The following is a 44,501-nucleotide window of genomic DNA, read 5'->3' on the forward strand; positions in this document are numbered from 1 at the left end:
AAAACCTGCACGTCCCAGACGCAAAAGCCCCGACCAAAAGGCCGGGGCTTTTCAAAAGTTTAATTTAGTTAAAAACTAAAATTAAGCTTTCTTAGGACGAACCAGAACGTCTACCAAAGTCCAAGATTTTTTCTTAGAGATCGGCGCACATTCACGGATAGTCACAGTATCACCTGCTTGCGCAGTGTTGCTTTCATCATGTGCGTGCAACTTAGTTGTACGCTTGATGAATTTACCGTAGATCGGGTGCTTAACCTGACGCTCGATAGCAACAACGATTGACTTGTCCATTTTGTCGCTAACTACACGACCTTGAAGAGTACGGATCTTATCGCTCATTATGCACCTGCCTTCTGGTTGATAACCGTTTTAACACGCGCAATATTGCGACGTACTTTTTTCAGCTCGTGAGTCTGAGCCAGCTGACCAGTGCTCGCTTGCATGCGCAGGTTGAACTGCTCACGCAGAAGCTCTAGAAGTTCAGCATTTAGCTCTTCTACGCTTTTGTCTTTAAGTTCGCTAGCTTTCATTTACATTACCGTCCGAGTTACAAAAGTGGTTTTGAAAGGTAATTTACGAGCAGCTAGGTTGAATGCTTCGCGAGCAAGCTCTTCTGAAACACCTTCCATCTCGTAAAGTACTTTACCAGGCTGAATTTCAGCAACCCAGTATTCAACAGAACCTTTACCTTTACCCATACGAACTTCAAGCGGCTTTTCTGTAATTGGCTTGTCTGGGAATACACGGATCCAGATTTTACCCTGACGCTTGACGTGACGTGTCATAGCTCGACGAGCTGCTTCGATTTGACGAGCAGTCATACGGCCACGGCCAGTCGCTTTCAAGCCGAAAGAACCGAAGCTAACTTTATTACCGCTATTTGCAAGACCACGGTTGCGGCCTTTGTGCACTTTACGGAATTTTGTACGTTTTGGCTGTAACATTAGTCGCTACCTCTTACTTAGCACTTTTTTTAGCTTTCTTCGGAGCGCGCTTGGCTGGCTTCTCAGCTTCTTGTTTCAGTGGAAGACCACCGATAACTTCACCTTTGAAGATCCAAACTTTAACACCGATGATACCGTAAGTGGTCAAAGCTTCAGAAGTTGCGTAGTCGATGTCAGCACGTAGAGTGTGTAGAGGTACACGACCTTCACGGTACCACTCAGAACGTGCGATTTCAGCACCGCCTAGACGGCCGCTAACTTCAACTTTGATACCCTTTGCACCCAGACGCATTGCGTTCTGTACCGCGCGCTTCATAGCACGACGGAACATTACACGACGCTCTAGCTGTGAAGAGATACCGTCAGCAACTAGTTGTGCATCAAGCTCTGGCTTACGTACTTCTGCGATGTTGATTTGTGCAGGTACACCAGCAAGCTTAGTTACAGCGTGGCGAAGCTTTTCAACATCTTCACCTTTTTTACCGATAACAACACCAGGACGAGCTGTGTGAATTGTTACACGGATAGATTTAGCTGGACGCTCAATAACGATTTTAGACACAGAAGCGTTTTTCAATTCCTTAGTAAGGTATTGACGCACTTTGTGATCACCAAAAAGCTGTTCAGAGAAATCTTTTGTATTCGCGTACCAAGTAGATACCCAAGGCTTTGAGATACCTAGGCGAATACCAGTAGGATGAACTTTTTGTCCCATTACTTATATCTCCTAGCTATCTGAAACCACAACAGTGATGTGGCTTGAACGCTTAAGGATGCGGTCTGCGCGTCCTTTAGCACGTGGCATAATACGCTTCATTGTAGGACCTTCGTCTACAAATACTTTAGCCACTTTAAGCTCATCAATGTCAGCACCTTCGTTGTGCTCCGCGTTAGCGATAGCAGACTCAAGTACTTTCTTAACTAATACAGCCGCTTTCTTTGGGCTGTACGCTAGGATTTCTAGCGCGCGATCAACCGGAAGTCCGCGGATCTGATCTGCAACTAGACGTGCTTTTTGCGCCGAACCAGAGGCGAATTTGTGTTTAGCTAATGCTTCCATCATACCCTCCGATTAACGCTTTTTAGCTTTCTTATCCGCAGCGTGACCGCGGTAAGTACGTGTAGGTGCAAATTCACCTAGTTTGTGACCGATCATTTCGTCTGTAACGAATACAGGTACGTGCTGACGACCATTATGGACAGCGATGGTCAATCCGATCATGTTAGGGATGATCATTGAACGACGGCTCCAAGTCTTGATAGGCTTCTTGTCACCGCTTTCCAACGCCTTCTCTACCTTCTTCAGCAAGTGTAGGTCAATGAATGGACCCTTCTTGAGAGAACGTGGCATGGCAATTCCTCAACTATTACTTAGTACGACGACGTACGATAAATTTATCAGTACGCTTGTTCTTACGTGTCTTAGCACCTTTGGTAGGCTTACCCCATGGAGACACAGGGTGACGACCACCAGATGTACGACCTTCACCACCACCGTGTGGGTGGTCTACCGGGTTCATGGCAACACCACGAACTGTAGGACGAACACCACGCCAGCGAGTTGCACCAGCTTTACCTAGTGAACGTAGCATGTGTTCAGCGTTACCTACTTCACCGATAGTTGCGCGACAATCCGCTTCAACTTTACGCATTTCGCCTGAACGTAGACGTAGAGTCACGTACTGGCCTTCACGCGCTAGGATCTGTACATAAGCACCAGCAGAACGTGCAATCTGAGCGCCTTTACCAGGCTTAAGCTCAACATTGTGTACTGTAGTACCTACTGGGATGTTACGCATAGGCAGTGCATTACCAGCTTTGATTGGTGCATCAACACCAGACTGGATTGCATCACCTGCCTGAACACCTTTAGGTGCGATGATGTAACGACGCTCACCGTCTGCATATAATACAAGAGCGATGTTTGCGCTACGGTTAGGATCGTACTCTAGACGCTCAACTTTAGCTGGAATGCCATCTTTGGTGCGTTTAAAGTCGATTACACGGTAGTGTTGCTTGTGACCACCACCGATGTGACGAACCGTGATACGACCGTTGTTGTTACGACCACCTGATTTAGAGTTTTTCTCTAATAGCGGAGCGTAAGGCTTACCCTTGTGCAGATCAGGGTTAACCACTTTAACGACGTGACGACGACCCGCAGAAGTTGGTTTACACTTTTGAAGTGCCATAATTCTAACTCCCCTTATTACTCGGCGCCGCCGACAAAGTCTAGCTCACTGCCTTCTTTAAGAGTAACGTAGGCTTTCTTCCAGTCTGAACGACGGCCGAAACGCATGCCTGTACGCTTAGTTTTACCCTTAACATTTAGCGTGCGAACACCAGTTACTTCTACTTCGAAAAGCTTCTCAACAGCAGCTTTGATTTCTGCTTTGTTTGCATCTTTTACTACTTTGAAAACAATCGTGTTGTTCTCTTCAGCAGAGATGGTGCTTTTCTCAGAGATGTGTGGAGCAAGGATTACTTTTAAAAGACGTTCTTCACGGATCATGCTAGCGCCTCCTCAAGTTGCTTAACAGCAGCAGCAGTAATCAGTACCTTATCGAAAGCGATTAGGCTTACTGGGTCGATGCCAGCTACATCACGCGTGTCAACCTTGTACAGGTTACGTGCAGAAAGGAATAGATTCTCATCTACTTCTTCAGTCACGATTAATACGTCTTTAAGCTCAAGCTCTTTCAGCTTAGCTACTAGTTCTTTAGTCTTTGGTGCTTCTAAACCAAATTCTTCAACAACTACTAGACGATCTTGACGAACAAGCTCAGAAAGAATGCTCTTGATCGCACCGCGATACATCTTACGGTTAACTTTTTGGCTGTGATCTTGCGGCTTAGCTGCAAAGCTCACACCACCGCTGCGCCAGATTGGGCTGCGGATTGTACCAGCACGTGCACGGCCAGTACCTTTTTGGCGGAATGGTTTTTTACCACCACCAGCAACTTCAGAACGTGTCTTCTGAGCTTTAGTACCCTGACGAGCACCTGCTGCGAAAGCAACAACTACTTGGTGTACTAATGCTTCGTTAAACTCACGTCCAAAAGTAGCTTCGGAAACTTCAAGCGCACCAGCGCCTTTAATTGCTAATTCCATCACTAAATCTCCAGGACTTAAGCTTTAACAGCTGGTTTAACGATAACGTCGCCGCCGATAGCGCCAGGTACTGCACCTTTAACTAAAAGCAGATTACGCTCAGCGTCAACACGTACTAGCTCTAGGTTCTGAGTAGTTGTTTGCACATTACCCATTTGACCAGCCATTTTCTTACCTTTAAACACCTTACCAGGTGATTGGTTTTGACCGATTGAACCAGGAGCACGGTGAGATAGAGAGTTACCGTGAGTAGCGTCTTGCGTAGCGAAATTCCAGCGCTTAACACCACCTTGGAAACCTTTACCTTTTGAAGTACCAGTAACGTCTACTTTGTTTACTTCGTTGAATAGCTCAACAGTAAGCTCAGCACCTACTTCAAACTCACCTTCACCGCCGTTAAGACGGAATTCCCACAGGCCGCGACCCGCTTCAACACCAGCTTTAGCGAAGTGACCCGCTTCTGGTTTGTTTACGCGGCTTGCTTTTTTCTCGCCTGCAGTAACTTGAAGCGCGTTGTAACCGTCTGTTGCGTCAGATTTGATCTGAGTAACACGGTTAGGCGTCGCTTCGATAACTGTCACAGGGATAGATACACCATCTTCAGTGAAGATGCGTGTCATACCCACTTTACGACCGACTAGACCTAATGCCATTTTCCTAAAACCTCTCTAATCTTTCGATTAACCCAGGCTGATTTGAACATCAACACCAGCAGCAAGGTCTAGGCGCATTAGAGCGTCTACAGTCTTGTCAGTTGGTTCTACGATGTCGATCAGACGTTTGTGGGTGCGGATTTCATACTGATCACGCGCGTCTTTGTTTACGTGCGGAGAGATCAATACAGTGAAACGTTCGAAGCGAGTAGGAAGTGGGATTGGACCACGTACCTGAGCGCCAGTGCGTTTCGCAGTTTCCACGATTTCCGCCGTTGATTGGTCAATCAAACGGTGGTCAAAAGCTTTTAGGCGAATACGAATGCGTTGATTTGACATTCTTAAACCTCAATTAAAAGAGCATTTAAAAAGAGCATAAAAAAACCACCGAGGCCATCTCAATTTCTAAGAGGTCGGTTGTTCTTCTATTTCTACCATTGAACTCCAAATCGGAGTTCCTGTTTACGTGCCTGAAATCCAGGCCTATGTATGACTTTCGTGTGACGAATCACAGAAAGTTCGAGCATTATAATGAGACTGGTGATAAATGCAACAATTATTGCAAAATTATTTGTCCTGTGGCTCCCCTGCATTGTGAGTCACTCCGGGCGTCTATACTTTGCGCTGGGTTTGCACACTCCGGGCTTATCATTGTACTGACACAAATGGTCAGTCCAGTTAAAGCCTGATATTCTATACAGCACTAATACGAATCTGGTACCGCTATGCGCATACTTTCTCAGGGGCTTAACCGAGTGGCCCAATGGACCAACTGCTTACTGGTCAGGAGCAAACTGTTGCCGGCTGATCCCGTGACACAGTTTGACCTGGACCCAAGCTTACCCACCTTTTATGTTGCCCGACTCAATTCACGGGCCGATCTGGCTGCGCTGAATGCCATGTGTAAGAAGCTGGGACTACCCAGCCCGATGCAGGATCAGCTGCTGGGTAGTAAAGCATTACCGCGTTTTATCGGCATTAAAAACCCAACGCCCCTGCTGAGCAAGACACCAGGCCCCAGCACGGCGATAGATCAGGGTAAAGCCATTTTCTCTGCCCTGCGCGCGCACCCGGACATCAAAGCACAGGTGATCCCGGTGACTGTCCTGTGGGGCCGTAATCCTGGTAAAGAGAAGCCAGGCTTAGGCACCCTGTTCAGTCATTCACTGACCCCCAGCTGGTTGCGCAAGGCCATGGTGGTGCTGTTTTCTGGTCGCGACAACCTGGTACGCTTTTCCGCGCCTATCGCACTCGATCAGCTGATGACGGACAAAGCAGATGTCGACGAGCTGCCCCATAAGTTGCTGCGCGTAGCTCGGGTACACTTTCATCGCCAGAAACTGGCCGCGACGGGCCCCAAACTGCCTTCCCGCGAAGCCTTATTTAACTCCCTGCTGGCCGCCCCCACTGTGAAACGGGCCATCGCCGATGAAGCCAAGTCCAAGGGGCTGAGCCATGACGAGTCACGCTTAAAGGCGCTGGAGTTACTCGAAGAGGTCGCTGCCAACTATTCCGAAGCCATGGTCCGTGTGAGCGATCGCGTACTAACCTGGCTGTGGAACAAACTCTACAACGGTATCGAAGTCAAAAATGCCGAACGCGTGCATGAATTGGCCGACAAAGGCCACGAGATCATTTATGTGCCCTGCCACCGCAGCCACATGGATTACCTGTTGCTGACCTATGTGATTTACCATCAGGGTCTGGTGCCGCCACACATAGCCGCCGGGGTCAATCTCAACTTTTTCCCGGCCGGCGGGATTTTCCGCCGCTGTGGCGCGTTTTTTATTCGCCGTTCTTTCGCCGGAAATAAGCTCTACTCAGCCATCTTCAAAGAGTATCTGGCCCAGCTGTTTATCAAGGGCTATTCCGTCAAGTTCTACACCGAAGGGGGCCGCAGCCGCACCGGTCGCTTGTTGCCGCCCAAAACCGGCATGCTGGCGATGACCATGCAGTCGATGCTGCGCGGCATCGACAGACCTATCTCCATCGTCCCGGTTTACATCGGTTATGAGCATGTGATGGAGATCAATACCTATCTGAAAGAGTTGGCGGGCAGCAGTAAAAAGAATGAATCCGTCGCAGGGGTGTTTAAAGCCATAAAGAACCTCAAAAACTATGGCCGTGGCTATCTGAACTTTGGTGAGCCCATCCACCTTAATCAGTACCTGAATGAACATCAGTCCGACTGGCGCGACGCCATTGGCCAGGATGAAGGGGCTAAACCACAATGGCTGAATGGTCAGGTGGCACAGGTCGCTGATCAGATCATGACGAACATTAACGCCAGCGCGGCGCTGAATTCCATTAACCTGCTGGCCATGGTGCTGTTGTGTAATGAGCAGTTTGCGCTGAGCAAACAGAAGCTGCTCACCCAGCTGCGCTTCTATCTCACTTTGCAAAACCAGGCGCCCTATGACATCAATGTCACGGCACCGGATGAAGATGCCGAAGCTCTGCTAAAGCATGCGCTGAAACTGGATAAATTCGACGTACTGGAAGACGAGCTGGGTGAGATCATCACCATCAGGGAAAAAGAGCGCACTCTGTTTAACTATTACCGCAACAATATACTGCACCTGTTTGCCGTGCCCAGTGTGATTGCGCAAATGCTGTTTAACCGTTACAGCGTGACCGTGACTGAGTGTCGGGAACGCCTCAGCAGCCTTTACCCGCTTTTTGCCAAAGAGTGGTTTATGCACGACCTGCGCGATGGCTATATTGAAGCGGTGCTGAACAGTTTTGCCCAGGAAGGCCTGATTGACTTTGATGGCCACCTTGCCACGGTCGTCAAAGACAACAAGGCTCTGGCACAGCTTGAAATGCTGGGTAAAGTGATCCACCTGACGCTGGAGCGCTACGCCATCACCGTCAGCCTGCTGTTGCGCGAACAGGGAATTGCACGTGCCACACTGGAAAGCGAAAGTGAAGTGCTGGCAAAACGACTGGGCACCTTACACGGCATTAAGAGCCCAGAGTTTTTTGATAAGAAAGTGCAAAGCAACCTGATCAGTGTGTTGCAGGAGCAAGGGTTTATCTGTATTTCCGATAAGCAAAGCATTAACGCCACACCGACTCTGGCGACGCTGTCTGATCACCTCAATGATCTGCTGCCAGCACGGATCTGGCAGTCTATCCGAGATACTTTATAAAGGGGCAGCCTTTAACCTCATGCATCAGCGCGCTTCGCGCTGGCGCATGACTCCTTCCTGAATGGTCGACGCCACCAGTTCACCCTGGCGGTTAAAGAACTGTCCTCTAACCAGGCCTCGACCATTGCTGGCACTGGGGCTGTCTACACTATAGAGCAGCCATTCATCCATACGGAATGGCCGGTGGAACCACATCGCATGATCTATCGTCGCCACCTGCATATTTCGCTGCATAAAGGACACCCCATGAGGTTGTAACGCGGTCGGCAAAAATTCAAAATCCGATGCGTATGCCAGCAGGTAGTTATGAATACGGCGATCGTCGGGCATGGCACCATTGGCCTTAAACCAGACATGTCGGGTCGATTCCATCACCTCAGGCTGAAACGGATTGTGAAACTCCACCGGACGCATCTCAATCGGCATAGGCTGAGTAAACTTAGCGCGCAGTGGCTCGGGGATTAAATCCGCTTTGTCCTGATAAAACTCCAGCGATGAACGCAACGCTTCTGGACCGGGCACGTCGGGCATCTCAGACTGATGTGACAAGCCAGGCTCATCGCCCTGGAAAGAAGCAGTCATATAGAAAATGGGTTTGCCGTACTGAATGGCGCTGACCCTGCGGGTGCTGAAACTGCGTCCGTCGCGGATATTTTCAACATCGTACACAATCGGCTTGCTGGCATCACCCGGACGCAAAAAATACGAGTGCAACGAGTGCACGTAGCGCCCTGCCGGTAATGTGTATTTTGCAGCCGACAAGGCCTGCCCCATCACCTGGCCACCAAACACCTGCGGAAAGCCCAGATCCTGGCTCTGGCCCCGGTAAATCCCTTGTTCGATTTCTTCGAGCTGAAGTAGATCCAGCAACCCCTGTAATGCCTGACTCATTGCACACCTCTTTCACTGCTTAGCTGATCCCATCATTATACACTATTATGCAAGTAACAAGAGGCATCGCATGGTAAATCAGGTGGTTAAGCCAAGTGACGGACCAACACATAGCCCACATGGCAAGAGTACGATACACTGCTTACCGGCTTTCCAGACAAGGTAATAGACATGGCATACTGGTTATTTAAAACCGAACCCGACGCATTTTCGATAGACGATCTGCATCAGGCACCGGAGCAAAGCACATTCTGGGAGGGGATCCGCAATTATCAGGCACGCAACTTTCTGCGCGACGGTGTACAGGTAGGCGATCAGGTTTTTATTTATCACTCAAGCTGTAAAGTCCCGGCTGTTGTGGGTATCGCCACAGTCACTAAGGGCGCCGAGGTCGATCCCCATCAGTTTGACCTCAGCAGTGATTATTATGATGCCAAGTCCAGCCGGGACAACCCGCGCTGGGTCGGGGTAACAGTGCACTATCAGCAACATCTGGCACGCCCGGTGACACTTAAAGCAATCAAAGCGGATGCTGCCATCACCGAGCTGGCGCTGAAAAAAGCCGGCAGGCTTTCCGTCATGCCTGTCACCGAGGCGGAGTGGGCACACATTTGTCAGCTTGGCGGCACTGAGTAACAGCGCCGAACCATCTGTCAGCGATGCTTTTTCTGCTTGCCCCCCTTCGGGATCATAGAAAAGTACAAAATCAATGCCAGCCAGGAAAACAGCAAGGTGCCAATCAGCCAGCCGTTTTTCTCATGGCCGCGGGTACGCTTGCTGCCTGCGACTAACCCTATCGGCAATAAATACAGGCATAACGCTCCCATCAATAGCAGCAGTTCATCTGTCATACTCGCTCCCAGTTTACCTCAGTATGAAGCACCCGCTGCGGCGCAATGTAATGCAGTACATCACCCCCTTGCAGTGCGTAATCCAGCGGTGGGTTTAAATCCATATCTCGACCGCTAAGGTCATGCGCCACCCCCAGCAAAGTCGCATTATGATGCTCTTTAAAATATAAAAATAGCTGACCGAATGTCAGATTGCCCAGCGACAATGGCAACAGCAAGCTAAACTGGGTATCGCCATGCAGAGTCGATAACAGCTCTTCCTGGATACGACTTGAACCGGGGTCTTGCATCGAGCGCACCAGGATCTCGGCAGACATAGCCGTCGAGCACTCCACATTACGACAATGCTGACGCAACAACTGCGCTTTAGTTTCATCGTTAAAATGGGCACTGATGTGCGCTGCGTCTTTCACCATGGGGCTGAGCTTTAACGCCGTAGTAAAGGTTTGATCATCATCCTGACCATCAACAATGATTTTATCCGCATGGGCCAGTCCGGTGCGCGCCAGCTGCTGATCATCGGTAAAACTCACCAGGCGGACAAAATCTACCTCTGTAAAACGCAGCAGCGGATGCTCCATTTCATCACACACCGCCAGCACGATGCGCCTTGCGATACGCTTGTTGTCAGCCAGAATATATTCGATCATGCGCTCTGTACGCGTTGAATGCCAGCCGAAGATAATGATGTGATCGCTCAGATGTGAATAGTCTTTATCGCCCTTCATTGCTCTTTTAACCCAAATTGTAATTAGTTGTCCCACTTTACCCAGCAAAATACCAAACAGTGCCAGCCCCAGGGGGATTTGAAATACAGCCACCACCCAACGCCCCAGCTCCGTCGTGGCACTAAAATCACCATATCCCACGGTTGATGTGGTCACCACGTAATAATAGATATAGGTACTGACAGGCAGTAAGGCATGCTCCTGTGCCAGCCACAGCAGCGCCCAGGTCGCGCCCATATGCAGCAGTGTCGCCAGTCCAATCAAGGGCCAGCTGGCCTGATCAATGTGCGTTTGCAATACCAGCAGCAAACGCTTAAATAACAAAGGCATCGTCCTTCCTTTAATGCAAGTCTCTGATTTACCATACTGAATAATCAGGATTATGCAACTGAGATACCCCGCTGCACAACACTAACTTGTCAGCTTCATCCTGTTGTATCTGGTCGGGGGCAATTTGTATGCACAGAGAGTGTTAATTTATTATCTAATAAGTATATACTGAGAGAAGGTACGTATCTTAGGGTAGCTTTATGGCTGGAGTATTAGCATCCGTTGATCAACGCACACAATTGGTGGGTGAAAACCGCCTTGAGCTATTGCTGTTCCATCTGCACAGCCGACACCTGTTCGCGCTCAACGTGTTTAAAGTTAAAGAAGTCGTTAAGCTGCCTCACCTGAATAAGATGCCCAATGCCCATCCTAAGATAGCCGGTGTTACCACCATTCGGGGTGAATCCATTCCGGTGATCGATTTACGTCAGGCCATTTGCATGCCGCATTGTGAATACGACAGCGACAGCAATCTGGTGATCACCGAATACAACCGCACCATTCAGGCTTTTCTGGTCGGCAAGGTCGACCAAATCGTCAACACCACCTGGTCTGATATTATGCCGCCGCCGCGCTCTGTCGGTCGCAATCACTATTTAACCGCACTGACTAAGCTGAAACGAGGCGATCAGGAGCTGCTGGTTGAAATCATTGACGTCGAAAAAGTGCTGGCCGAGATCATCGAGTACAATGTGGTGATCCCTGAAAATATCCTGGATAAAAACATCATCAATGAGTTTCAGGGCCGCAAAATTTTGCATGTTGATGACTCTCCTACAGCCCGTCGTCAGGTGTCGGATACTTTGGCACAGCTGGGCATTGAAGTACTGCCCGCCACCGATGGCCATGAGGCCTTAAAGCTGTTGCAACACTGGGCCGACGAAGGCATCAATGTTGAGCAGGAGCTGATGGCGGTGATCACCGATGCGGAGATGCCGGTCATGGATGGGTATCGCTTAACCTATGAGATCCGCAATGACAGTCGCCTGAAAAACCTTTATATTGTGCTCAACACCTCGCTCAGTGGCAGCTTCAACAAAGCCATGGTCGAGAAAGTCGGCTGTGATGTATTTTTGTCAAAGTTCCAGCCAGATCGCCTGGTTGAAGAAATGCAGCGCCGGCTGAAAGACGTACTCAACCGGTAACTGTATATAAAAACAGGTAAGTAATAATTTAAACTTTATATTTTTCATGTGGTTAATTTTAACTACGTGCAAAATACCCGCACCAAACTGGGCTTTGTGCCCTGCCCTAGGTATACTTTGCGCTGAATAAAGACGACGGGCGCAAAGATGGACGTATCAGAATTACTTGATGGCTTAAACGACAAACAACGTGAAGCGGTGGCTGCACCGCTGCAAAACATGCTGGTATTGGCGGGTGCAGGCTCGGGCAAAACCCGGGTGCTGGTGCACCGCATTGCCTGGCTGATGCAGGTTGAGCATGCCTCGGCGTACAGTATTTTTGCCGTGACCTTTACCAACAAAGCCGCCAAAGAGATGCGTACCCGGGTCGAAGAAACCTTACAAAATCCGGTCGGTGGCATGTGGATAGGCACCTTCCATGGACTGGCCCATCGTATTTTACGCGCCCATCATCGCGAGGCCAATCTGCCAGAGTCGTTTCAGATTTTGGATTCCGACGATCAGCTTAGAATGATCAAACGTCTGCTGAAATCGATGAACATCGATGATAAAAAGTGGCCACCCAAGCAGCTCAGCTGGTATATCAGTGCACGCAAAGACGAAGGTCAGCGCCCCAAAGACATCACCGCCTATGACGTTAACGAACAGCTGATGTTACAGGTGTATACCGCCTATCAGGACGCCTGTGATCGCGCCGGACTGGTCGACTTTGCCGAAATTTTGCTACGCTGCTACGAAGTACTGCAACAAAACCCCACACTACTGCGTCATTACCAGCAGCGCTTTCGCCATATGCTGGTCGACGAATTTCAGGATACCAACAGCATTCAGTATTTGTGGCTAAAGCTGCTGGCGGGCAGCGACAGCAACATTATGATCGTAGGCGATGACGACCAGAGTATTTATGGCTGGCGCGGTGCGCGTATTGAAAACATCAAACGCTTTTTGACCGACTTTGACGCGCAAACCATTCGTCTGGAGCAGAACTATCGCTCTACCGGCACCATACTGAAAGCCTCCAATGCGCTGATCCAGAACAACGCTGAGCGCATGGGTAAGAGCCTCTGGACCGATGGCAATCAGGGCGAGCCTATCTCCGTCTATGCCGCGTTTAATGAGCTGGATGAAGCCCGCTTTATGGTCAGCAAAGTGAAATCCTGGCTGCAGGGCGGCAACGCACTGAGCGATTGCGCCGTGCTTTATCGCAGTAATGCCCAGTCGCGGGTGCTGGAAGAAGCGCTGTTACAGGAAGGTCTGAAGTACCGCATTTACGGTGGCATGCGCTTTTTCGAGCGTCAGGAGATCAAAGATGCCCTGTCCTATCTGCGTCTGATCAGCAATCGCAACGACGATGCGGCTTTTGAGCGGGTGATCAACACTCCTGCCCGCGGCATTGGCGACAAAACTCTGAGCCATATCCGCGACTGTGCCCGCGCTGAGTCGCTGCCCCTGTGGTATGCCGCCAAAGCGGTGCTGGAACAGGGCCACCTGGCCGGACGCGCCGCCACCGCTATTCGCCGCTTCATTGAGTTAGTTGAACAGCTCGACGACAAGCTGATGGAACTGGAGCTGGCCGAGCAAGCCAAAACCACCATAGAACTGTCGGGTCTGCTGGCCATGTATCAGGCCGAAAAAGGCGAAAAAGGCCGTGCCCGGGTAGAAAACCTTGAGGAATTGATCAACGCCTGCGGTCAGTTTGAATTGCCGGTAGAAGAAGAGTTCACCTCACCACTACAAGGGTTTTTGGCGTATACCTCGCTGGAGTCTGGCGAAGGTCAGGCCGACGAGCACGAAGATGCGGTACAGATGATGACGCTGCACTCGGCCAAAGGTCTGGAGTTCCCACTGGTCTTTATGGTGGGCGTAGAAGAAGGCATGTTCCCGTCACAACAAAGCCATGAAGAATCCGGTCGTCTCGAAGAAGAACGCCGCCTGTGTTACGTGGGCATGACCCGGGCCATGGAAAAGCTTTATATCAGTCATGCGGAAAGCCGCCGCCTTTATGGTCAGGAAAAATACCACAGCCCGTCGCGCTTTTTACGCGAGATCCCCGAAGATTGCCTGGAAGAAATTCGTATTAAGACGCAAGTGTCGCGCCCGGCCCCCAGTGGTCGTTTCAGCGGCTCGGTGAGCCATGCCGCGTTTGAAGACAGCGGCTTCAGCCTGGGCCAGCGCGTATTACATGCCAAATTTGGGGCCGGCACGGTACTCAATTACGAAGGCAGCGGCGCACAGTCACGTATTCAGGTGAATTTTGACGATGTCGGCAGCAAGTGGCTGGTCACTGCCTATGCCAGACTGCAAGCACTTTAAGCTGGCGCGCCTGCTTACCCAGCTCAAGCAGGCCAGGCATCGTCAGCTGTTGCTGATCAGCGGCGAGCAGGACTGGACTTACAAAGCAGTGCAGCGCCTGTTTCCCACCCTGGCTGATTCAGCATTGGTATTGAGTCAGCACACAGAGCTGCCAGGTGCCTGCTGGCCCGAACATCTGCATCAGGTGCTGGGCCAGGAGTATTCCAGCGTCGTTTACGACCTCTACAGTGGGTTGCTACCAAATAAGCTGGCTGCCGCCGCAGGCACAGTGCAAGCTGGCGGCCTGTTGATTTTACTTGCTCCGGACTTATCTCAATGGCATAGCTGGTGCGATCCGGCACTGGAACGTTGGCTGTCTTATAACGAAACCGCGCAATCCAGCCCCTACTTGCAGCGCTGGCAACACCTGCTAGGCAGCAACTCAGTGTGGCAGATCAGCCAGTCACAGGGCGATTTACTGCCACAACAGTATAACGCGCCGCACGCGACACTCGACACCCGCGAGCAGCAAAACGCGCTCACCCAGCTGACGCAACACTTAGCGCAGCCTGCACCCGGACCGGTGTTACTCAGCGCCGACCGTGGTCGGGGCAAGTCTTCGTTACTGGGCAAACTGGCCGCAGGCCTGCCACAGGTTAGCTTTATCTTGTGCGCGCAGCAGCGCCGCGCGGTGCACAACAGTTTTGTTCATCTTGGCGCGGCACTGGATGAGTCGGTCACCGATAAGCTCAACCAGCTTGCGAACCTGCGCTTTATGCCACCCGATCAGCTACTTGCACAGCGCCCGGACTGTGATGTGTTACTGGTTGATGAGGCGGCAGCGATCCCCGTACCCATGCTGATGTCGCTACTGAATGCGTACCCTAAAGTGGTGTTTTCCAGCACCCTGATTGGCTATGAGGGCAATGGCCGGGGCTATACGCTGCGCTTTGCCAGGCAGCTTGAGCACACCCATCCGCAGCGCCTCAATTTATCTCTCAGTCAACCGATCCGCTACAGCGAGCAAGATCCGCTCGAAGCCCGGTTACGCCAGCTGTTTGCCCTGGATTGTGACTATCAAAAACCGCCAGCACCGTCGGCACCACTGCTATTCGACTCGCTCACAGGCGCACAACTGGCAACGGATGAAGAGACCCTGTCTCAGGTTTTTGCCCTGCTGGTGCTGGCACATTATCAAACCTCGGTGAACGATCTGCGCCAGCTGCTCGACAGTCCGCACAATCGCTTATACCTTGTTCGTCAGCAAGGTTGTGTGGTGGCAGTGTGCCTGCTCAAGCTGGAAGGCGGTTTTGATGCGCAACTCAGCCAGGATATAGCCGCAACAACACGCCGCCCGGCTGGGCACTTAATGGCGCAGCAGCTTGCACAACTGACCGGCAACCCGGCGCTTGCTCAACGCATTGGTGCCCGGATTGTGCGGATTGCGGTGTCTCCACAGCAACAGGGACAGCGCATTGGCAGTCAGCTGTTATGCTTTGCCGAGCAACAACTCAGCGGCCAGGTAGACTACTTCGGCAGCAGTTTTGGCTGTAACGCACAGTTACTCAGGTTCTGGCAAAACCATCAGTACCGGCCCGTTAAACTGGGATTTAAGCAGGACAAAGCCAGTGGTGAATTTGCAGTTTTGGTGATCAAGTCGGTGACTAACATAATTGCACTTGAGCCGCTGCAGCACTGGTTTAAACACCTGTGGTTTAATCAGCTCGGCGAGTTGTATCGCGACTTTTCCTGCACTTTGGTCATTGAATTGTGTAAAACCCTGCCGCACAACACACCCGACTCCTTGTTATTGCAACAACTGACTTACTTTGCCAGCGCCACGGCGGGGGAGCAACAGATAGCAGCCCTGCTCCATGAGTTGATCCGCCGCCATCCCTCGCTGCTGGACCGATTATCAGCCAGTTCCCAAGTCACAATGATTCGGCTATTATTACAACGTCACCCACCAAAAGTATTAGAAGATACTTTGAACCTGGCTACAAAAAAACAACGACAAGCCGCTTTGCGGTTAATAGTGACGGAAGTACATGCTGAAATTGATCTCAACCCTGAGTTGCTGCATAGCCCTGCTGGGCAGCCCTGAGCTCATCGCCGATGACGAGCTCAGGCTCGGCATGTCGGTTGCCCTGAGCGGTCCGGCCAAAGACATTGGTCAGCAGCTCAGACAAGGGGCACAGCTGTACTTTGAGTATGCCAACGCCCAGCCCGATAAGTCCCACCAGGTGGTGTCACTGATGGTGCTGGATGATGGCTATGAACCCAGCCGCACCGTCGTCAACACCCGTTATCTGATTGAGCAGCACAAGGTAATGGCCCTATTTGGTAACATGGGCACGCCCACCGCACACGCGATACAGGCTATCCTGACTCATCACCAGCTGCCGTTTTTAGTGCCCTTTACGGGGGCTGATTTTCTGCGCCACAATACTGCTTATCCGGTGTTTAACTGGCGCGCCAGTTACCTCGATGAAGCCAGTGAACAGGTCCGTTATCTGGTTGATGAGCAGAAGCATAAAGCCATTGCCCTGTTAATCCAGGCCGACGAGTTTGGCCTGACCCTGGAGAAAAGCTTTCGCCAGGCACTGACTGCGCGGGGTCTCTCCCCCAAAGTTACGGCTCGGTTTCGCCGCAACAGTGCCGATATCAACAAAGCCCTCAAAGAGATCATGCGTAGTGAGGTGACGGCTGTGGCAATGATCGGCACATATCAGCCGCTCTCAGTATTTATCGACAAAGCCATGCACCGGGGGTTCAAAGGCACCTTTACCGGGGTGTCTTTCACCTCGTCCAGTGCGCTATTTGCCAAGCTGACCAGCCAACCCACGCTGATGATAAGCGAGGTCGTGCCCAATCCTAACGAGTGCCAGGCACAGCTGTGTGATTTATTTCGCACCCTGGCAGCCAAACACACACTGGCTGTCAGCCCGCAGATCTTTGAAGGCTTTCTTAACGCCGCCATTTTTGTCTCGGCGCTCGACTACTGCCGACAACCTGTTCAACGCACATGCCTGAGCGGCGCAATGCAACAGGTGCTACAAAAAGACCCGACGATCAGAGCGATTTTTGGGCTCACGGGCACGGAGAATAAACCCCGTGTGTATCGATCTTATTTTCAATAATGTCTATGCTTAGGGCATAACGTTAACGTACAGAGGCAGACATGGACTTAATCAATTTTCGGGTAGGGAAAAAAACCATTTCACTTAAGATACTGGATATTCTGCTGACAGAGCGCTACGAAGGTAACCTCACCTCTTTGCCCAACGACAACCCCAGCTTTATGGGAGTAAAGGATTATATGGGCACACCAACGCCCATTTTCGACCTCGGTTTGATATTGAATAATCAATCTTCCTACGACATTAACAAGTCTCTGGTCACTATGTTGCAGGAACGGGAACAAGATCAGAAAGCCTGGCTGGCAGAGCTGGAACGCTGTATATACAACGATCAGCCCTTTACGCAAGCCAAAGACCCCAAGCAATCTGCGTTTGGTAAATGGTACTACAGCTTTAAAACGGATAATGAAGACTTACGCACGTTGTTGGCGCGCTTTGAGGAGCCCCACAATAAACTCCATGCGCTGGCCGATAAGCTACTCACCATTAATGCCAAGGGTGATAAAAATGAGGCCCTGCGATTGCTGGAAAAAGAAAAGGCGACCACCTTTATGAAGCTGATCCGCCTGTTTGAGTCGGCCCGGGATCAAATCATTCTGGACCACAAGCCCATTATCGTCTTCACCACCCAGGATGGTCAGCAGCCACACATTGGCCTGTTGGTCGATCAGGTCGAAGACAACATTCACTGCGATGAGTCGGACATCAAGTCTCTGCATGAAATGACCAGCATGGGATTTGAGATTGACCCTCAGACTCGCAAGATGATGAAAGGCTTAATTAAACAGGGAGAGCAACATAGCCTGGTGCTCGACCCCAGTGCCATCTTTCGACCTGATCACTTGCAAGACTATGAGCCGGAAGAAACCGAGGCCTATGGTTTGTTCTGAATATTCAGTGCTGGTAACCATGAAATGCCCCGCATGGGCTGTGCTAACACATTCGTTATAGCAATAAAAAACGCCGCAAATGCGGCGTTTTTTAGTATTCGTCAAGTAATTACTTACTTGGCCTGACGGCTCGCGCGCTTACGCTCGCTTTCAGTCAGTAGCTTCTTACGAATACGGATGCTTTCTGGTGTTACTTCTACCAGCTCGTCATCATCGATGAACTCAAGCGCTTGCTCAAGCGTCATGATGATAGGCGGTACCAGGTTCTGTGCTTCGTCAGTACCAGATGCACGTACGTTGGTCAGCTGCTTACCTTTCAGGGCGTTAACAGTCAGGTCGTTATCACGTGCGTGAATACCGATGATCATACCTTCGTATACTTCAACACCGTGACCGATGAACAGCTTACCACGGTCCTGCAGGTTGAACAGGGCGTTGGTTAGTGCTTTACCCGCTGCGTTTGCGATCAGTACACCGTTCTTACGTTGACCAATGTTACCGCCTTTGTGCGGGCCGTAGTGATCGAATGTGTGGTACATCAGACCAGAACCTGAAGTCAGTGTCATAAAATCAGTCTGGAAGCCGATCAGGCCACGAGAAGGCATGATGAAATCCATACGGATACGGCCTTTACCATCAGGTGCCATGTCGGTCATTTCTGCTTTACGCAGACCCAGTTGCTCCATGATTGAGCCCTGGTGCTCTTCCTGTACGTCAACCGTGACCGTCTCATACGGTTCTTCCAGCTGACCGTCTACTTCGCGCAGGATTACCTCTGGGCGAGATACCGCCAGCTCGTAGCCTTCACGACGCATGTTTTCAATCAGGATACCTAAGTGCAGTTCACCACGGCCAGATACGCGGAAGCTATCCGGGTTATCTGTTTCTTCAACGCGCAGTGCAACGTTGTGTACCAGTTCTGCCTGAAGACGCTCAAGGATGTTACGTGAAGTAACGAATTTACCTTCCTGACCTGAGAACGGAGACGTGTTTACAGAGAACGTCATGGTTACTGTAGGCTCATCAACAGACAGCGCCGGCAATGCTTCGACCGCATTCACATCACACACAGTGTCAGAGATTTTCAGCTCGCCCAGACCTGTGATAGCGATGATGTCGCCCGCCTGTGCTTCTTCTGCTTCGTGACGATCAAGACCCAGATAAGTCAGAACCTGACCTACTTTGCCGTTACGTGTTTTGCCATCGGCACCAACGATCGTTACTTGCTGGTTGACTTTAACCGTACCACGCTTGATACGACCTACACCGATTACACCGATGTAAGAGTTGTAGTCCAGCTGAGAGATCTGCATCTGGAACGCGCCTTCTGGATCTGCGTCTGGCTTTTCTACCTGCTCAACAATGGCTTCGAACATTGGCTGCATGTTGTCTGACGGCTCGTCCAGGTCCAGCGTCGCCCAACCATTGATGGCGGATGCATAGATAACCTGGAAGTCAAGCTGCTCGTCAGTCGCGCCCAGGTTATCGAACAGGTCAAATACCTGATCCATTACCCAGTCAGGACGTGCACCTGGCTTGTCGATCTTGTTGATAACAACAATAGGCTTCAGACCCAGCGCGAATGCTTTTTGCGTTACGAAACGCGTTTGCGGCATCGGACCTTCCTGGGCATCAACCAGTAGCAATACTGAGTCAACCATTGAAAGTACACGCTCTACCTCACCACCAAAGTCGGCGTGTCCCGGGGTGTCTACGATATTGATGTGGTAATCATTCCACTCGATGGCGGTGTTTTTCGCCAGAATGGTAATGCCACGCTCTTTTTCAATATCATTCGAGTCCATGACACGCTCTTCGTTGCCACCGCGTGTCTCTAATGTGCCAGATTGTTCCAGCAGCTTATCGACTAGGGTAGTTTTACCATGGTCAACGTGCGCGATGATCGCGATATTTCTTAACTTTTCAATGCTCATATTTTTACTCAGAGAAGTTGGCCCTCAGTGATCCTAGTCGAATCGCGCAAAAATGCGCACCTAAGATGCCGATCCACAATTAAAGGTCGCGTATTATCCCCTAATAATGTGACAGATGAAAGTTTATCCAGCTTTTTTTTACAGCCCGGGCCATGAAATGCGCAAAGTCTGCTGTTTTGTCGCTCCACAGTCACAGCCATGTGCTACAGTGAAATCATTGCGCAGCGCACCAGGGTGGTGCGAATTTCAATATTAACGCGCACCAACTTGGTGCAGATTAAGGCTCAATACATTACAGGAAAAAATAATCCCTTTATTAACAATGCATTGTAAAACTGGCACGAATAACGCTTAGTAGTGCGCAAATGCAGAGCACTGCAACAAAAAATAACCCTACGAGTCGGAGGACACATGTCACAATCGGTTTTAGACCTTATTAAAGAACACGACGTTAAATTCGTTGATTTACGTTTCACGGATACCAAAGGTAAAGAGCAACACGTTTCTATTCCTCATCACCAGGCCGATGAAGACTTCTTTGAAGACGGCAAGATGTTCGACGGCTCGTCTATCGCAGGCTGGAAAGGCATTAACGAATCAGACATGGTCCTGATGCCGGATGCCTCTACCGCTAAACTGGACCCTTTCTCAGAAGAAACCACACTGATCGTACGTTGTGACGTACTTGAGCCATCAACCATGCAAGGTTATGAGCGTGATCCGCGTTCTGTAGCAAAACGTGCAGAAGACTACATGCGCTCTACTGGTATTGCGGACACCGTGTTGTTCGGCCCTGAGCCTGAGTTCTTCCTGTTTGACGACGTGAAGTTCAAAACTGATATGTCTGGCTCTATGTACAAAATTGATGCCCAGGAAGCAAGCTGGAACTCAGACAGAAGCTATGAAGAAGGCAACATGGGTCACCGTCCAGGCGTAAAAGGCGGTTATTTCCCGGTTGCACCGGTAGATTCATCAGGTGACTGGCGTAGTGCGACCTGTCTGGTTCTGGAAGAAATGGGTCAGGTTGTTGAAGCGCACCACCACGAAGTAGCCACTGCCGGTCAGAACGAGATCGCAACACGCTTTAATACTATGGTGATCAAGGCTGACGAAATTCAGGAAATGAAATACGTTATCCACAACATGGCGCACCTGTATGGCAAGACAGCGACCTTTATGCCTAAGCCTGTGGTAGGCGACAATGGCTCTGGTATGCACTGTCACCAGTCACTGGGTAAAGATGGCAAAAACATCTTTGCTGGCGACAAGTACGGCGGTCTGTCTGAAGAAGCGCTTTACTATATCGGTGGTATCATCAAGCACGCCAAAGCCATCAACGCATTTGCAAACGCTTCTACCAACTCGTACAAGCGTCTGGTACCTGGCTTCGAAGCACCTGTTATGCTTGCTTACTCAGCACGTAACCGTTCAGCGTCTATCCGCATTCCGGTTGTACCGTCTGAAAAAGCACGTCGTATTGAAGTACGCTTCCCGGATCCAACTGCGAACCCTTACCTGGCGTTCTCTGCCATGCTAATGGCTGGCCTTGATGGTATCAAAAACAAGATCCACCCTGGCGATGCGATGGACAAAGACCTATATGACCTGCCAGCAGAAGAAGCAGCAGAGATCCCGACTGTTGCCTCATCACTGCAAGAAGCGCTGGATTCTCTGGATGCAGATCGTGAGTTCCTGACTCAGGGCGGTGTATTCACTGACGACCTGATTGATGCATACATCGCATTGAAATCTCAGGAAGTTGAGAAGCTAAACATGACAACTCACCCGGTTGAGTTCGAAATGTACTACAGCGTATAAATTTGTTTTCAGTATTTCGGTGTGTGCAGGCCGTTAAGGTATGCACACTGCGCAATCCGGAATGCTTATTTCAGCCGCATGTCGCTCATTGTTCAGTCGCCTGAGCAGTTAAAGAACTGGCTGACTCTGCGCTCTTAAATCATATGTGTTCTCAAGCCCGCATTGCGGGCTTTTTTCATACCGTTGCAATGGTAAACTTGCGCTAAAAGCACTAAAGTTATAGCTGGTGATGTGCGTCTTTTGAGCAAGGTGAAATCGTGTTACGGCTTTATTGGGTGATTCTGTGTATGGTGTACAGCGGCAGTGCTGTATCAGATCAAAAAGTCTATCGCTGGAAAGACGAAAACGGCAACTGGGTTTACTCAGATGTGCCGAAAAAGGGCTCTGAGAAAGTCAAACTCAGTACCAATATGCTCACCATGCCTGCCACGGATACCAGTATTCTGACCCCCACTCCAGCACCGCCCACAGTCACCTATCAGGCAAAAATTACTGCCCCCAGCGATCAGCAAACACTGCGAGAAAACAGTGGCAGCGTTTATGTGAATGGATTAGTGACACCCCGCTTTGCCAATGGCTTTCAGGTTCAGCTGTTTCTAAATGGCAAGGCCACTGGCGCAAAGCAAACCACGGCGTCTTTTGCATTACGTGATGTGCCCAGAGGGGAACACAAATTGCAGATGAAAGTATTTAATGACAAAGGCATGCTGGTTGCCCAAAGTGCAGTAACCACCTTTTTCCTGCACCGCGCCAGCGTGCTCAACCGTTGATTATAATAACTGGTGTGCTAACCTGCTGTGCACCAACTTGGTGCAAGGTGATCCAATATGGCACAACCCGCCTCTGAACTAATACACGAGTTATGGCAAAATCTCTCCACCGCGGTGATCTTACTGACCGAAGATCTAACCATTTATTTTGCCAACAACAGTGCCAGCGAACTGCTTGGGCTGGGCAGTAAACGCTTACTGAACCAACCTTTTGAAGCGATTTTTCATCACCATATGATCGACATGAAACGGCTCCAGCGTTACGTACTGGACGATGGCGTCGATTGCCAGCAGCACAAGGTTGACGTGGTCTTCATCGATAATCGCGCCAGCACACTGAACCTGTTTGCGCGTCGTTTTATGTTTGCAGATCGGGCTTTTATCCAGCTTGAATGTCGCCGTATCGACGAGGAGCTGCGCTTTGACCAGGCCTTTAATCAGGCACACCAGTATCAGGCTGCCCGCAACCTGATCCGCGGACTGGCGCACGAAATAAAAAATCCACTCGGCGGGATCCGAGGAGCGGCGCAATTATTGCAGTACGAAGTACAGCAGGAAGAACGTGATGAGTGCGCCGAGTTAATCATTGAGCAGGCTGACCGCCTGACCGAACTGGTGGACAGGCTACTGGGACCCAATGAATTGCCCCGAAAGGAGCCCTGTAATGTCCACCGTATGCTGGAATCGGTGATCCGACTGAGTGAACTCGATGGTGCACCCGGGATCCGACTGGTCAAAGACTACGACCCCAGTATCCCGGATGTGATTATGGACGAAGCCAAGATCCAGCAGGTGGTACTCAATATTATTCGCAATGCACAACAAGCATTGGGTGAGCAAGGCGAGATCAAAGTATCGACCCGGATCCGACACAGGGTCAGACGTGGCAAGCAGCTGATGAAAAAAGCCTTACAGATCCGGATCACCGATAACGGGCCTGGTATTGCGCAGGAAATGCAGGCCACCTTGTTTTACCCTATGGTGACCAACAAGGAAGGCGGTTCAGGCTTAGGCTTGTCGATTGCCCAAACACTGGTCGAGCAACATCATGGCTTTATTGATTGTGACAGCTGGCCCGGCCATACCGAGTTTGCTATCTACCTGCCCTTTGAAGCATAAACACATCGCACAGACGTGCGTTCGTAACCTATTTTAAGAAGTGGGATGACACCATGAAAAATGTTTGGCTTGTCGATGATGACGCATCTATTCGCTTTGTTCTGGAAAAAGCGCTGGCTCGCGCAGACTTTCAAACCGAGAGTTTCTCTAACGGCCAGGATGTGCTCACCGCACTGACCTATGACCAGCCAGCAGTGTTGATCTCTGATGTCAGAATGCCGGGCATGGATGGTATGGCCTTGCTGGAAGAGATTGCCGAGCAACATCCTAATCTGCCAGTGATCATCATGACCGCCCATTCCGATCTGGACTCCGCTGTCAATGCGTTTCAAAAAGGCGCCTTTGAATATCTGGCCAAACCGTTCGATCTGGATGAAGCCGTCTCCCTGGTGGCGCGCGCCTATCAGGCCAGTTCGCAAAATAACAAAGCCAAACGCCCCAGCAGCAACGGCAAACAACCCGATATCATCGGTGAAGCCCCGGCCATGCAAGAAGTTTTTCGGGCGATCGGTAAACTCTCCGTCTCCAGCATGAGTGTGCTGATCAATGGTGAGTCGGGCACAGGTAAAGAGCTGGTTGCGGGGGCGCTGCACAATCACAGTCCGCGTCGTGAGCAGCCGTTTATCGCACTGAATATGGCAGCCATTCCCAAAGATCTGGTTGAATCGGAACTGTTTGGTCATGAGAAAGGCGCGTTTACCGGTGCCGACAGTATACGTCGTGGACGCTTTGAGCAAGCCAATGGCGGTACCCTGTTTCTGGATGAGATAGGTGACATGCCTCTGGATGTACAGACTCGTTTATTACGGGTGCTGGCCGATGGGGAGTTTTATCGTGTGGGTGGGCATCACAGTGTCAAAGTGGGTGTCAGGATCATTGCAGCAACGCACCAGGATCTGGAGCGTCTGGTTGAACAGGGCGAGTTTCGTGAAGATCTGTTCCATCGTTTGAATGTCGTGCGGCTTAAACTGCCACCCCTGCGCGAACGCCGGGAGGACATTGCCAAGCTGAGTGAGAACTTTCTCGCGCGTAGTGCTAAAGAATTAAAAGTCCCTTGCAAAGTGCTAACTGCAGAAGCGTTAAGCGCGATGCAGGCATTTCACTGGCCAGGCAATGTGCGTCAGCTCGAAAACAGTTGCCGCTGGTTAACGGTGATGGCACCGGGCGATATTATCAATGTCGCTGATCTACCGGAGGAGCTGAACCAGCCAATAAATGCCGCCGCAGCTGAGGTCATTGAGGGTGACTGGCTGGATGCCTTTCAACACTGGCTTGAACAGGAGCTGCATCAGGGCAAAGAAGACATCTGGCCTCAGGTACAGGCTCAGCTGGAGACCCGTTTGATTAAAACAGCACTGGCCGTGTGTCATGGTCATAAACAAGAAGCCGCCCTGAAAATTGGCTGGGGCCGCAATACCCTGACCCGTAAACTGAAAGAGCGAAACTTTACCTGAGCAGTCGATCTTCTGTATGAAAAAACATCACTTGTTCCTGAAAGCTTGAAATCGTAATTTGAGCATGTGCTGTCGCACACACCATATACAACATTTAAGGAACGACTATGCAAATCACATTACAGAAAAAATCGCTCAAACGCTTGAACAACAAAGCCCCACTGGCTCAGGAGCTAACGCCAAAAGCCGCAGGTGGACAGTATGCCAGCTCGCCTTACAATCCGGGTTGTATGAGCTACCAGGGGCTGACATGTCCAACCTCGCCTTATGATCCAAACTGCTAAGTGGATACCTGATTGCCGGGCACCAACCCGGCAACTTCTGCGCCCGCCTCTCCCTTGACCCCACTACAAAAAGCAAGCACTATGCTGTCATCTAATTCCGATCTTGCATTGTACAATGAAACTACTGGAGCATATCCCACTGATAAAACAGTTGGAAATTCTCAACAGACTGGCCTTTTTTAAAGAATTTACACTGTCAGAGCGTCAGGTATTGCTCGAATCATTCAGCCACCTTTATCTGGTCAGTAAAGACAAGCACGCATTTCGGCGCTTTGATAAAGACAACCGACTGTACATTGTGCTCAGTGGCGAGCTGTCAATCTACACGCAGGATCAGCATCATATCATTGGCCGGGTCGGCCCTGGTGAGTTTCTCGGAGAGGGCGCCTTTATTACTCACAGGGAGCGCAGCACCAATGCGCAGGCATACAAAGATACTATCTTACTGGCCATTACACCCGATGCCCTGACACGGCTGCCTAATGTGATTCGAGAAAAAATCAAAGATAAGCTCATTGAAGGAATGAGCGCGCGGATCAGCCAGCTCAATCATTATATTGAAGATCATTTATAATAGGGACGCCTTGAGTTAAAGGCTCATATTGGACAACATGTTCGATTGAAAATCCCTCAATTGTCAACCAGAAATAAACACCGATATGATGGGCCTGTTAGAACAGCACAATAAGGACAGGACCATGAAACTCACTCTATCAAAAAAATCGATCAAGCAACTTAATTCTACACCTCTGGACAATAAGCAGACACAAGGCATTGCGGGCGGTAACAGCCAGGCGCCTGCAACCTGCCCACAGACTCAACCCGCCTGGTACTGTATGAGTTATCTGGGCTGCGTCAGTAACAAACCTCAGTTTGGCTGCTAATAAGGAGCTGTATTAAAAAAGGCGTCTAACCAGACGCCTTCTTGTAATTATTGTGCCAGTAACGTTTCGAAATGTCCGAACAAGGTGTCCAGTTCTTCGATGGTGTTATAGTGCATACACCCGATACGCACCACCCCACCGTTTTCCATAACACCCAGCTGTTCACATAGGCCCTGTGCATAGAAGTTACCATCCCACACACAAATATGCTGCTTACCCAGGTATTCAGACACAGTGCGTGGCGCGATGCCATCAAAGGTCAATGCAAAGGTCGGTGTACGCTCTGCCAGACGCGCCGTATCAGCGATACCGTACAAACGGATTTGTGGGAATGCCTGCAAACGCGACAGAAAGTGCTCACTCAGTGCCATTTCATGGGCCTTGGTATTGGCAAACGCCGCCCCCAGCCGCTCACGCCTTGGGGTATCTTCCGGCAATCCACTCAATGACGCAATATAATCAATGGCAGCCACGACGCCGGCCAGGCCTTCAAAGCTCTGAGTACCAGTTTCCCATCGGCCCGGTACCACGTCTTTAGCTGGTTCTACTTTGTAGGGCGTAAAGCCTGCAAGGTGGGCCATTTTACCGTAAACCACCCCCACGTGCGGACCAAAGAACTTATAGACAGAGCAAGCCAGGAAGTCACAATCCAGTGCCTGCACATCGATTAGCTCATGCGGCGCATAGTGCACGGCATCAACGTACACCAGTGCACCCACCTTATGCGCCAGCTCGACTACCTGCTTAATATCATTGATAGAACCGGTGGTGTTCGACGCATAAGTCACCGCCACCAGCTTGGTCTTACTGTTCAACAGGCTACGGAAATGATCCATATCCAGCGTACAGTCGGCTTCATTCACCTTCACCGCATGCACATCTGCCCCTTTGTCCTCGGCAGCCTGACGCCATGACGACACATTGGAATAATGATCCGCATTGGTGACAATAATCTCATCACCAGCCTGCCAGTCACGAGAAATTGCACGGCTGAAGCTGAACGTCAGGCTGGTCATGTTGGCACCAAAGACAATCTGCTCTTTGGTCGGGGCATTGAGCAGGTCGGCTACCGCCTGACGTGCATTGTTCATCAGCTCGACGGTCTTATCGCTGGAGAAAAACGCCCCTCCCAGATTTGAGTTAAAGTAACCCAGATAAGCAGACATGGCACTTAGCACAGACTGTGGTACCTGAGAGCCGCCCGGACCATCAAGAAAAATAGGAGAACGACCCGCGACTTGCTGCATCAGGGCAGGAAACTGACGACGCACTTGATTCAGATTCATAATGGCCTCTTATGCAGTAAACACAAAGCAGTCCAGGTATCCTGTCTGCGTGGCATCTAACTTGTTCATTGGCGTTGCGTTGTGCCATACCTCACGGTCATTCACCAAAGCAAACAGGCCATCTTTGATCTCCATCTTGAAACATGGCTCTGCATCTTTGTGTTCATACACCAGCAGCTCACCACCGGCGATATTTTCGTGTGAGACACCACACACACAAACATGATCAAAACCATCCTGATGCACGCCTTCCGGTGCCGGCGGCGTATCACTCTCAATGGCCAGCATGCGGAACTGATGTACTTCAATATCACGCTCTTCGCCGATACCTGTCATTGCTTTAAACTCGTTCAGCAGGTGCTTAAAGCCCTCGCTGTGGATCAGATCTTGTTCCAGGTTTTCATAGACACGCTCAACATTGCCCTGAAAGGTGTTGATTGAGTCGTCCTGCACAAATGCTTTGGTTGGCTGCAGTGCCACCTCACCATGGGTAAATTTCAGTACAGAGTAACGGCGTTTTCTGAATGCACCGTCTGCATACGGGTTATCTGGCAGACGGTTAAACGACGGTTTAACGGCATCGATCTGCGCTTGTTGAATAAAACGAAGTTGTAGCAAATTCTGGTTGTTTACTGCGGTCATTTTGCTCTCGCCTAGGGATGACAATTTGGCGGAGATCTTAATCTATTTGAAGAGGAATTTTGATTTTGAATTATTGGTTTTATTCATCAAAACGAAATTATTAACCTTCTTTTATGAATTGGGTAAATAATAGTTCTAAACAACTTCTGCGCAGAACAACCATTTTGATTATTGACATAAGTTGATACTGCCTGCCCGACATCCGGGCAGGCAAGGTTTAATCTAGTTCAGTGCGTTACAGCGCTAATCTTACAACAAAACTTTGCGCTGGTACTTGCGGTCCCTCTCCCGGCGGTGGAAGCACTTCGGTCACCAGCAACTCGATAAACCCAAACGAATTACTATACGGAATAACGGCCAGATCCCAGTCGCTTCCGTCACGATGAAAGTAGACATGACCCGATTTTAACTCAGCTTCATGCTGAACCTCATTGATGGTCACACAAGCATTGCCATTAGCCTCGGCCGAGCAGGCACTGTTTTCGATCAACCAATTGGCGTTTGAGCCCTCTTCAACCCCTGCCATACGGTCAAACAGATAATCTTTGGATTCTGGTATGCCCGTATCCATCGTATACTCTTTCACAAGAATACGCCCTAAACTGTTGGTTTTATTACCATTAAAGAAAACATTTCTGACAAAGTAATGCCGCTCTGCGGAAACCGCCACCAGTTGATATTCCATTTCATCAAACTCGTCGCAACTGCTGCCTTGTGGACAAGTGCGCTCATACCCGATCAGATTGCCCTCACCGTCCCGAATGGCATAGCGACTGCGTAACAGTTGACCCTCTTTTAAGCGCCCCTGAAATGACGTTGTTGCGGCGCCAAACTGAATATCCAGATAGTCTGGCTGATCAGCATTTTCGAAAATCTCCATGGCAAAATTTTCTTCGTCCAGCTCAACCCCGTCTATATAACGCCAGCGACCAATATAATCCTGAGCTGTACGGGGTGCCAACTCCTGATGTTTAATCATCAAGCCTTTGCTTGGTGCCTGATTGTCAAACTGCGGCACTGCGATCACTTGATATCCCACATCGAATTGTTTTTCAACGTAGAACAGCACCGTCTTGGTCTCCCCATCCTGGCGCTCGACTCTTAACAGGTCTCCCGTCACCGACCAGCTGATCGGCTCAGCAGCCTGGCCGAATACGGTTTGCAGGCCCGTACCGTCATCATTAAAGGTGACATCCAGCGTGGGTTGATTGGGATCAAAACCCGATACGCTCCAGGTGCCGGCCAAATTAAATGGCGTCAGCATCTCTGTATTGGCAACAAAATCCAACTGCTGGTTTTCAACATAGCTGTCGACTTCGACATCATCTTCCAATCGGGTGAATTTTTTCAAAAAGTTGAACTGTTTCGGCATGCCACGCAAAGACAGCTCTAACTGTTCGAGGCGATGAGTTACCTTAACCTGCTTATCCGCGATGTACTCAAAGCCAGTCCACGATACTTCCTGCTGCGGCACAAAGACCATCACCTCACCGGACTCACTCCACTGCGCATCAAACTGGCCATAGGGCGCCATGCTGACTTGTGCATTCTGATCTGCACTGTAAGTCAACTGAACGGTATCGGAATAATACTGTTTCACATCACTTAAAAAGCCATCAGCCTTGATGTCTACCGCTTTAAAATAAGCCTCAACAGTACAATTCTCCATCACTTTCGGGATCACGTATTGTGCCCCTTCCAGCTTACCATTACAGCCAAAGATATGGTCCAGTACATATCCCGGCTCACTGGCCACGGAGATTTCTGCAGTGTTGCCTTGGGTGATCATTTGACTGAGCGGTGACAGGCTCCCCCCCGTCGATGTGTTGGCCGTAACCTGGTGTTCAGGCAGCGGTGAAAAAACAACCGACACCTCACAGGACTCAGTCACCGCTCCAATGAAATAATTTTGCCCATCCAGATGACCGTCACACCCGGTCGCCTCGGATGCCATATAACCTGGCTCCGGTTGCAGATGGAATTGGGCAAATTCACCTTCAACAACCTTCTGATACACAGGGAAGACCTGTCCAAACTCGTCAGCGCTTGCTGTGAGGGTGAACCGTGTTGGCTGATAGTACCAGGTTTGCTGATCCTGCTCCTGACAACCCAACTCGGTTTCATATAAACATATCCGCATCGCTTGCGCGGTATACTCCAACAGGGCCAGTTGATAACTTATACCCGACTTGATGAATTGCAGCCGTCCGTCGACTAATTCAAATTCATGGAGGCTACCATTGATATAGAGTTCATTTTTAGTGACAGTCTTGCCATCCCCTTGTGTGTAGGTCATAGAACCAAACTCTATTCGAGACCAGCTGGCACTGCCTTCATCTTTCACCCAAAACACATGCCAGCCATCGATATTACGTGGATAAAAGACATTTTGCGCCGTGGAAGCCGAGTAGCGGTAAATAAATACACCATACTGATCCATTGTTTGTCCGCCCATGTCATCAAAACGCTCAAACTGACGTTCAAGATAGTAGTGATCGTCTACCGCCGCGATAAGCTGATGGGTCACCCTGGTTTCCAGATGACAATTGGCCAAGGCAACATCACAATATTTGATGAGTTCACCATTTAGCTTAAAGCGTTCACGATAGAAAATACCATCCGTCAGTCGCCATGAATAATGGTAGTCAAAGGTATCAATGTATAAGTCCCCAGAGGCAAACAGATCCATGTCGAAGCGGTCTTGCGCTAAGCCAATAAACCCATTCCAGCGTCCTATCATTGTTTCTGTTGTCCAGCTGGCATCCTCTTGCTCTTTGATCCACAAACCAAATTCAGTCATTGGCCACTGCGGATCACTGCTGTCAAGACTGACGAACTGATAGCCCGCCCCCAGCTTTTTGGTTAGCCAAAAGCTGATCGTACCGCTAGACTCGTCCTCCTGATATTCGATAACTAAGCTGTTATCAACGATCTTCCAAGTCAGTACGCCCTCAGGGTCATCCAGTGATACCAGCTTACCGTCAGCCTGAAACTCAAACTTTTGCGGCGGATCTTGCTCAGTGCGGCCATCCGAATCATGCATTTGCAGATACCAAATACCGAGTATTTCAGCCGGTTCAGGTTGAGCCGTTTTTTGCTTACTCAGTAAGTTACTGGTATAGCTGGCTTCGTATGTTTCCGTTGTGGGGTTATCACCGGTAATCACAGTATTTCCGCGCTCAATAACATCAACTGTTCTGAAAACATCGTTCTCAGCCAATATGGTCATTTCCAGTGACTCAATATAATCTGACCGATTGGTGTTATTTTGCGGAGTAAAAATATGCAATGGCTGTTTTAATTCAATTGTGATTCTATTATTTTCTTGCTGCCAGCGGTCAATCTCAACGGTGTTAATCGCCGTCATAGAGCCCGTACCAGCCTCGTTTAGGTTGATATGGTAGGCCTTTGCATTGTAATGCTTGACCGTCTGCAAAATGAACTCACCACTGAGCGACGCGATTGAGTCGTCAATCAGGTCGCTGTCGTTTTTCATCTCTGCTTTGATCTGTTCAATCAGGTTAGGGTCAGCTTCATTAACATCATCTTCAAACTGCTGCGCCGTTTGCTCATCGTCAACCAGGTCTAGTGTTGAGCTAACTCCTTCTGGCAAAGAGAATTCGTCGTTGTCGACCACAATTTTAATCAGTGCTGCGAGGGTGATTTTTTCATCGGCGTCTACATTTAAAAGCGCCTGTTCCAGCTCAGTATTGGTGGTGAGACTGGCGCCGCTGCGAGTCATTAAAGCGTATTCTGCAGTAGTGACGTTGGTAATATTAACACCAAAGTTTTCTTCTTTATCCAATAACCCATCTTCACCAGCCTGCTGCTCAAGCTGTGCCACCGAATTAAGGACGGATACAAATTTCACCTGACTTTGCCCATCGATGCCTAAAGCTGTCACACTCACCGGTCTATTGGCTTCGCTTTCATCCACCGTCAGTGTTGCCCGATAGGAGCCATCACTGCCCGCGGTCGTTTGCATTACAGACTCACCAGCAGATACTGTGATATTTGCATTAGCTATTGGCTTATCCGTCACGATCCCTGTTAAGGTTACCGAGTTCACTTTTCGCTTGATCAATACCGCTTTACTGGCATTGTGGGTAGCGCCTTTATCATCCGTGACAGTCACACTGAAGGTGATGGTGGTATCTTCAGTAATGTCGGGTACTGTGTAAGAGGGAGTGGCGCTATTTGTGTCTGTGCCGCTCAGTTGCAGTGGCGAATTATGCGACCAGGTATAATCCGCGATCGAGCCGTCCGCATCACTGGCTGTGGCAGTCAATGTAAATGCATTTTGCTCTAATTGCTCAGCCACATCGGCAATACTGACTTCGGGAGCCTGATTATTGTCGTCTACGGAAGGAGGGTTTGGATCCCGATTGTTATCTGAATCTGGATCATCACTTCCCCCTCCACACCCGGTCAATACCAGGGCGACGGCCGAAGCCAAAACCAGATTTTTCCATCTGAAGTTCGCTAATTTATCCATATTTTCCATTCTTTATTATTTATAATATTCCACGTTGAAGCACACAGCTCCATCCTGCTGATAACATGCACATACCCAGAACATGCGTTAATCCATTTAAAGCTTGTTATTAATAGCCTCCAGTTGTTCGCTAAAACTCAGGTGACGCAGATCCCCTAAGCCAGCCTTATTTGTCATTTCTAAGAGCTGTGCTTCGAGCGCCAGTAAAGGGGCTTCAGAGCGCTTATCGTCAATTGCCGCCTTCCTGCTCATATGCTCAGCAAAAAGCTGCTCCATTCTTTTCACTTGTAACTCTGCCAGGTTCACCTTGTGCGCTATATCATCATACGCGCGCACATTTTGACGAATAAAGCTTTGTGCAGACTCCGCCGTGGCTTTTACGTCCTGATAGACAGAAGGTAATATCTCGGCCTTTTCTGAATTTGCCAACCTGGTTACATCTTCAAGCACTTTCCCCAGAAAGTAGTGCTCAGCGGCATCTTGCTCCAGCGCATGCAGCTGAGACTGTAAGTCGGGTAAGTAACCTTCTACCTGTTCCCGCTTGCCTGCCACCAGCATCTCTTTCAGGTCCTGATGATGCTCTTCAAGACGCGCATAACGGCGTTCAAAATGCTGCTGGGTTGCCAGCTTGTCCAGCACAGCAAAATGCGAGCGGATTGGTTCGAGTACACTGATAATCGCTTGCTTTGCACTTTGTGCGGCCGCAATTAAACTGACAATTTCCTGGCTTGCCGCCATCACTTCATCTGCTTTTGTATCTGAAGAAAATAAAGAGGCGCTTTCAAGTGACTCGGCCGGGTTTGCACGCAATTCGGCAAAATCCTCCTGCAGAGATTGCCAAAGCTTGTCTGCTTTGGCTGTGCGATCGCTGTCGTATTCCTGCAGCGCAGCTTGTGCAGACAAGCCTATCGCCTGCTGTGCTTCCTGATAGGCTGCCTGTGCCTTATTGTACGCGGCCTGGATCTGCTCAGGGGAGGCTTTGTTGCTGCTGACAATGTTGCTCACCGAATCCAGCGTTTTACATCCGCCCAATAAAGAAACTGCCAGTAGTAAGGCGAGGCTGCTGTGTTTGTACATTAATAACTCCACTGAATTCCAGCTGAAAGAGAAAGGTTGGTGTATTCTATATCTGGCACCGTACGACGATTGCCATCCGACTCAGAGATGGCATCGCGCTCCTTGTAGGAAACATCGACCCCTGCCATCACGGCAATGGTCTTAAAAATCTGATAACGGACGCCCGCACGTGCCTGTATACCCCAGCCGTTAAACGTCTCACTGAGGGTTTTTTCTATGGTCCGGGTATTTTGCACCCGAGTATAAACGGGGAGCGTGATTTCACCATCTGCATACCAGCTAAATTTATTAAAGGCATCCTGTAATTTGCTGTCGTAGCGCAGCCCCGCTGCAGCTATGATACTCATTTGATCTTCTGTGGTGGAAACCACAGACTGTAAGTTGCCAGGTAACCCTTCAAGGCCTCCCGTACCGATGTTGTTTTGTCCAGGTAAATTAAAACGGGCTACCGGATCATCATCACCACGTGGTGCAGACTGCAGCACCTGATCAAACTGACCAGCGCCGGGCTGTGCGAACTGGAAGTCAGAGCGGGTAAAACTGGTTGTGAATACCCGTCCACCCATAGTCACTTGCAGTGCACGCGTCAGATTGTAGGCGGCACTCAAGGCAATCTCGTTAGATTTCACTTTAAAGTCGTTGGTCTGCACTGCACCAAATTGATGTGTCACTGAACTGTCATTCGGATCCGTGAAATCGTTCACATACCAGGTTTCGGTATCCAGGCCTGTGTATATGGTTGCGGCCGTTCCGATGTACACACCCCAGTCATCGTTTATGCCTGAGTAGGAAAGCTGCCTTATTGTGGGGTTACTGACGGTGGCATCCTGGGTCAGACGACCCAGGCCGCTCAAATCGTTGAGCGCTTCACTGTAGTCGATTGATTCAAAACCAAGTCTAATTTCACTATAAGAAGGGTTGGGTGCTGCCGCAGCAGTGCCTGTCACCAGACAACACGCCATAATGAGCGATTTATTCATAACGTTAAACCTTGCGCAGAGTGGACTGAAAAGTAACACAAGGACAAACCTACCACTCCCTGGTTACAGATTCTTACATTATCGTACAATAATAAATCAGCCCGTTAGATAGTCAAGAAACTAAATGGACTTTAACGCACTGAAACAATATGAAAAACTTAATAAAAATAGCCGTTTTAGTTTAGTTCTAACGTGCACCAGAAGCAAAAGAGCCAGCTTAAAGCTGGCTCTGTCAGGGTTCTTACTCTGTGATTTAAACCGCTTGCTGGATAATCACACTATCTGCTTTTTTGGTGTATCTGGGCATTTTATGGAAATTCAGGTAGCGGTAGGTATCTGCCGCCGTAGCATTGATCCGCTCGGCATATTCCTGATATTCCGTCGGGGTCGGTAATTTACCCATAATAGCCGCAACGGCAGCAAGCTCTGCAGATGCCAAATAGACATGAGCACCAGTCCCTAAACGATTGGGAAAATTGCGCGTTGAGGTAGACACCACAGTCGCTTTGTCCGCGACCCGGGCCTGGTTGCCCATACACAAAGAACACCCCGGCGTTTCGATGCGCGCACCAACACGACCATAAATACCGTAGTAACCCTCATCTGTCAGCTGATCCCTATCCATTTTAGTTGGTGGGGCAACCCACAGCTGAGTTGGCAAGCGACCACCAAAGTTGTCGAGCAGTTTACCTGCCGCTCTGAAATGGCCAATATTGGTCATGCACGATCCGATAAAGACCTCATCAATTGTCTCACCGGTTACCTCAGACAATAAACGTGCATCATCCGGATCGTTCGGCGCACACAAGATGGGTTCCTTGATGTCAGCCAAATCAATCTCAATCGTATGTGCGTACTCAGCATCCTGATCAGCTGCCATCAGCTTGGGATTCGCCAACCACTCTTCCATCTTTGTGATACGGCGCTCTATCGTACGAACATCACCATAGCCCTCAGAAATCATCCACTTCAGCATGACGATATTGGAATTGAGGTACTCTTCGATAGACTCTTGAGATAACTTAACCGTACAACCCGCTGCTGAGCGCTCGGCCGATGCATCGGACAGCTCAAATGCTTGTTCTACGGTGAGGTGTTCTACCCCTTCAATTTCAAGGATGCGACCAGAGAACTCATTGATCTTGCCTTTCTTTTCAACCGTAAGCAGGCCTTGTTTGATAGCGTAGTATGGAATCGCATGCACTAAATCACGTAGTGTGATCCCAGGCTGCATCTCGCCCTTAAACCGAACCAGTACAGATTCTGGCATATCCAGTGGCATCACACCGGTTGCCGCCGCGAAGGCCACAGCACCGGAGCCTGCCGGGAATGAAATACCCAACGGGAAACGCGTATGGGAATCACCGCCCGTGCCCACAGTGTCGGGTAGCAACATACGGTTCAGCCATGAGTGGATCACGCCATCACCAGGGCGCAGTGAAACACCGCCACGATTCATGATGAAATCTGGCAAGGTATGGTGAGTATTTACATCGATAGGCTTAGGGTATGCCGAAGTATGACAAAATGATTGCATCGTCAGATCAGCGGAAAAGCCCAGGCATGCCAGATCTTTTAACTCATCCCGGGTCATTGGACCTGTGGTATCCTGCGAGCCGACTGTGGTCATAGTCGGTTCACAATACTGACCAGGGCGTACTCCAGGCATATTACAGGCACGACCAACCATTTTCTGCGCCAGTGTGAACCCTTTTCCTGAATCTTCAATTAGCTTAGGTTTGCAGAAAATCTCTTCCGGCTCCATACCCAGTGACTGCCGTGCCTTGTCTGTCAGACCGCGACCAATGATCAAAGGGATTCGGCCACCCGCGCGCACTTCATCAAGGATCACCTCTGATTTTAAGCTGAATGTGGTGATCACCTCGTCGCTGCCATGGCGCTTCACGATGCCTTCATATGGGTAGATGTCAATTTGGTCGCCCATGTTCAGATCATCTACTGGCAACTCGATAGGTAAAGCACCTGAATCTTCCATCGTATTGAAGAAAATAGGTGCGATCTTACCGCCCAGGCATACCCCCCCCACGCGCTTGTTCGGCACAAACGGAATATCGTCACCCATAAACCACAGGACTGAATTTGTAGCCGATTTACGTGAAGAACCCGTACCAACCACATCCCCGACATACGCCAGCGGCAACGCTTTTTGTTTCAGCGCCTCCAATTGAGTAACCGGGCCAATCTCACCCGCCTTGTCCGGGTTGATACCATCACGCTCATTTTTCAACATGGCCAGAGCGTGTAATGGGATATCGGGTCGTGACCAGGCATCAGGGGCCGGAGACAGATCATCCGTATTCGTTTCACCTGTGACTTTAAAAACAGTGACGGAGATTTTTTCTGCGACTGCTGGTTTTTCCAGGAACCACTCAGCGTTGGCCCAAGACTCAATCACTTGCTTTGCAAAGGTATTCCCAGCTTTGGCTTTTTCCTCAACATCATAAAAGGCATCAAACATCAGCAGAGTATGGGACAGCCCTTTCACTGCGATTGGTGCAAGCTCATCAACATCCAGCAGTTCTATCATAGGGGCAATGTTGTAGCCGCCCAGCATAGTACCCAGCAACTCTGCTGCATAGGCTTTCGAGAGCAAAGGTGACGTCGCTTCACCTTTGGTGATTGCCGCTAAAAAGCCAGCTTTCACATATGCCGCATCATCCACCCCTGGAGGTATACGATTGATAAAAAGATCGACAATAAATTCTTCTTCACCTGCTGGTGGCGTTTTCAATAACTCGATCAGTTCTGCCGTTTGTTGCGCATCCAGCGGTTTGGGAACAATCCCCTGTGCTGCGCGCTCTTCAACATGTTTGCGATATTCTTGAAGCACAATTTGGCCCTCTTGGTGACGTGAACAGACAATTAAATTTTGAAGTCAGCAACCTCAATAAATTTACGTATATATAAAATATGATGATTTATTATAAGGTCTTAGAGTATAGATGAAAATCAAACGACCACTAAGTCGCCTTATACTCACTATAAGCTTTATGAATATGAGGTCATGAAAAATATATTTACATGAATGATTAAAGGGCAGGGAAAGCATAAAAAAGCCCGGATATTTCCGGGCCTATGTAAAACAGGTTAGGACTAACGCTGTACCTTAACACGCTCGATAGATTTCACTTTTGCTTCTACACGACGGTTTTCAGCATGAGCTTGTGCAGAGTCTCCCATATTCTTCAGACGCTCTTCACCAAAGCCCACCGTTGTGATGCGCATTTCATCGATGCCCGTCTCAATGAGCTGTTTTGCTACGGCATCCGCACGCTTCTTAGACAGCCACTTGTTGTACTCAGCCTTACCCACGGCTGAAGTATGGCCTTCGAGCACAACTGTTGTTTCTGGATGCTCATTCAGGAAACGTACAACAGCCTGGATATCATCAAGATATTGCTGTGATACACTGGAGTTGTTATTTGGAAAGCGCACCAGCAGGCTCACTGTGACTTCTTTATCTTCATATAAAGTGCACCCCTGAGCATCAACCGCATCCGTCATCGGTGTGTTGGCGCACTGGTCATCCATGTCATAAATACCATCTTTATCAGTATCTACAGGTGCCGCTACAACAACCACAGGTTCCGGCTCTGGCGCTGGTGCAGGCTCAACAGGCTTGCTATTGTTCGAACCGCCAAAGAAGTAATTGATACCTAGCTTCGCACCTACGTCGGTGTAACCGCGATCAATCCCCTGATAGATAGCCGTTTCAAAGTTAGCGGCAAAATTCTCACTAAAATGATGACGATAGCCCGCCCCCACATTGGCAAAGGTATTGCTGTCGAACACATCAATTGACTTCAGGCCGAACAGCGCATAGAAAGGGCCACCATTAAAGTGGTAAAGGCCATCAATGCCGATTCTGTCACCATCAACTGAGTCATTACGTAATCCAGACAAGTCAAAGTCCATATCAGCATACTCAATACGACCACTCCAGTACTTGCTGAATCGGTAGCCCAGCTCAGCGCCCCAACCCGTTGAATCATCAACAGTGACACCGGCAGCATCCCGGCTATTCTCCCACTCGGCATTATAGTAGTCACCAAAGAGCCCTAAATATAGGCCCTCTTTATGGTCATCCGCATGCGCACCGGTTGCCAACAAAGCTGTCACAACAACGCTCAGCATTCTTAGTTTCATCATCCTTCCCTCTCTAAAATAATAGTGCAATCTGATAATTACAGTAATAATAGTAGATGATGTCTTAATATTTACTTAACACAATTTAGGAATTTTTTGTTAATTTTACATTCAGCTCTGATGACCAAATAACACTCTGTACAAGCCTTGCTCCGCTACCAAACTATGATGATCACCTGCTTGGCTCACTACACCATCGTCCAGCACATAGATTTGGTCTGCCTGGCGGATGGCACTCAAGCGGTGTGCAATAATAAGCGTGGTTCTGCCCGCTAAAAAGGTATTAAGATTACGATGGATTTTAGCTTCAGTTTCTACATCCAGCGCTGAAGTCGCCTCATCTAAAATAACGACTTTAGGATCAGCGGCAACCATACGAGCGATAGCCAGACGTTGCTTTTGCCCGCCAGATAATCGCACACCGTTTCGGCCCACCACAGTGTCGAGCTGTTGTGGTATTGCCATCACAGTCTCGGCCAATTCAGCGACCTTTAACGCATGCCATAACTGTTTATCGTCACACGCTTTGCCCATAGCCAGGTTTTCCCGAATACTGGCATTGAACAATATGGGGTGCTGTAGCACGGTGACAACGTGCTCCCGAATGGCATGAAAGCCAACCTCTTCAACAGAGGTATCGTTAAACAATATGTCCCCGGACTGCTTCTGATATAGCCCCAGTAACAATTGTACTAAGGTTGACTTACCTCCACCCGACACCGCCACTAAAGCTGTTTTCTTACCACTGGGTATACTCAGAGAAACATCATTGAGCACCGGCAATCCATCTTGATAGGCAAAACTGACGTGGCGAAAATCGATTTGAATAGTTGGCTGATTGAAAATGTCGCTGTTTGTCGATTGCTGCGGCTCAGTACTGAATGCCAGTACTTGATTTAAGCGTTGAAGCGCTGCCGTAGCGCCGTAATAAGCATATTGAATGCTCAGGATCTCCTGCACCGGCCCCATCATAAACCACAAATAACCAAATACCGCAAATATCTGGCCTACAGTCAGATCGGAAAAGACCACCATCAACATGGCTATCGCACGAAATATTTCAAAGCCCAGTAAAAAAACAGTAAAGCTGAGACGGTTTATCGCATCCGTCTTCCATTGTGATTGCACCGAATGATGGCGAAGTGACTGTGCAGCCGCTACGACAGTGTCAAAATAACTTTGCTCTCGCCGCATTGCTTTTAGCTGAGCAATCGCATCTAAGGTATCCACCAGGGCGGTCTGGAAAGCTTCGAACGCACTGTTCTGACGCTTTTTTAAATCCTTAACCCGTTTGCCAAATTGCCGGGAAAAATAAATCACAGCAGGGTTCAAGGTCAGAATGATCAGGCCTAACAGCCAGTCAATCCATAATAGCACCACAGCGGTCCCTACAATCGTCAAAATCCCTATCAAGAAGCGAGAAAGCGTTTGGCTGATAAATCCATCCAGCGTCTCAATATCTGTGATGCATCGTGAACTGATCGCCGCAGCGCCCTGGGTTTCATACTCCCTGAGCTGTACCTTTGCCAGATGTCCTAACAGCCTTTCTCGGATACGGTAGGAGATGTCCTTCCCAATAATTGTGAACTGACGCGACTGTGCCACCCCCAATGCCAGCGCCCCTAAACGCATACACACTACAGCAATCAGGATTGATATGATATAGCCCATCGCTCCCTGCCACTGAACTGGTAATAGGTGATTAAGGGTCTCCACTGCAGTACCAGGATGTCCCAGTAACACTTCGTCGACCAAAAGCGGCATCATGAGCGGAATAGGCACGCTGACCAGCGCTGCACAAAAAGCGATCAGGTGTGCATAAATCAAAGGAGTTCTGTGTGTTAGTATCTGTCGTTTGATTTCCTGCCAGGTCAATGCCTGACCGCTCTGCTCTTTCATCGTTTAAGTACCACAAAATGTCTGGTAGGCTTGTTCATTCGACATAGTTGCCAACCACTGCGCAGGATAGGCCTGATATGAATAAGGGGTTTTGAGCGCATTCAGCCAGCTTGTAAATGCATCACTGTTCGCCCCCTGATTAAACTCTGCGATGAAGTACTCAACCATATCATTGCGCGGAATTACGGCTGGGTTAACAGATTGCATGAGCGAGTGAGCTTCACAAAGATCACCCTCACAGATCCGCTTACGCCATTTTGTAACCCAGTCAGCCAATGCCTCCGGCAAAGTATAGGTCGGCAATGGGCTGGTGTGTAATGAATTTGTGAGTGCAGCAAAAGTATTGGTATAGTCCAATTTATTTTGTTGCATCAGCGAAAGCAGCTCATTCAGCAATGCCTTATCAGACTCCTGCCAGGTGAGTAACCCGAGCTTTTTCGACCACATCCGTTGATAACCCTGATTAAAGTCGTCTGCAAATTGACTTAAAACCTTTGAAAAACGTTCAAGTGCAGCGTCCTTATCATCGACCAACAGCATCAGAGATTCAGCCAGACGTCCACAGTTCCAACTGGCGATATTAGGCTGTTGACCAAATGCATAGCGCCCGTGCCGATCAATGGAACTAAACACTGTATCGAATGAAAAAGACTCCATCATGGCACATGGACCATAATCTATGGTCTCGCCATTAATCAGGGTGTTATCTGTATTCATGACACCATGTATAAAGCCCACCTGCATCCACTTTAATATCAATGCACACTGCTGCTGACACACTTGATGGAAAAAGTCGAATACACGTGCCTCGCCGGTCGAGGTAATATCGCTAAAGTATTCACGAATGCATAACTCTACAAGTTGCTGCATTGCAGCTACATCTTTATTCATTGCCATCAGCTGAAAAGTACCAACCCGAATATGACTACGGGCGACTCGACATACAACGGCGCCCGGCTCCATTGCTCGTCGCATAACTTGTTGATTGGTGGACAAGACTGCCAGACAATGTGTCGTTGGGATGCCGAGCGAGTGCATGGCCTGACTCATGATATATTCCCGAATTGCGGGACCGAGCGCGCAAAAACCATCGCCGCCCCGTGAAAACACCGTCGCGCCAGAACCCTTTAAATGCATATCATAGGCATGACCATCTGCTGCAACAAACGAAGCTATCAGATGTGCCCGCCCGTCCCCAAGCTGTGGGTTAAACTGCCCAAACTGGTGGCCACAATAAGCCATAGCAACCGGTTGAATGTTGTCAACCTGAGACAGGCCCGCAAGGTATTCCCTCAATTGCGGCAGGTTGACGTCAAGGCCTAAGTCAGACAGCACATTCCGGTTTGTGAGTAGTAACTGGGCTTGTTCAAACCGGCAGGGTTGTTGTGGGATCAGGTAAGTCTCTCCCAATTCGGTATAGCGGGGAAAATAATGGCCCATAATCATACTCCTACCTGGTTGTCGCCAACGCTGTAAGCAATAAGCTGACTTAATTCTTGCAACGAATATCCACTTTGTCCACGTAACTTATTGAAGAAAGCTTGTGCAGCGCGGAGTGATTGCTGGCTATGCAGCCCACCCGAGATCACTTCGTGCGTCCGTAAGTACGCTTCAACATCCCGACTCAGGATAAAAGTATCTTTACCAACAGCCCTGAGTGCGTAGGGACCGGTATTGCCGCCTAAACGACTACCTTGCTTTTTAAGTAATAACCAGAGTTCAATGATGTTGTCCTCGGGCCAATTTGCAATCAGCTCACTGAAGGAGCCATGCTCAAGCGCTAATTCATGAATCATCAAGCAGTTATCAGCAATACTTTGGACTTTTTTAAAGTTGCGAACAATACGCTCGTCCTGAGCTCGCTGTTCATACATGTCGGGCGACATATACAGTAGCTTCTCAATCGAAAAGTCCCAGAATACCTCCCGAAACCCTGCCCATTTGGTATTGATCACTGACCAGTAAAAGCCACTTTGAAATATTTTCCGAGTGAACTCCTCCAGCCACACGTCATCAGGAAGTTTTGCGAGCTGTGCTGAGGGCAATGGCTTGCTTAGTAGCGACTCCAGTCTGTCCTTCGAGCCTTTGCGCTCACGCGCTCGTTCATAAATATCTAAGAAACTTTCCACGGCTTAGCCTTTTATTTTAATCAATTGGTTAATCACTTTTTAAGCTTATTCGTTTTATTCAACAATAAGCGCTATAGTTCTATGTAGCCCAGTTTTTAGAGCATGGTCGGTGAAATACATTATTTTGGTTTTATTTTACAGTCTCGCCTCTGCCGCCGAAACCGTACACATTACGACAGGTCAATGGCCTCCATACGTAGACAGGCACCGTGAGGATCAGGGATGTACTGCAGAACTTATCCGAGATGCATTTGCTTTACACGGAATTCGAGTGCGGTTTATATTTATGCCATGGCAACGCGCCTATGAAGAGGGAAAAAAACCCGAGTTTATCGGAAGTGCCTATTGGTATTTCGATGAAAAAAGAGCATCGGAATATCTGTACACTTCGCAGCCGATTACCTCAGAAGTCTCTCATTTTTATCACCTTGATAGCATTCCATTTAATTTCAACTCCTATGCTGACCTGAAACCCTATCGGCTACTCATCAACAAAGGCCTGACATATCCGCAAATGCTATGGCAGGCAATCAAAGAACACAATATTGAGATCATGGAGGCAACCTATACCACCAAAAACCTGCAGTTTTTGTTGCGTCAACGCACGGATATCGTTGTTTTGGATGAGCAGACAGAGAGAGAATACGCGAAAGCCCTGTCTAATGCAGAACTGAAGCGCCTGGTGCGTCAACCCAAGCCAGCGTTCATCAATCAAGGTTTTTTACTGATAAACCAACACAACTCAAAATATGTGGAGCTATTTGATAAATCCCTTCAACAACTTATATCTAACACCAGTTACCTGGCACATTACCAGTCTAGCTGCTCTAAGATAGGTAACAATACCAGCCCCGACTATACCAATCCGCATAATTAAATAGCCAACCTTAGGTTGGCGCACAGACTCACGTGAATATGGGGAAGTAGAATAATGCAGGAGCAATTATCGAGATGTGCGAAGGGGCCCAGCATCATGGATGAATAGGCGATGCTATTCTATCTACAGCTTCTTTAAATGACTCCAAACGCAAAAAAGCCCGACTCTCTCGAATCGGGCTTTAATGTACAGGAGGTACGAATGTCTTTTGTCGACCTCTAATTAGGCGCTTGGCAATGTCCTACTTTCACATGGACGAAATGAGACCGAAGCAACGCTTCGCAGCTCATTGAGATGAGCGCAAGGACGCGCGATGGGACCCAGCTTCATGGATGAATAGACAACACCGCTCTGTCTACAACTTTTTCTAATCACACATAGCAAAAAACCCGCTGCATTGCTGCAACGGGTTTCTCTTATAAGGCCCTGGCGATGTCCTACTTTCACATGGGAAACCCCACACTATCATCGGCGCTATTTCGTTTCACTACTGAGTTCGGCATGGGCGGGGCTGGCCTTCCAGTCAGGTGGTTCCAAAATGCCTCCTACCACACGATTT

At 49.3% G+C, this 44,501-nt stretch carries 40 protein-coding genes; 15 read left to right on the forward strand and 25 right to left on the reverse strand.

What is annotated here, in order from left to right; genetic code table 11:
- Positions 1-81: 81 nt before the first annotated feature.
- The 11 genes from rpsQ to rpsJ are packed head-to-tail and all read right to left on the reverse strand — an operon-like array spanning position 82 to position 5,047.
- A complete protein-coding gene (rpsQ, locus tag MHN33_RS23160) occupies positions 82-339 on the reverse strand; it encodes a 30S ribosomal protein S17 (RefSeq protein WP_049863782.1) in 258 nt (85 codons plus the stop codon).
- A complete protein-coding gene (rpmC, locus tag MHN33_RS23165; RefSeq protein ID WP_010376372.1) occupies positions 339-530 on the reverse strand; it encodes a 50S ribosomal protein L29 in 192 nt (63 codons plus the stop codon). Before rpmC ends, rpsQ begins: the two co-directional genes overlap by 1 nt.
- Positions 531-944, reverse strand: a complete 414-nt coding sequence (gene rplP / locus MHN33_RS23170; protein WP_046004902.1) for a 50S ribosomal protein L16 — start codon at positions 942-944, stop codon at positions 531-533.
- A 13-nt stretch (positions 945-957) separates the two neighbouring features.
- Positions 958-1,659: a 30S ribosomal protein S3 gene (rpsC, locus tag MHN33_RS23175; protein ID WP_046004901.1), complete on the reverse strand. Its 702-nt coding sequence runs from the start codon at positions 1,657-1,659 to the stop codon at positions 958-960.
- A gap of 12 nt (positions 1,660-1,671) precedes the next feature.
- Positions 1,672-2,004, reverse strand: a complete 333-nt coding sequence (gene rplV, locus MHN33_RS23180) for a 50S ribosomal protein L22 (protein WP_010386167.1) — start codon at positions 2,002-2,004, stop codon at positions 1,672-1,674.
- 12 nt (positions 2,005-2,016) lie between these two features.
- Positions 2,017-2,295 (reverse strand): 30S ribosomal protein S19, encoded by a 279-nt coding sequence (rpsS, locus tag MHN33_RS23185; RefSeq protein ID WP_010367084.1) that lies wholly within the window; start codon positions 2,293-2,295, stop codon positions 2,017-2,019.
- Between the two features lie 16 nt (positions 2,296-2,311).
- Positions 2,312-3,136 (reverse strand): 50S ribosomal protein L2, encoded by an 825-nt coding sequence (rplB, locus tag MHN33_RS23190; RefSeq protein ID WP_239401776.1) that lies wholly within the window; start codon positions 3,134-3,136, stop codon positions 2,312-2,314.
- Between the two features lie 17 nt (positions 3,137-3,153).
- Positions 3,154-3,456: a 50S ribosomal protein L23 gene (gene rplW / locus MHN33_RS23195; protein WP_049863779.1), complete on the reverse strand. Its 303-nt coding sequence runs from the start codon at positions 3,454-3,456 to the stop codon at positions 3,154-3,156.
- On the reverse strand, positions 3,453-4,055 hold the full coding sequence (gene rplD / locus MHN33_RS23200) for a 50S ribosomal protein L4 (protein WP_010386164.1): 603 nt from the start codon (positions 4,053-4,055) through the stop codon (positions 3,453-3,455). The genes rplW and rplD overlap by 4 nt, the downstream gene beginning before the upstream one ends.
- A gap of 17 nt (positions 4,056-4,072) precedes the next feature.
- A complete protein-coding gene (gene rplC, locus MHN33_RS23205; protein ID WP_239401778.1) occupies positions 4,073-4,708 on the reverse strand; it encodes a 50S ribosomal protein L3 in 636 nt (211 codons plus the stop codon).
- A 27-nt stretch (positions 4,709-4,735) separates the two neighbouring features.
- A complete protein-coding gene (gene rpsJ / locus MHN33_RS23210; RefSeq protein WP_005495349.1) occupies positions 4,736-5,047 on the reverse strand; it encodes a 30S ribosomal protein S10 in 312 nt (103 codons plus the stop codon).
- 386 nt (positions 5,048-5,433) lie between these two features.
- Here rpsJ and plsB point away from each other — a divergent pair, with 386 nt between their 5' ends.
- Positions 5,434-7,860, forward strand: coding sequence for a glycerol-3-phosphate 1-O-acyltransferase PlsB (gene plsB / locus MHN33_RS23215; protein ID WP_239401780.1), 2,427 nt, complete (start codon positions 5,434-5,436; stop codon positions 7,858-7,860).
- 24 nt (positions 7,861-7,884) lie between these two features.
- Here the strand turns inward: plsB and tesB are convergent, their stop codons facing one another.
- A complete protein-coding gene (gene tesB, locus MHN33_RS23220) occupies positions 7,885-8,751 on the reverse strand; it encodes an acyl-CoA thioesterase II (RefSeq protein WP_239401782.1) in 867 nt (288 codons plus the stop codon).
- Between the two features lie 171 nt (positions 8,752-8,922).
- Here tesB and MHN33_RS23225 point away from each other — a divergent pair, with 171 nt between their 5' ends.
- The gene (locus MHN33_RS23225; RefSeq protein ID WP_239401783.1) at positions 8,923-9,387 is read left to right on the forward strand and encodes an EVE domain-containing protein; all 465 of its coding nucleotides are present in this window, start codon (positions 8,923-8,925) and stop codon (positions 9,385-9,387) included.
- A gap of 17 nt (positions 9,388-9,404) precedes the next feature.
- Here the strand turns inward: MHN33_RS23225 and MHN33_RS23230 are convergent, their stop codons facing one another.
- Positions 9,405-9,602, reverse strand: coding sequence for a hypothetical protein (locus tag MHN33_RS23230; protein ID WP_239401784.1), 198 nt, complete (start codon positions 9,600-9,602; stop codon positions 9,405-9,407).
- Positions 9,599-10,660, reverse strand: a complete 1,062-nt coding sequence (locus MHN33_RS23235) for a potassium channel family protein (RefSeq protein WP_239401785.1) — start codon at positions 10,658-10,660, stop codon at positions 9,599-9,601. Before MHN33_RS23235 ends, MHN33_RS23230 begins: the two co-directional genes overlap by 4 nt.
- Before the next feature lie 200 nt (positions 10,661-10,860).
- Between MHN33_RS23235 and MHN33_RS23240 the strand changes: the two genes are divergently transcribed.
- From MHN33_RS23240 to MHN33_RS23260, 5 genes are all read left to right on the forward strand, one after another.
- A complete protein-coding gene (locus MHN33_RS23240) occupies positions 10,861-11,805 on the forward strand; it encodes a chemotaxis protein CheV (protein WP_239401786.1) in 945 nt (314 codons plus the stop codon).
- A 147-nt stretch (positions 11,806-11,952) separates the two neighbouring features.
- A complete protein-coding gene (uvrD, locus tag MHN33_RS23245) occupies positions 11,953-14,118 on the forward strand; it encodes a DNA helicase II (protein WP_125720290.1) in 2,166 nt (721 codons plus the stop codon).
- Positions 14,066-16,201, forward strand: coding sequence for a GNAT family N-acetyltransferase (locus MHN33_RS23250; RefSeq protein ID WP_239401788.1), 2,136 nt, complete (start codon positions 14,066-14,068; stop codon positions 16,199-16,201). The genes uvrD and MHN33_RS23250 overlap by 53 nt, the downstream gene beginning before the upstream one ends.
- The gene (locus tag MHN33_RS23255) at positions 16,146-17,237 is read left to right on the forward strand and encodes an ABC transporter substrate-binding protein (protein ID WP_239401790.1); all 1,092 of its coding nucleotides are present in this window, start codon (positions 16,146-16,148) and stop codon (positions 17,235-17,237) included. Before MHN33_RS23250 ends, MHN33_RS23255 begins: the two co-directional genes overlap by 56 nt.
- A gap of 41 nt (positions 17,238-17,278) precedes the next feature.
- Positions 17,279-18,127 (forward strand): chemotaxis protein CheW, encoded by an 849-nt coding sequence (locus tag MHN33_RS23260; protein WP_239401792.1) that lies wholly within the window; start codon positions 17,279-17,281, stop codon positions 18,125-18,127.
- Positions 18,128-18,240: 113 nt separating this feature from the next.
- Here MHN33_RS23260 and typA read toward each other — a convergent pair whose 3' ends face one another.
- Positions 18,241-20,061, reverse strand: coding sequence for a translational GTPase TypA (gene typA / locus MHN33_RS23265; RefSeq protein ID WP_239401794.1), 1,821 nt, complete (start codon positions 20,059-20,061; stop codon positions 18,241-18,243).
- 411 nt (positions 20,062-20,472) lie between these two features.
- Here typA and glnA point away from each other — a divergent pair, with 411 nt between their 5' ends.
- The 7 genes from glnA to MHN33_RS23300 all read left to right on the forward strand — a co-directional run bounded on the left by glnA (position 20,473) and on the right by MHN33_RS23300 (position 26,390).
- Positions 20,473-21,879 carry a glutamate--ammonia ligase gene (gene glnA, locus MHN33_RS23270; protein WP_125720298.1) on the forward strand — a complete coding sequence of 469 codons (1,407 nt, stop codon included), beginning with the start codon at positions 20,473-20,475 and terminating at the stop codon, positions 21,877-21,879.
- A gap of 257 nt (positions 21,880-22,136) precedes the next feature.
- Positions 22,137-22,649, forward strand: a complete 513-nt coding sequence (locus MHN33_RS23275; RefSeq protein ID WP_239401796.1) for a DUF4124 domain-containing protein — start codon at positions 22,137-22,139, stop codon at positions 22,647-22,649.
- Between the two features lie 57 nt (positions 22,650-22,706).
- Positions 22,707-23,768, forward strand: coding sequence for a nitrogen regulation protein NR(II) (glnL, locus tag MHN33_RS23280; protein WP_239401798.1), 1,062 nt, complete (start codon positions 22,707-22,709; stop codon positions 23,766-23,768).
- Between the two features lie 53 nt (positions 23,769-23,821).
- Positions 23,822-25,222, forward strand: a complete 1,401-nt coding sequence (ntrC, locus tag MHN33_RS23285) for a nitrogen regulation protein NR(I) (RefSeq protein WP_239401800.1) — start codon at positions 23,822-23,824, stop codon at positions 25,220-25,222.
- A 107-nt stretch (positions 25,223-25,329) separates the two neighbouring features.
- Positions 25,330-25,506, forward strand: a complete 177-nt coding sequence (locus MHN33_RS23290; RefSeq protein WP_239401802.1) for a hypothetical protein — start codon at positions 25,330-25,332, stop codon at positions 25,504-25,506.
- A gap of 115 nt (positions 25,507-25,621) precedes the next feature.
- On the forward strand, positions 25,622-26,080 hold the full coding sequence (locus MHN33_RS23295; RefSeq protein ID WP_239401804.1) for a cyclic nucleotide-binding domain-containing protein: 459 nt from the start codon (positions 25,622-25,624) through the stop codon (positions 26,078-26,080).
- Positions 26,081-26,204: 124 nt separating this feature from the next.
- Positions 26,205-26,390, forward strand: coding sequence for a hypothetical protein (locus MHN33_RS23300; RefSeq protein ID WP_239401806.1), 186 nt, complete (start codon positions 26,205-26,207; stop codon positions 26,388-26,390).
- A gap of 47 nt (positions 26,391-26,437) precedes the next feature.
- Here the strand turns inward: MHN33_RS23300 and MHN33_RS23305 are convergent, their stop codons facing one another.
- The 10 genes from MHN33_RS23305 to MHN33_RS23350 form a co-directional block, all read right to left on the reverse strand.
- Positions 26,438-27,676, reverse strand: coding sequence for a cysteine desulfurase-like protein (locus tag MHN33_RS23305; protein WP_239401808.1), 1,239 nt, complete (start codon positions 27,674-27,676; stop codon positions 26,438-26,440).
- A 9-nt stretch (positions 27,677-27,685) separates the two neighbouring features.
- On the reverse strand, positions 27,686-28,318 hold the full coding sequence (locus tag MHN33_RS23310) for a 2OG-Fe dioxygenase family protein (RefSeq protein ID WP_239401810.1): 633 nt from the start codon (positions 28,316-28,318) through the stop codon (positions 27,686-27,688).
- A gap of 235 nt (positions 28,319-28,553) precedes the next feature.
- Positions 28,554-32,813, reverse strand: coding sequence for a hypothetical protein (locus MHN33_RS23315; RefSeq protein ID WP_239401812.1), 4,260 nt, complete (start codon positions 32,811-32,813; stop codon positions 28,554-28,556).
- Between the two features lie 96 nt (positions 32,814-32,909).
- Positions 32,910-33,890: a hypothetical protein gene (locus tag MHN33_RS23320; protein WP_239401814.1), complete on the reverse strand. Its 981-nt coding sequence runs from the start codon at positions 33,888-33,890 to the stop codon at positions 32,910-32,912.
- Entirely contained in the window at positions 33,890-34,870 is a 981-nt protein-coding gene (locus tag MHN33_RS23325) for an autotransporter outer membrane beta-barrel domain-containing protein (protein WP_239401816.1), read from the reverse strand. Before MHN33_RS23325 ends, MHN33_RS23320 begins: the two co-directional genes overlap by 1 nt.
- 253 nt (positions 34,871-35,123) lie before the next feature.
- Positions 35,124-37,721, reverse strand: coding sequence for a bifunctional aconitate hydratase 2/2-methylisocitrate dehydratase (gene acnB / locus MHN33_RS23330; RefSeq protein WP_239401818.1), 2,598 nt, complete (start codon positions 37,719-37,721; stop codon positions 35,124-35,126).
- Positions 37,722-37,984: 263 nt separating this feature from the next.
- Entirely contained in the window at positions 37,985-39,037 is a 1,053-nt protein-coding gene (locus MHN33_RS23335; RefSeq protein WP_239401828.1) for an OmpA family protein, read from the reverse strand.
- A gap of 111 nt (positions 39,038-39,148) precedes the next feature.
- Complete coding sequence (locus MHN33_RS23340) at positions 39,149-40,936, reverse strand: ABC transporter ATP-binding protein (protein WP_239401820.1); 1,788 nt, start codon at positions 40,934-40,936, stop codon at positions 39,149-39,151.
- Between the two features lie 3 nt (positions 40,937-40,939).
- Positions 40,940-42,376: a YdiU family protein gene (locus MHN33_RS23345; protein WP_239401822.1), complete on the reverse strand. Its 1,437-nt coding sequence runs from the start codon at positions 42,374-42,376 to the stop codon at positions 40,940-40,942.
- 2 nt (positions 42,377-42,378) lie between these two features.
- Complete coding sequence (locus MHN33_RS23350) at positions 42,379-43,065, reverse strand: DNA-3-methyladenine glycosylase I (protein WP_239401824.1); 687 nt, start codon at positions 43,063-43,065, stop codon at positions 42,379-42,381.
- Between the two features lie 109 nt (positions 43,066-43,174).
- Between MHN33_RS23350 and MHN33_RS23355 the strand changes: the two genes are divergently transcribed.
- Positions 43,175-43,942 (forward strand): transporter substrate-binding domain-containing protein, encoded by a 768-nt coding sequence (locus MHN33_RS23355; protein ID WP_239401826.1) that lies wholly within the window; start codon positions 43,175-43,177, stop codon positions 43,940-43,942.
- Positions 43,943-44,501: the final 559 nt, after the last annotated feature.

This window comes from Pseudoalteromonas sp. OOF1S-7 (genome assembly GCF_022347765.1).
Classification (GTDB): Bacteria; Pseudomonadota; Gammaproteobacteria; order Enterobacterales; family Alteromonadaceae; genus Pseudoalteromonas.

Coding starts and splice junctions, on each gene's coding strand:
- rpsQ (WP_049863782.1), bottom strand. CDS start 339: ATGAGCGATAAGATCCGTACTCTTCAAGGTCGTGTAGTTAGCGACAAA.
- rpmC (WP_010376372.1), bottom strand. CDS start 530: ATGAAAGCTAGCGAACTTAAAGACAAAAGCGTAGAAGAGCTAAATGCT.
- rplP (WP_046004902.1), bottom strand. CDS start 944: ATGTTACAGCCAAAACGTACAAAATTCCGTAAAGTGCACAAAGGCCGC.
- rpsC (WP_046004901.1), bottom strand. CDS start 1,659: ATGGGACAAAAAGTTCATCCTACTGGTATTCGCCTAGGTATCTCAAAG.
- rplV (WP_010386167.1), bottom strand. CDS start 2,004: ATGGAAGCATTAGCTAAACACAAATTCGCCTCTGGTTCGGCGCAAAAA.
- rpsS (WP_010367084.1), bottom strand. CDS start 2,295: ATGCCACGTTCTCTCAAGAAGGGTCCATTCATTGACCTACACTTGCTG.
- rplB (WP_239401776.1), bottom strand. CDS start 3,136: ATGGCACTTCAAAAGTGTAAACCAACTTCTGCGGGTCGTCGTCACGTC.
- rplW (WP_049863779.1), bottom strand. CDS start 3,456: ATGATCCGTGAAGAACGTCTTTTAAAAGTAATCCTTGCTCCACACATC.
- rplD (WP_010386164.1), bottom strand. CDS start 4,055: ATGGAATTAGCAATTAAAGGCGCTGGTGCGCTTGAAGTTTCCGAAGCT.
- rplC (WP_239401778.1), bottom strand. CDS start 4,708: ATGGCATTAGGTCTAGTCGGTCGTAAAGTGGGTATGACACGCATCTTC.
- rpsJ (WP_005495349.1), bottom strand. CDS start 5,047: ATGTCAAATCAACGCATTCGTATTCGCCTAAAAGCTTTTGACCACCGT.
- plsB (WP_239401780.1), top strand. CDS start 5,434: ATGCGCATACTTTCTCAGGGGCTTAACCGAGTGGCCCAATGGACCAAC.
- tesB (WP_239401782.1), bottom strand. CDS start 8,751: ATGAGTCAGGCATTACAGGGGTTGCTGGATCTACTTCAGCTCGAAGAA.
- MHN33_RS23225 (WP_239401783.1), top strand. CDS start 8,923: ATGGCATACTGGTTATTTAAAACCGAACCCGACGCATTTTCGATAGAC.
- MHN33_RS23230 (WP_239401784.1), bottom strand. CDS start 9,602: ATGACAGATGAACTGCTGCTATTGATGGGAGCGTTATGCCTGTATTTA.
- MHN33_RS23235 (WP_239401785.1), bottom strand. CDS start 10,660: ATGCCTTTGTTATTTAAGCGTTTGCTGCTGGTATTGCAAACGCACATT.
- MHN33_RS23240 (WP_239401786.1), top strand. CDS start 10,861: ATGGCTGGAGTATTAGCATCCGTTGATCAACGCACACAATTGGTGGGT.
- uvrD (WP_125720290.1), top strand. CDS start 11,953: ATGGACGTATCAGAATTACTTGATGGCTTAAACGACAAACAACGTGAA.
- MHN33_RS23250 (WP_239401788.1), top strand. CDS start 14,066: ATGTCGGCAGCAAGTGGCTGGTCACTGCCTATGCCAGACTGCAAGCAC.
- MHN33_RS23255 (WP_239401790.1), top strand. CDS start 16,146: ATGCTGAAATTGATCTCAACCCTGAGTTGCTGCATAGCCCTGCTGGGC.
- MHN33_RS23260 (WP_239401792.1), top strand. CDS start 17,279: ATGGACTTAATCAATTTTCGGGTAGGGAAAAAAACCATTTCACTTAAG.
- typA (WP_239401794.1), bottom strand. CDS start 20,061: ATGAGCATTGAAAAGTTAAGAAATATCGCGATCATCGCGCACGTTGAC.
- glnA (WP_125720298.1), top strand. CDS start 20,473: ATGTCACAATCGGTTTTAGACCTTATTAAAGAACACGACGTTAAATTC.
- glnL (WP_239401798.1), top strand. CDS start 22,707: ATGGCACAACCCGCCTCTGAACTAATACACGAGTTATGGCAAAATCTC.
- ntrC (WP_239401800.1), top strand. CDS start 23,822: ATGAAAAATGTTTGGCTTGTCGATGATGACGCATCTATTCGCTTTGTT.
- MHN33_RS23290 (WP_239401802.1), top strand. CDS start 25,330: ATGCAAATCACATTACAGAAAAAATCGCTCAAACGCTTGAACAACAAA.
- MHN33_RS23295 (WP_239401804.1), top strand. CDS start 25,622: ATGAAACTACTGGAGCATATCCCACTGATAAAACAGTTGGAAATTCTC.
- MHN33_RS23300 (WP_239401806.1), top strand. CDS start 26,205: ATGAAACTCACTCTATCAAAAAAATCGATCAAGCAACTTAATTCTACA.
- MHN33_RS23305 (WP_239401808.1), bottom strand. CDS start 27,676: ATGAATCTGAATCAAGTGCGTCGTCAGTTTCCTGCCCTGATGCAGCAA.
- MHN33_RS23310 (WP_239401810.1), bottom strand. CDS start 28,318: ATGACCGCAGTAAACAACCAGAATTTGCTACAACTTCGTTTTATTCAA.
- MHN33_RS23315 (WP_239401812.1), bottom strand. CDS start 32,813: ATGGATAAATTAGCGAACTTCAGATGGAAAAATCTGGTTTTGGCTTCG.
- MHN33_RS23320 (WP_239401814.1), bottom strand. CDS start 33,890: ATGTACAAACACAGCAGCCTCGCCTTACTACTGGCAGTTTCTTTATTG.
- MHN33_RS23325 (WP_239401816.1), bottom strand. CDS start 34,870: ATGAATAAATCGCTCATTATGGCGTGTTGTCTGGTGACAGGCACTGCT.
- MHN33_RS23335 (WP_239401828.1), bottom strand. CDS start 39,037: ATGAAACTAAGAATGCTGAGCGTTGTTGTGACAGCTTTGTTGGCAACC.
- MHN33_RS23340 (WP_239401820.1), bottom strand. CDS start 40,936: ATGAAAGAGCAGAGCGGTCAGGCATTGACCTGGCAGGAAATCAAACGA.
- MHN33_RS23345 (WP_239401822.1), bottom strand. CDS start 42,376: ATGGGCCATTATTTTCCCCGCTATACCGAATTGGGAGAGACTTACCTG.